The organism is Burkholderia sp. Bp9004 (assembly GCF_003858025.1).
In the GTDB taxonomy this organism is placed as follows: domain Bacteria; phylum Pseudomonadota; class Gammaproteobacteria; order Burkholderiales; family Burkholderiaceae; genus Burkholderia; species Burkholderia diffusa.
Genome location: NZ_QTQD01000007.1, coordinates 1 through 57671 on the forward strand (window position 1 = coordinate 1; position 57671 = coordinate 57671).

At 66.8% G+C, this 57671-nt stretch carries 47 protein-coding genes and 2 pseudogenes (1 of these 49 running past the window's edge); 36 read left to right on the forward strand and 13 right to left on the reverse strand.

Features of this window, described 5'->3' with window-relative positions; translation table 11 throughout:
- Positions 1-402: 402 nt before the first annotated feature.
- The 4 genes from DIE08_RS10230 to DIE08_RS10245 form a co-directional block, all read right to left on the reverse strand.
- A complete protein-coding gene (locus tag DIE08_RS10230; protein ID WP_124901808.1) occupies positions 403-2289 on the reverse strand; it encodes a sigma-70 family RNA polymerase sigma factor in 1887 nt (628 codons plus the stop codon).
- Positions 2273-2590, reverse strand: coding sequence for a high-potential iron-sulfur protein (locus DIE08_RS10235; RefSeq protein ID WP_059510566.1), 318 nt, complete (start codon positions 2588-2590; stop codon positions 2273-2275). Before DIE08_RS10235 ends, DIE08_RS10230 begins: the two co-directional genes overlap by 17 nt.
- A 75-nt stretch (positions 2591-2665) precedes the next feature.
- Positions 2666-3925 (reverse strand): c-type cytochrome, encoded by a 1260-nt coding sequence (locus DIE08_RS10240; RefSeq protein ID WP_124901809.1) that lies wholly within the window; start codon positions 3923-3925, stop codon positions 2666-2668.
- A gap of 82 nt (positions 3926-4007) precedes the next feature.
- Positions 4008-5735: a methanol/ethanol family PQQ-dependent dehydrogenase gene (locus tag DIE08_RS10245; RefSeq protein WP_124901810.1), complete on the reverse strand. Its 1728-nt coding sequence runs from the start codon at positions 5733-5735 to the stop codon at positions 4008-4010.
- Between the two features lie 531 nt (positions 5736-6266).
- Here DIE08_RS10245 and DIE08_RS10250 point away from each other — a divergent pair.
- From DIE08_RS10250 to DIE08_RS10265, 4 genes are all read left to right on the forward strand, one after another.
- Positions 6267-7058 (forward strand): energy transducer TonB, encoded by a 792-nt coding sequence (locus DIE08_RS10250; protein WP_260436503.1) that lies wholly within the window; start codon positions 6267-6269, stop codon positions 7056-7058.
- A 10-nt stretch (positions 7059-7068) separates the two neighbouring features.
- Complete coding sequence (locus tag DIE08_RS10255) at positions 7069-7788, forward strand: MotA/TolQ/ExbB proton channel family protein (RefSeq protein WP_185715844.1); 720 nt, start codon at positions 7069-7071, stop codon at positions 7786-7788.
- Entirely contained in the window at positions 7785-8213 is a 429-nt protein-coding gene (locus DIE08_RS10260) for a biopolymer transporter ExbD (RefSeq protein ID WP_124901812.1), read from the forward strand. The genes DIE08_RS10255 and DIE08_RS10260 overlap by 4 nt, the downstream gene beginning before the upstream one ends.
- An 89-nt stretch (positions 8214-8302) precedes the next feature.
- Positions 8303-10603, forward strand: coding sequence for a TonB-dependent receptor (locus tag DIE08_RS10265; RefSeq protein WP_124901813.1), 2301 nt, complete (start codon positions 8303-8305; stop codon positions 10601-10603).
- On the opposite strand, the gene DIE08_RS10270 is transcribed toward DIE08_RS10265, so the two are convergent.
- Positions 10588-11583: an alpha/beta fold hydrolase gene (locus DIE08_RS10270; protein ID WP_124901814.1), complete on the reverse strand. Its 996-nt coding sequence runs from the start codon at positions 11581-11583 to the stop codon at positions 10588-10590. The genes DIE08_RS10265 and DIE08_RS10270 overlap by 16 nt on opposite strands.
- A 339-nt stretch (positions 11584-11922) precedes the next feature.
- Here DIE08_RS10270 and DIE08_RS10275 point away from each other — a divergent pair, with 339 nt between their 5' ends.
- The 6 genes from DIE08_RS10275 (at position 11923) to pqqE (ending at position 17413) form a co-directional block, all read left to right on the forward strand.
- Positions 11923-13932: a sigma-54-dependent Fis family transcriptional regulator gene (locus tag DIE08_RS10275; protein WP_124629386.1), complete on the forward strand. Its 2010-nt coding sequence runs from the start codon at positions 11923-11925 to the stop codon at positions 13930-13932.
- A gap of 292 nt (positions 13933-14224) precedes the next feature.
- Complete coding sequence (pqqA, locus tag DIE08_RS10280) at positions 14225-14299, forward strand: pyrroloquinoline quinone precursor peptide PqqA (protein ID WP_006410019.1); 75 nt, start codon at positions 14225-14227, stop codon at positions 14297-14299.
- Between the two features lie 64 nt (positions 14300-14363).
- The gene (gene pqqB, locus DIE08_RS10285; RefSeq protein ID WP_124901815.1) at positions 14364-15287 is read left to right on the forward strand and encodes a pyrroloquinoline quinone biosynthesis protein PqqB; all 924 of its coding nucleotides are present in this window, start codon (positions 14364-14366) and stop codon (positions 15285-15287) included.
- 2 nt (positions 15288-15289) lie between these two features.
- On the forward strand, positions 15290-16009 hold the full coding sequence (gene pqqC, locus DIE08_RS10290) for a pyrroloquinoline-quinone synthase PqqC (RefSeq protein ID WP_059605494.1): 720 nt from the start codon (positions 15290-15292) through the stop codon (positions 16007-16009).
- Positions 16006-16287, forward strand: coding sequence for a pyrroloquinoline quinone biosynthesis peptide chaperone PqqD (gene pqqD, locus DIE08_RS10295; protein WP_006751646.1), 282 nt, complete (start codon positions 16006-16008; stop codon positions 16285-16287). Before pqqC ends, pqqD begins: the two co-directional genes overlap by 4 nt.
- A gap of 7 nt (positions 16288-16294) precedes the next feature.
- The gene (pqqE, locus tag DIE08_RS10300; protein ID WP_124901816.1) at positions 16295-17413 is read left to right on the forward strand and encodes a pyrroloquinoline quinone biosynthesis protein PqqE; all 1119 of its coding nucleotides are present in this window, start codon (positions 16295-16297) and stop codon (positions 17411-17413) included.
- Between the two features lie 666 nt (positions 17414-18079).
- Here pqqE and DIE08_RS10305 read toward each other — a convergent pair.
- Positions 18080-18316: a hypothetical protein gene (locus DIE08_RS10305; protein WP_124901817.1), complete on the reverse strand. Its 237-nt coding sequence runs from the start codon at positions 18314-18316 to the stop codon at positions 18080-18082.
- On the opposite strand from DIE08_RS10305, the gene DIE08_RS35600 reads away from it, so the two are divergent.
- The 15 genes from DIE08_RS35600 to DIE08_RS10375 all read left to right on the forward strand — a co-directional run bounded on the left by DIE08_RS35600 (position 18315) and on the right by DIE08_RS10375 (position 33915).
- The gene (locus DIE08_RS35600) at positions 18315-18479 is read left to right on the forward strand and encodes a hypothetical protein (protein ID WP_185715845.1); all 165 of its coding nucleotides are present in this window, start codon (positions 18315-18317) and stop codon (positions 18477-18479) included. The genes DIE08_RS10305 and DIE08_RS35600 overlap by 2 nt on opposite strands.
- 129 nt (positions 18480-18608) lie before the next feature.
- On the forward strand, positions 18609-19559 hold the full coding sequence (locus DIE08_RS10310; RefSeq protein WP_260436504.1) for a helix-turn-helix domain-containing protein: 951 nt from the start codon (positions 18609-18611) through the stop codon (positions 19557-19559).
- Between the two features lie 841 nt (positions 19560-20400).
- Positions 20401-21477, forward strand: coding sequence for a sugar transferase (locus DIE08_RS10315; protein ID WP_124901819.1), 1077 nt, complete (start codon positions 20401-20403; stop codon positions 21475-21477).
- Positions 21478-21661: 184 nt separating this feature from the next.
- Complete coding sequence (locus tag DIE08_RS10320) at positions 21662-22831, forward strand: polysaccharide biosynthesis/export family protein (RefSeq protein WP_185715846.1); 1170 nt, start codon at positions 21662-21664, stop codon at positions 22829-22831.
- The gene (locus tag DIE08_RS10325; protein ID WP_124901821.1) at positions 22828-23262 is read left to right on the forward strand and encodes a low molecular weight protein-tyrosine-phosphatase; all 435 of its coding nucleotides are present in this window, start codon (positions 22828-22830) and stop codon (positions 23260-23262) included. The genes DIE08_RS10320 and DIE08_RS10325 overlap by 4 nt, the downstream gene beginning before the upstream one ends.
- Before the next feature lie 52 nt (positions 23263-23314).
- Entirely contained in the window at positions 23315-25552 is a 2238-nt protein-coding gene (locus tag DIE08_RS10330) for a polysaccharide biosynthesis tyrosine autokinase (RefSeq protein ID WP_124901822.1), read from the forward strand.
- 63 nt (positions 25553-25615) lie between these two features.
- The gene (locus DIE08_RS10335) at positions 25616-26848 is read left to right on the forward strand and encodes a lipopolysaccharide biosynthesis protein (protein WP_124901823.1); all 1233 of its coding nucleotides are present in this window, start codon (positions 25616-25618) and stop codon (positions 26846-26848) included.
- Positions 26849-26876: 28 nt separating this feature from the next.
- Entirely contained in the window at positions 26877-28076 is a 1200-nt protein-coding gene (locus DIE08_RS10340; RefSeq protein WP_124901824.1) for a capsular biosynthesis protein, read from the forward strand.
- 1 nt (position 28077) lies between these two features.
- Positions 28078-28608 (forward strand): serine O-acetyltransferase, encoded by a 531-nt coding sequence (locus tag DIE08_RS10345; protein WP_124901825.1) that lies wholly within the window; start codon positions 28078-28080, stop codon positions 28606-28608.
- The gene (locus DIE08_RS10350; RefSeq protein WP_124901826.1) at positions 28605-29573 is read left to right on the forward strand and encodes a glycosyltransferase; all 969 of its coding nucleotides are present in this window, start codon (positions 28605-28607) and stop codon (positions 29571-29573) included. Before DIE08_RS10345 ends, DIE08_RS10350 begins: the two co-directional genes overlap by 4 nt.
- Positions 29574-29627: 54 nt before the next feature.
- Positions 29628-30710, forward strand: a complete 1083-nt coding sequence (locus tag DIE08_RS10355) for a glycosyltransferase (RefSeq protein WP_124901827.1) — start codon at positions 29628-29630, stop codon at positions 30708-30710.
- A 93-nt stretch (positions 30711-30803) separates the two neighbouring features.
- Positions 30804-31649, forward strand: coding sequence for a 3-deoxy-8-phosphooctulonate synthase (gene kdsA, locus DIE08_RS10360; RefSeq protein ID WP_124901828.1), 846 nt, complete (start codon positions 30804-30806; stop codon positions 31647-31649).
- Entirely contained in the window at positions 31646-32197 is a 552-nt protein-coding gene (locus tag DIE08_RS10365; protein ID WP_124901829.1) for an HAD family hydrolase, read from the forward strand. The genes kdsA and DIE08_RS10365 overlap by 4 nt, the downstream gene beginning before the upstream one ends.
- Positions 32181-33002 (forward strand): 3-deoxy-manno-octulosonate cytidylyltransferase, encoded by an 822-nt coding sequence (kdsB, locus tag DIE08_RS10370; RefSeq protein ID WP_124901830.1) that lies wholly within the window; start codon positions 32181-32183, stop codon positions 33000-33002. Before DIE08_RS10365 ends, kdsB begins: the two co-directional genes overlap by 17 nt.
- On the forward strand, positions 32983-33915 hold the full coding sequence (locus DIE08_RS10375; RefSeq protein WP_124901831.1) for an SIS domain-containing protein: 933 nt from the start codon (positions 32983-32985) through the stop codon (positions 33913-33915). Before kdsB ends, DIE08_RS10375 begins: the two co-directional genes overlap by 20 nt.
- A 62-nt stretch (positions 33916-33977) precedes the next feature.
- Here DIE08_RS10375 and DIE08_RS10380 read toward each other — a convergent pair whose 3' ends face one another.
- The 4 genes from DIE08_RS10380 to galU form a co-directional block, all read right to left on the reverse strand.
- Positions 33978-35099, reverse strand: coding sequence for a sialidase family protein (locus DIE08_RS10380; protein WP_185715853.1), 1122 nt, complete (start codon positions 35097-35099; stop codon positions 33978-33980).
- Positions 35100-35176: 77 nt separating this feature from the next.
- On the reverse strand, positions 35177-36370 hold the full coding sequence (locus DIE08_RS10385; RefSeq protein WP_124901833.1) for a hypothetical protein: 1194 nt from the start codon (positions 36368-36370) through the stop codon (positions 35177-35179).
- A 338-nt stretch (positions 36371-36708) separates the two neighbouring features.
- Positions 36709-37296 (reverse strand): phosphatase PAP2 family protein, encoded by a 588-nt coding sequence (locus DIE08_RS10390; RefSeq protein WP_124901834.1) that lies wholly within the window; start codon positions 37294-37296, stop codon positions 36709-36711.
- 25 nt (positions 37297-37321) lie between these two features.
- Positions 37322-38206: a UTP--glucose-1-phosphate uridylyltransferase GalU gene (gene galU, locus DIE08_RS10395; RefSeq protein WP_124901835.1), complete on the reverse strand. Its 885-nt coding sequence runs from the start codon at positions 38204-38206 to the stop codon at positions 37322-37324.
- A gap of 368 nt (positions 38207-38574) precedes the next feature.
- On the opposite strand from galU, the gene DIE08_RS10400 reads away from it, so the two are divergent.
- Entirely contained in the window at positions 38575-38808 is a 234-nt protein-coding gene (locus DIE08_RS10400) for a flagellar transcriptional regulator FlhD (protein WP_124901836.1), read from the forward strand.
- 116 nt (positions 38809-38924) lie between these two features.
- Positions 38925-39214: pseudogene (locus DIE08_RS36155) on the forward strand (H-NS family nucleoid-associated regulatory protein); the annotation flags it as partial.
- A 124-nt stretch (positions 39215-39338) separates the two neighbouring features.
- Here the strand turns inward: DIE08_RS36155 and DIE08_RS10410 are convergent.
- The gene (locus DIE08_RS10410) at positions 39339-40409 is read right to left on the reverse strand and encodes a DNA topoisomerase IB (RefSeq protein WP_124901837.1); all 1071 of its coding nucleotides are present in this window, start codon (positions 40407-40409) and stop codon (positions 39339-39341) included.
- 427 nt (positions 40410-40836) lie between these two features.
- Here DIE08_RS10410 and DIE08_RS10415 point away from each other — a divergent pair, with 427 nt between their 5' ends.
- The 4 genes from DIE08_RS10415 to yjfF all read left to right on the forward strand — a co-directional run bounded on the left by DIE08_RS10415 (position 40837) and on the right by yjfF (position 45534).
- Positions 40837-41799 carry an ABC transporter substrate-binding protein gene (locus DIE08_RS10415; protein WP_059529188.1) on the forward strand — a complete coding sequence of 321 codons (963 nt, stop codon included), beginning with the start codon at positions 40837-40839 and terminating at the stop codon, positions 41797-41799.
- Between the two features lie 68 nt (positions 41800-41867).
- Positions 41868-43382 carry a sugar ABC transporter ATP-binding protein gene (locus tag DIE08_RS10420; RefSeq protein WP_124901838.1) on the forward strand — a complete coding sequence of 505 codons (1515 nt, stop codon included), beginning with the start codon at positions 41868-41870 and terminating at the stop codon, positions 43380-43382.
- On the forward strand, positions 43379-44419 hold the full coding sequence (locus DIE08_RS10425; protein WP_124901839.1) for an ABC transporter permease: 1041 nt from the start codon (positions 43379-43381) through the stop codon (positions 44417-44419). Before DIE08_RS10420 ends, DIE08_RS10425 begins: the two co-directional genes overlap by 4 nt.
- Positions 44416-45534, forward strand: coding sequence for a galactofuranose ABC transporter, permease protein YjfF (gene yjfF / locus DIE08_RS10430; protein WP_124901840.1), 1119 nt, complete (start codon positions 44416-44418; stop codon positions 45532-45534). The genes DIE08_RS10425 and yjfF overlap by 4 nt, the downstream gene beginning before the upstream one ends.
- A gap of 210 nt (positions 45535-45744) precedes the next feature.
- Here the strand turns inward: yjfF and DIE08_RS10440 are convergent.
- Positions 45745-46682 (reverse strand): annotated as a pseudogene (locus DIE08_RS10440) (IS3 family transposase).
- A 251-nt stretch (positions 46683-46933) separates the two neighbouring features.
- Here DIE08_RS10440 and DIE08_RS10445 point away from each other — a divergent pair.
- The 5 genes from DIE08_RS10445 to uvrA all read left to right on the forward strand — a co-directional run bounded on the left by DIE08_RS10445 (position 46934) and on the right by uvrA (position 57276).
- Positions 46934-47242 carry an H-NS histone family protein gene (locus DIE08_RS10445; protein WP_124627347.1) on the forward strand — a complete coding sequence of 103 codons (309 nt, stop codon included), beginning with the start codon at positions 46934-46936 and terminating at the stop codon, positions 47240-47242.
- Between the two features lie 106 nt (positions 47243-47348).
- On the forward strand, positions 47349-48263 hold the full coding sequence (locus DIE08_RS10450; RefSeq protein ID WP_124901842.1) for a LysR substrate-binding domain-containing protein: 915 nt from the start codon (positions 47349-47351) through the stop codon (positions 48261-48263).
- Positions 48264-48448: 185 nt separating this feature from the next.
- A complete protein-coding gene (locus tag DIE08_RS10455) occupies positions 48449-49723 on the forward strand; it encodes a dicarboxylate/amino acid:cation symporter (RefSeq protein WP_124901843.1) in 1275 nt (424 codons plus the stop codon).
- Entirely contained in the window at positions 49720-51180 is a 1461-nt protein-coding gene (locus tag DIE08_RS10460) for an amino acid racemase (protein ID WP_409360395.1), read from the forward strand. The genes DIE08_RS10455 and DIE08_RS10460 overlap by 4 nt, the downstream gene beginning before the upstream one ends.
- Before the next feature lie 201 nt (positions 51181-51381).
- Complete coding sequence (gene uvrA / locus DIE08_RS10465; RefSeq protein ID WP_124901844.1) at positions 51382-57276, forward strand: excinuclease ABC subunit UvrA; 5895 nt, start codon at positions 51382-51384, stop codon at positions 57274-57276.
- 86 nt (positions 57277-57362) lie between these two features.
- On the opposite strand, the gene DIE08_RS10470 is transcribed toward uvrA, so the two are convergent.
- Positions 57363-57671, reverse strand: the 3' portion of a protein-coding gene (locus DIE08_RS10470) for an amino acid ABC transporter substrate-binding protein (RefSeq protein WP_124901845.1). The gene runs 633 nt beyond the window's last position; only the last 309 of its 942 coding nucleotides appear in the window; its start codon lies beyond the right edge, outside the window; its stop codon occupies positions 57363-57365.

The window sequence follows — 57671 nt, forward strand, 5'->3', positions numbered from 1 at the left end:
CGCGCCCAGAAGCCCTCGTAATCCTGCTCGGCCTCGGCGGCAAGCGCCTGGTAGGCCGGCATGCCGGAAATGGTCGCGCGCTCGCGCGTGTCGGCCGGCGGTTCGAAGATTCGGCGCTCCTGAAGAATCGATACGAGGGCGGTCAAGATGGTCTCCATGCAAATCGTTGGGTATGGTCTGACTCTCGAAACGCAACTTGCATGCCAATCGTGCGGGTGTTCGGCCTGAACGGCGTGCATGCGCGTCGTCGAGCGGCTTTCGTCGATCGATCTGCACTGCAAATCAATGAACGACAGAACGATCGGCGATCTCGTCGGCCTGCATGTTGCGTCGAAATGCAGCAGCGGGTGTTGCAGACGTCAACACGACGCACTGCGCGTGCACCGTGGGATTGACGTCACGCTATGCGATGAACGACCGCAGCACGCCGAGCGCGTCGGACGCGCGAAGGCGCGTGAGTGCCGACGCCTCGATCTGCCGCACGCGTTCCGCGGACAGGTTCATCTGGCGGCCGATGTCGCGTAGCGAGCAGCCTTCGTCCGCGTGCAGCCCGTAGCGCAGCCGGAGAACCATCGCCTCGCGCGGCGGCAACCGGTCGATCGCGGCAGCGATCGTGTTGCGCAACTGGGTGGCGCCGGCGGCGTCCTCGGGCGACGGCGACGACAGGTCCGGCGCGACGTCGGCGAACGTCATGTCGCCTTCCGGCGAAACCGGCAGGTCCGCGGACACGGGTTCCTTCACGATCGCAAGCAGATCGCGCACCTTGTCGACCGGCTCGCCCATGTGGACGGCAAGTTCGGCCGGCGTCGCGGCCGTGCCCGCGCGTTGCCGATGCTCGCGCGCGAGCCGCGTGAGCTTGTTCAGCGCGTCGACCGTATGCGTCGGCACGCGGATCGTGCGGCCGAGGTCGGCGAGCGCATGCGTGATCGCCTGCCGGATCCACCAGGTCGCGTACGTCGAGAACCGGAAGCCGCGCCGGTAGTCGTAGCGCTCGATGGCCTTCAACAGGCCGATGTTGCCTTCCTGGATCAGGTCCGCGAACGGCAGCCCGCGATCGGGATAGCGCTTCGCGATCGACACGACGAGCCGCAGGTTCGCGTCGAACAAGCCCGTTTTCGCCGGCTGCATCGCGCGTTCGATCGCACTGAGCCTGGCATCGAGCGACGCGGTCGCGCCGGGCGGCAGTTCCGACGCCGGGGCATCGCGCACGATCGCGACGCGTGCGTCGATGAATTCGGCTGCACGTCGCGTCAGCGTCGGCCCGCAGGCCGGATGCGCCGCAATGCACGACGCGAGCCAGCCGGCGTGATCGTCGTGGCCCGTCTGCGCGAACGACGGCGGAACGCCCACGTCGGCCAACAACCGCGCCAGCCGGCCCCGCAGCGCGCGGTGCCGGCGTGCGCGGCTGCGCAACGGTTCGCTCATCCGTTCGAGTGCGCGGGCGGACAGGCACAGCGTGCCGAGCAGCGCCGCGGCGTCGCGTACGTGCATGCGATACGCTCCAGACGCGGTGCCGCCCGAGGCCAGCGCGGCCCGAATGCCGTCCGCGAATGCGTCGATGCGGGCGAGCCGTGTCAGTACCGCGTCGCGCCAGGCCGAATCCTCCGATGGCGCCTCGTCGTCGCGACCGGGCTCACCGATGGAGGCGGGCGAACCGCCCGCATCGGCGTTATTGGATGGTCGAGCGTCGCGCGGGTCGTCGGCGAGAAAGATCACATAGGTCGATGCGGCGGCTCGGCGTTCGGCGATCTCGGTACGAATCGACACGAGCGCGTCGAGTGCATCGGGGTCGCCGCACAGCACCGCGACCGACGCCGCGCGGCCGCGCTCGATGCGCTGCGCGTATGCGAATTCCTCATCGCGCGTGAGGAGTGGCGTCGTGCCCATCTCGCGCAGGTACAGCCGGACCGGATCGGTCGTGCGCGGCGCGAGCAGGTCGGCCGCGGCGAGCGTGCCGTCGCCGTCGGCCCATGCGCGCGCGGGCGGGGCCGGCCGGAAGTAGCGGTCGAGCGTCCAGCCGCTCGTGGTATCGGCGCGCTCGGACACCGCGATGCCGAGTTCGGCGAGCACGGCGGCGGCCGCATCGAGACTGCTTTCGCTTGCATCGTCGTCGGGCAGCGCGTCGATGATGTCGGCGCGCGTGACGAAGCCGCGCGACAGGCCGGCCGCGATCAGTGCGTGGAGATGCGCGACGGCGTGCGCCGTCGCGCCGTCGTCGCTGCCGGCCGCGGGCGCCGGTGCGTGCCGCGCCGGCAGCCCGTCGCGCGAAGCATCACGCCCGCTTCGCATACACGTTGCACCAGCCGTCCGCCGCGACCAGCTTGCCGGCGAACATCGGGCACGTGCCGGCGGTATCTGCCGCTTCGCCCTTGTAGAAGCGGCAATTTGCACAACGCTGGCCGGCCTGGTATTTCGGGAACTGCGCGGCGTCGACGCTGGACGCATGCGCGCGATAGCCGAGCGTCTTCGCGGCGGGGTCGTTCTCGTCGACCAGCGGCGGCGCCGCGCATGCCGTGCGTGCGGCGGCGAGCGTCGCGCACAGGCCGATGGCGTTGATGATGAAGGTTCTGCGGGAGGTCGGGTACGTCACGGTCGTTTCCTGTTGAAGATGAAATCGTGGTGAAGGGAGCGGCTTGCATTGCGTGGCGAAGCCGCTTGCCCGGTATTACTGGCTCGCGTCCTTGTGCGCGGCGGGACCGGCGACGAGCGGCGCGGTCGACGCATGTGCGGTATCGGCCGTCAGCTTGTCCTTGCTGGCGGCATAGCCGTTCGACGCGAGCAGGAAGGCCATCAGGTCCGCGTATTCGTCGTCCTTCAGCTTGCCCGGCTGGTCCGCCGGCATGTTGGTCGCCATGTAGCCGAACACGCCGCCGATCGTCAGGTGCGAATGCGACAACGGCGCGAACGACGGGCCGCTCAACGCGGGCGCGGTGTTGCCTTCGAGATCGGCGCCGTGGCACTTGGCGCACGCATTGCCGTAGATTTCCTTGCCGTGGGAGACCTGGGCCGCGTCAAAGGACGGCGCGGCGTCACCGGTGCTCGCGCCGACGCGGATGAAGCCGCCGCCGGCGCTCACGTTGCGCGCGCGCAGCAGGTTGCCGGGCGTGCGGCCTGCGCTCGCCGTCGCGCCGTCGAGGAAACGCGACGGCATGCGCGACTCGTGCGCTTCGAGCGCGCTGCCGGGCAGCGCCCACTTGCGGGTCAGCGCGGCGAGCCGGCCGTTGTTCTTCATTTGCGTGAGTGCCGCGTCGATACGTTGCTGCAACTCGGCCGAGCGCGGCGCGAACGCAAACGTGAGCTGCCATTCCGCATACGGCGACGACGTCGCGCCGATGCGGAACGCCTGTTTCGGATGCGCGGCCTGATACGCGACGACTGCCGGATACCAGACGATTGCGCGATGCGCGCGGCCGCGCGCGACCGCGTCGACCGTTTGCTCGGACGTGTTCTCGAGATCGAAGCGCGCGTTCTTCTGCTGAACCGCGATCAATTGCGCGGGGCTCGCGTAGGTCGCCGCGACGATTTCGCGGCCGGTGGCCGGCGCGCCGGCATCGCGGCGCGTGACGCTCACGTAGCCCGAGCGCAGGTAGCCTTGCGAGAACAGCAGTTTCGTATCGGATGCGTCGGCGATGGCCGAGCGCGGAAAGCCTGCGAGCACGTCGCAGTCGTGTTCGAGGATGCCGGCGAGCTCATGCGCGGACACGCCGTCGTCGTCGTTGCCGCCCGCGTCGTGCCCGGAGAAGTTCGCGGCGATGCCGGCCGTGCGGAACGCCTCGCGGGCGACGGCCTTGTCGAGCGCGGCCGTCGGCGTGCCCGGCAGCGAGCAGACGCGCACCGCCGTCGCGGCCGTGGAGAGCGCCGGTGTCAGCGCCGTGCCTGCCGCGAGCGCACAGGCCACGGCGAGGCGGGAAAGTCGGATGTTCATGATCGTACGCTCGGTTGAATACGGGAAAGGGAGGGGCGCCCGCGCCGGCGGCGCGGGCGCAATACGGTTGGCCGGATGCCGATCAGCCGCGGTCGAGGGCGAACACGTACAGCGTGCCGCCGCGCGGCACGTCGTCCGCCGCCTTGGCCATCGGGCCGCCCCAGATCGGATTCGCGCCGCCGTAGCCGGCGAGTACCGCTACGTACTCCTTGCCGTCGACTTCAAAGACGGACGGCTGCGCGATGATCCCGCTCGCGAGCTTCGGGCTCTCCCACAGCACCTTGCCGGTGGAGACGTCGAACGCGTACAGGTGGCCGTCGAGCGAGCCGCTGAACGCGAGGCCGCTTGCGGTCGTCGCGACGCCGCCGTTCCACGGCAGCTTGCTCCAGTGGCTCCACACTTTCTTGCCGGTGTTCACGTCGATCGCCTGGAGTTCGCCGTACCCTTCGCTGCCCGGCTCGGGCTTGATCTCGAAGCCTTCGCCGAGATACGGCAGCCCTTCCATGTAGTTGACCGACTTGCCCGACAGGCTCATGCACGCATGCAGCGCCGGCACGATCGCGAGATGGCGCACGGGGTCGTACGACACCGACCACCAGTTCTTTCCGCCAAGGAAGCTCGGGCACGTGTCGATCGTCGTGCCGACCTTCGGATACTTCGCGGGATCCTGGATCGGCGCGCCGTCTTCCGTGTAGCCGGTGACCGACGTCGCCTTCACGAACGGCTCCGCATAGATCAGCTTGCCGGTGTCGCGATCGATCGCATGGAAGTAGCCGTTGCGGTCCGCGTGGATGATCGCGTCGCGCTCCTTGCCCTTGTACTTGATCGTCGCGAGCACGGGTGTGTTGACGCCGTCATAGTCCCAGGTGTCGTGCTTCGTGTACTGGTAGTGCCATTTGAGGTCGCCGTTCTTCGGATCCAGCGCGAGCAGCGAATCGGAGTACAGGTTGTCGCCCGGGCGCAAGTCCGCGAGCCACGGCCCCGGGTTGCCGACGCCCCAGTACAGCGTGCGCGTCGCCGCATCGTAGGTGCCGGTCAACCAGGCCGGTGCGCCGCCGTGCGCCTGCATGCCGTCGGGCCAGGTGTCACCGTGCTTCTCGCCCTGGCCGGGAATCGTGAAGCGCTTCCACAGCAGCGTGCCGTCGTTCGGGCTGAGCGCCGCGATGAAGCCGCGTGCACCGTATTCGCCGCCCGAGCTGCCGACGACGATCGCGCCGTCGAGCGCGAGCGGTGCGAGCGAGAACGCGTAGCCGAGCCCCGGCTCGAACATCTGCTTCTTCCACACGAGCGCGCCGGTCTGCGCGTCGAGCGCGGCCACCTCGCCGCTCAGCATCGCGACGTAGACGTTCTTGCCGTAGAGCGCGACACCGCGGTTCACGACGTCGCAGCAGGCCGTCTTGAACGATTCCGCGCCGAGTTTCGGCTCGTATTTCCACAATTGCGCGCCGGTGGCCGCGTCGAACGCGTACACGTTGTCCTTCGGCGTGGTCACGAACAGGTAGCGGCCGTTGACGATCGGCGTGGCTTCGAAACCCTGCTTCAGCTCGGCCGGAAACTTGTAGCTCCACGCCTGCGTGAGCTGCTTCACGTTCGACGCGTCGATCTGCTTGAGCGGCGAATGCGCCTGGCCGTTGTACGTGCGATAGTAGGTGAGCCAGCCCGGATCGCGTTGCGCATCCGTGAGCCGCTGATACGTGACGGCCGGATAATCCGCGGCAGCGTCCACCAGGCCGGGATTCAAGGCGATCGCGGCCGCCGCCGCGATTCCGATGGTTGCCAGTCGGCTCGTCGAAGCCGAGAGTTTTTTCATGGTTGTCTCCAGAGTCATTGTGGTCGCACCGCGGCCAACACATGGCCGGGCCGGCAGGGTGGGGATCCGGGTCCAGTGCGCAGCCAATCACGCAAATCGCATGCCATTGAGGCGCGCGCCCTGTCGCGCAAGGCGGAGCGGCCGGTTGTGCGCGCCGCGGCGACATGCGCGGCGTGGCGCGGATGATCCGCGTGTGTTGCGTTCGGGGACAGCCGCGGGTGGAGTGTTGCGAAACATGACAGTGTGGTGCGCGGCCAAAGGCGTCACCTCGTTGATCCAAATTGACACAGGCGCAACAGGGGTGGCTCGAACTGCAACAGGTGCGCGGTTGCATATCGATGCGTGTCGGCTTCGATCGGCTGCCGGCAGGGCGTTGCACGCATCGGCATGCTTCTTGCCGTTCGACACGGCAATGATTCCGCGCAGCGAGAGACCGCCATGCATGTCCCGATTTCGTCCGATGCCGCTCGCAGGTGCGAACGCCGCCGCGTGGTCGCACGCGCACATGGCATCGCGCCTGCCACCCCGTATGTGGCGACGACGATCGGCATGCTGCAGCCCGCACGCGCCCGCGAACCGCTGCGAGCCGTCGCGCTGACGGTATTTGCCGCCCATGCGGCCATCATGGCCGCGCTGTGGCACGCATGGGTGCCCGATGGACGGACGACGCTGCCTCGCGCACTCGCCGTCGAGGTGGACGCGAGCGAATCCGCGCGGGTTGCAGAATCTGGCGTGCATCGTCGGGTGGATGTCGCGACACAGGTTCCCCCCGCGCGTATGCCGTCGCATTCGAGCCGAGAAACAGCGGTACATCGAGCGGCTCGGCTGAGTGTGGCCGCAACGCGTCAGGCCGATCCTGCCGGTCCTTCGCGCAAGCTCGCTGCCGCAACCGCCGCAGTGCCGCCGGACGGTGAACGTCGGCGAACCATGCCGGAGCAGGAACCGGCTCAGCCTGCCGCCGCACATGCCGCTGCGGATGCCGCGACGGTGCCCGCGCGTGCGACGCCGGTCGCGCAGTCCTCGGCCGCACCCGAACCCGTCACCGCACCGCGCTTCGCGGCCGCCTACCTGCGCAACCCCGCGCCCGATTACCCGGACGTCGCGCAGCGGCGCGGCTGGGAAGGCACCACGATTCTGAACGTGCATGTGCTCGCGAACGGTCGGCCCGATCAGGTGCGACTGTCGGCGAGCAGCGGACACGACGCGCTCGACGATGCCGCCGTCGCGGCGGTCACGGACTGGCGCTTCGTGCCGGCGAAACGCGGCACGGAATCGATCGACGGCTGGGTCAGTGTGCCGGTCGTGTTCAAACTCGGAAACTAAGGAATCCGTCATGTCAGATTACATCCACTACGCGGTCATCGGCGCGTTTGCACTCCTCGCGGTGCTGTCGGCGATCACCTGGACGCTGATCGTCGTCAAGGCGATGCTGTATGTACGCGTCGCGCTCGGAAACCGCCGCTTTGCCGCGCGCTGCGGCGATCGCGCGACGCTATGGATGCCGACGGACGACGATGTGTGTGCCAGCCTGAACGCTCGCCTGCAGGGTGCCGTGTTCGTCGCATTGCGCGATCTCGACGCGCCCGGGCCGGACGCGCCTGCCGTGCTGGTTGCGTGGGATCGCCGCGACCTGCTCGAGCGCACGCTCGCGCGCGAGATCCGGCGCGCGCAGCGGTCGCTCGAGCGCGGGCTGACCGTGCTCGCGTCGATCGCGAACGTCGCGCCGTTCGTCGGGCTGTTCGGCACCGTATTCGGCATCGTCAACACGTTGCAGTCGATGACGGCCTCGGCTGCGAACGGCATCGATGCGATCGCGGGGCCGATCGGCCAGGCGCTGGTCGCGACCGGGATCGGCATCGGCGTCGCGATTCCGGCCGTGCTGGCTTACAACCTGTTCCTGCGGCGGCTCAAGACCGTGACGGCCGGGCTCGACGAGTTCGGGCAGGACCTGATCGCGCTGGCCGAGCAGCGGCGGTTCAGGATCGGCGCACCGGTGCATGCCGCGCTCGCGGCCGCGAGCAACGCGGGCCCCGTGCGTCGGGCGGCCGTATGAGGACGGATGACCGCGAAGCCGAGGCGGGCGAACCGCTCGGCGAGATCAACGTGACACCGCTCGTCGACGTTGTCCTCGTGTTGTTGGTGATCTTCATGGTCGCCGCGCCGCTGATGACGCATGCGATCCGCATCGACCTGCCGAAAGCAGCCGCCCCAGCGCACGACACGCATGCATCGACCGTCACCGTGACCGTCGACGCGCACGGCGCCGTCCGTATCGACGGCGCGCCGGCCACGCCAGCCGAGGTCGAGGCCGATCTGGCACGCCGCGTCGCGCGCAACCCGGGGACGAGCGTCAGCTTGTACGCGGACCGAAACGAGTCGTTCGGCACAGTGGCCGGCGTCATCGCGTCGATCGGACGCGCGCGTGTCTCGCATGTCGCGATCGCGACGGCGGGTGGCGATGCCGGTACGGCGCGATGAAGCGATCGACGTCAGCTGGGACGATCGGCGATATAACGGTATGGACAACGATATAACAAAGCTAAGACAAGAAAAGAGGAGACGTGGAGATGAAGGAAACGGATGGGGCGAAGCGCCGCTTCGTCGCCCGGCGCGCGGGCGTCACGCTGTGCTTCGGCGGCATGCTCGGCGGCTGGCTGACGCCGGCGTCGGCGCAGGTCGAACGGGCCGGTAACGTCGATGCGCCGACGCTCGCACCGATCGTCGTCGTCGGCACGACACCGCTGCTCGGGATCGGCACGCCGCTGTCGCGCGTGCCGGCCAACGTGCAGACCATTCGCGGCGAGGACATCATGCGGCAGCACGGCAGCGTACTGACCGACTACTTCGAGAAGAACGTGTCGAGCGTCGACATCAACGAGGCGCAGGGCAACCCGTACCAGACGGACGTGAACTACCGCGGCTTCACGGCGTCGCCGATCGTCGGCACGCCGCAGGGGCTGTCGGTATTCGTCGACGGGGTGCGCGTGAACGAGCCGTTCGGCGACGTCGTGAACTGGGATCTCCTCCCGCAGGCGGCGATCGACACGATGCAGTTGATTCCCGGTTCGAATCCGACCTACGGGCTCAACACGCTCGGCGGCGCCCTCGCGATCACGACGAAGAACGGCCGGACGAGCCCGGGCGGCGCCGCACAGGTGTCGGTGGGCTCGTGGGGACGCAAGACCGCGCAGATCGAGCAGGGCGGGCGCATCGGCGGCAACCTCGACTACTACGTGACGGGCAACGTCGCGAACGACAACGGCTGGGCCGATCACAATGCGAGCCGAGTGCGGCAGGGATTCGGCAAGCTGCGCTACACCGACGCCGATACGACGCTGTCGATCTCGGCCGGCGGCGCGGACAATGCGCTGCAAGGCTCGCAGACGATTCCGCGCTCGTTTCTCGACAATCGCGCACAGGCCTATACGTATCCCGACCTGAATCGCAACAGCGCCGCGTACGTCACCGTGTCGGGCGACCATTCGTTCAACGACCACGTGCAGCTCAGCGGCAACATCTATTACCGGCATTACCGCAACACCAACACCAGCAGCAACGTGAACGACGACTTCGGCAGCGTCGACGGCAGCGGCGCTGTCGACACGGTGCAGGCGGCCAACGATCGCTCGGTGATCACGACCGACAGCTACGGCGCGAACCTGCAACTGACGCTGCTCGGCAAGCTCGCGGGCATGGACAACCAGTTCATCGTGGGCGCATCCGCCGATCTCGCGAACTCGGGCTTCGAGCAGTCGTCGCAGGATGCAATGTTCACGGATACGCGTGCGACGGTCGGCATCGGCGACTTCACGCGGAAGACGCGCGCGAAGACGCGCAACGCCAACTACGGCGTCTACTTCGACGACACGCTGGCGCTGACACGTCAATGGTCGCTGACGCTGGCCGGGCGCTACAACTGGTCGCGGGCGGCGATCGAGGACGCGAGCGGCCTGCAGCCGTTGCTCACCGCGCGTCATACGTTTTCGCGGTTCAACCCGGCCGTCGGCGTCACGTGGAATCCGGTGCCCGGCTTCACCGCATATGTGACGTACAACGAAGGAATGCGCTCGCCGACCGCGATTGAGCTCGCATGCGCCGATCCGGCCGCGCCGTGCTCGTTGCCGAACGACTTTCTCGCAGATCCGGCGCTGAAGCCCGTGATCGCGAAGACGGTCGAGTTCGGCGCGCGCGGCCGGGTCGACCCGGCGACGATGTGGACCGCGGCCGTTTACAGCACGACGCTCGACGACGACATCCAGTTCATCAGCAGCAACGGCGGCGCGAGCACGCTCGGCTATTTCCAGAACGTCGGCAAGACGCGCCGGCAAGGCTTCGAGCTTGCGGGCCATACGCGGCTGGGGCCGGTCGGGATCGGCGTCAGCTACAGCTATGTCGACGCCACCTACCGCTCGACGTGGACCGAAAGCAGCGCGAGCAATTCGAGCGCCAATGCGCAAGGCAACATCGTCGTTCGCTCCGGCGACCGCATTCCCGGGATTCCGTCGAGCACCGTGAAGCTGCGGCTCGACTATGCGGCGACGCCGAAGTGGAACGTCGGCACCAACATCACGTATCGCAGCGGCGTGTTCGCGCGAGGCGACGAGAACAACCAGGACGTGAACGGCAAGGTGCCCGGCTATGTCCTGATCGACCTCGATACGATCTGGCAGGTGACGACGCACCTGCAGCTGTTCGCGTCGATCACCAACCTGCTCGACAAGCGCTACGCGAGCTTCGGGATAATCGGCCGGAACGTCTTCGCTGGTCCGAATCATTCGTTCGACGGGATCAACCCCGTCAACGAGCAGTTCGTCGGGCCGGGCGCGCCGCGCGGCGCGTGGGTCGGCGCCCGCTATGCGTGGGACTGAACGGGCGGCTCGACGTGTTGCGGTGCGTCTGCTGCCGTGACGTCGAGCACCTTGCGTACCGCGCGAGCGACGCCACGCGCGAGCGCGTCGTCGCTCGCGAGATGCCCGGCCGGCACGCGTTCGACGACGGCCGCCGGCACCGCGCGGGAGAGCCGATCGACGTTGTCGACCGGGCACACGCGGTCGCGCGTGCCGTGCACGGCATGCAACCGCACGCCGGCTTGAGCGGCCTGCCGCGCCAGCGCCAGCAACCGGCGCTCGCCGAGCCAGCAGTTGCGTTGCAGGTAGTGCGCCTGGATCCGGTATTTGTCGATCAGTCCGGCGACGGCGGGTCGCGTCGGCCGCGTGGCGCGCGCCGGTCGCCCGGTCAGGATCGCATCCTCATACGCGTTCCATGCGAGCGCGACCGCGCGTTGCCGCGCCGCGCCGGTGCCTGACTGGAGACGCCGCGCGCAGCATGCGATCAGGCGATCGGCGTGCGCGGTGCCGGCGGCGGCCATCAGGCGCTGCCAGGCCCGCGGCGCCCGTGCGCGCGAGCCGACGAACAGGCCGCGCACTTCGCGCGACGACGTCAGAAACAACCCGCGCAGCACGACGCTCGTCACGCGCGATGGATGTCGCCCCGCGTAGGCGAGCGCGAGCGCCGCGCCCCACGACCCGCCGACGACGCACCAGCGTGCGATGCCGAGGCGTGCACGCAGCGCGTCGAGATCGCCGATCAGACGCATCGTGTTGTTGTGACGCAGGCCGCCGCGCGGCGTCGACGCGCCTGCGCCGCGCTGGTCGACGAGCACGACGCGCATGCGCGTCAGGTCGAACAGGCCGAGTACCGCCGGTCGGCTCCCGCTGCCGGGCCCGCCGTGCAGCACGACGACCGGATCGCCGTGCGGGTTGCCGGCTTCGGTCCATGCGATCCGGCATGCGTCGCGGGACAGGGCAGGTCGTGGCGTGGAAGCGGGGCGGAGCGGTCGCTGCGTCATGTCGTGTCGGAAAGAGGGTAACGGGTCAACGCCGTGACGGGCGGATCCGGTGGAACCCGAGAACAGACCGGGGCTTGACCCACGTCAAAGCCAGAATCGCGCCAGCGACCACGATCGGGATCGACCGGGTAGCGGCGGCGGGTGGAATCGCGATATTACGTCCCCGGCGCGTCGCACCGGCTGCAGCGCATGCGATTGAGGTTGCTTTCATTTTCATTTCGGTTTGCGCCGGGCGACGATGCGCGGCGCCCGACGCAAGCGCTGCCGACAGCGTGGCCCGAAGTTTGCTTGATCCAGCACAAAGTCCGGCACCGACCGGAAGGATCCCCGGAGGAGACAATGCGCGATGACGTTCATCCGACGGCCAACGCACGGGCAACGCATGCGCCCGGCTGGCCGACGCCGACGATCCAGAAGTCCCATGAGCGGTCCGAGACGTTCGGCCTGCAGGCGTCGGCACGTCCCGACTACGACCTGCTGTCAGGCACCGCGCTGGCGCTCAAGCGCGAGCAGAACCGCGTGCTGTGCGTGCATGCGATGCCCGTGATGGAGACGCTGCACGAGCAGATCGTCAATACGCAGAGCATGATCGTGCTGACCGATGCGGAAGGGCTGATCCTGCATTCGATCGGCGACGACGACTTCTTGCGGCGCGCGGAACGGGTCGCGCTGCGCCCCGGCGCGAACTGGGCGGAGAGCCGGCAGGGCACCAACGCGATCGGCACCGCGCTCGCGGAGCTGTGCCCGATGGTCGTGCACGGCGACCAGCACTTCCTGGCCGCGAATCATTTCCTGACCTGCTCGAGCGTGCCGATCCTCGACCCGTACGGCGACGCGATCGGCGTGCTCGACGTGACGGGTGATCATCGCAGCTATCACCAGCACACGATGGCGCTCGCGAAGATGTCGGTGCAGATGATCGAGAACCACCTGTTCACGACGACGTTCCAGGAGACGCTGCAGGTGTCGTTTCACGGCCGCCCCGAATTCCTGGGAACACTGATGGAGGGGATCGTCGCGTTCACCGCGGACGGCCGCTTCCTGTCGGCCAATCGCAGCGCGCAGTTCCAGCTCGGGATGCCGCTCGCCGCATTGCGCGCGCATACGCTCGCGTCGCTGTTCGACGTGACGAGCGCGCAGCTGATCGACCGGATGCGCGCGAGCACCGAGCCGCACGTGTCGCTGAACCTCGGCAACGGCGCTGTGGTCTGCGCGCGCGTGCAGTTCCGGCGCGCGTTGCGGGCCGAGGGCAGCCGGCCCGCCGAAGTGCACGACGTCGCCGCGCCGGCCGCGCGGCCGCCTGCCGCGCAGTGCGCGGCGAGCCTGTCGCGGCTCAGCTATCTCGACACCGGCGATCCGCAGGTGGCGGCGGTGATCGCGAAGGTCCGCAAGGTGATCGGCAAGGACATTCCGGTGCTGATCACCGGAGAGACGGGGACCGGCAAGGAGCTGCTCGCGCAGGCGATCCACAACGACTCGCCGCGCCGCGACGGGCCCTTCGTCGCGGTCAACTGCGCGTCGATACCGGAGACGCTGATCGAATCCGAGCTGTTCGGCTACGAGGAGGGCGCGTTTACCGGCGCGCGCCGCAAGGGCGCGACCGGCAAGCTGCTGCAGGCCAACGGCGGCACGCTGTTTCTCGACGAAATCGGCGACATGCCCTATCCGCTGCAGGTGCGGCTGCTGCGCGTGCTGCAGGAGCGCATCGTCAACCCGCTCGGGTCGACGAAGGCGATCGGCGTAGACATCGCGATCATCTGCGCGACGCACCGCGACCTGCGCGACATGATCGCGCAGAACCGCTTTCGCGAGGACCTGTACTACCGGCTCAACGGGCTCGTGGTGCGCCTGCCGCCGCTGCGCGACCGCACGGACCTCGCGGTGGTCGTGCAGAAGATGCTGCAGCGGGAAACGCTGTCGGGGCCGGGGCGCCGCCCCTTGAGCGTTGCGCCCGACGTGATGGCGCTGTTCGAGCGCTGCGCGTGGCCGGGTAACTTCCGGCAGCTTGCGAACCTGCTGCGCACGGCGGCCGCGATGGTCGACGACGACTGCGAGATCCGCTGCGAACATTTGCCGGACGATTTCTTCGACGACGTGCGGCACGACAGCGGCCCGGCGGCACAGGAGGCCTGTACTTCTCCGCCGCTCGCATCGGAAGCACCCGCGTTCGCGACCGCGGCCGGCGATGCGCGGCTGCAGGACGTGGCCGCCTCAGCGATCGCGGCCGCGCTCGCGCGTCACGGCGGCAACGTATCCGCCGCCGCACGCGCGCTCGGCGTGTCGCGCAACACGATCTACCGCAAGATGCCGGCCGCCGGACCGGATGCGCTGGAGCCGGACGAACCCTGACGCAAGCCGCGACTGTCACACCGGTGTGTCAGGTTGCAACACCCGGTGTTCAAGGATTCAACACTTGCTCAACCGGCCGCGCGTGGCATGAACCGTCGCTCGACGGTTTCTGAAATATTCTCGTCGGCAAATCGTAAGAATGACGGTGCCGTGACCACCCGGCGGCTGCCGCATGCCTTCGCACGCCGTTGCGCAACGCAAGTGCCGCCCCGGCACGCTCCTTGCTGAATGGGTATCGGCCGCTCGATCGATGCGGTTTTTTCGACTCACCAACTCAACAAGGAGACACATCATGCAATGGACCACCCCGGCTTATACCGACCTGCGTTTCGGTTTCGAAATCACGATGTACATCGCCAACCGCTGATCGACGCGCACAGTGCCGCCCGCATCGACGGACACGATGCGGGCGGCGCCGGGAGCACACGCAGATGAAGATCAAGATACTCGGCTCGGGCGCCGGCGGCGGACTGCCGCAATGGAACTGCAACTGCGGCAACTGCCGTCGTGCGCGGGCCGGCACCGACGGCATCGTGCCACGCACGCAATCGTCGATCGCGGTCAGCGGCGACGGTGTCGACTGGGTGCTGGTGAACGCGTCGCCGGACATCCTCGCGCAGCTGCGCGCCACCCCCGACCTGCAGCCGGCTCGCGCGATTCGCGACAGCGCGATCGTCGCCGTCGTGCTGTGCGACGCGCAGATCGACCATGTGACGGGCCTGCTGATGCTGCGCGAACGCACGTCGTCGCTGCCGCTGTATGCGAGCGCGCCGGTGCTCGACGACCTGTCGACCGGGCTGCCGCTCGTGCCGCTGCTCGGCCACTACTGCGGCGTCGACGTCCACACGATCGCGCCGGGCGAACCGTTCGAGATACCGGGCGCCGGTGGCATCCGCTTCACCGCCGTGCCGGTCGACAGCAAGCCGCCGCCTTATTCGCCGCGCCGGGAGGCGAGCGTGCCGGGCGACAACATCGCACTCCTGATCGAAGACGCGACGAGCGGCCGGCAGGCTTTCTACGCGCCGGGGCTCGCCGACGTCGACGACGGCGTGCGCGCCGCGATGCGCGACGCCGACCTCGTGCTGGTGGATGGCACATTCTGGACCGGCACGGAGATGATCGACCTCGGCCTGTCGTCGAAGCACGCGGCCGACATGGGGCATCTCGCGCAGTGCGGCGATGCGGCGAGACCGGGCATGATCGACCGCCTTCGGCTGCTGCCGGCGCACACGCGCAAGGTCCTCACCCACATCAACAACACGAATCCGATTCTCGACCCCGGCTCCGGCGCGCGCGCGCAATTGCGCGAGCACGGCATCGAGGTCGCCCACGACGGCATGCAATTCGAGGTCTGACCATGAACGCACCGATTCCGGCCGCGGCGCTGCACGCGACACCCTGGAGTGCGCAGGAGTTCGAGGCGCGCCTGCGCGCGCTCGAATCGCGCTATCACATCCACCACCCATTCAACCGCCGCCTGAATACCGGCGCGTGCTCAGCGTCGCAGATTCGCGGCTGGGTCGCGAACCGCTTCTACTACCAGGTCAGCATTCCGCTGAAGGACGCGGCGATCCTGTCCAATTGCCCGGACCGCGACACGCGCCGGCTGTGGGTCGAGCGGATTCTCGATCACGACGGTCACGGCGGTCAGGAAGGCGGGATCGAGGCATGGGCGCGGCTCGGCGAGGCGGTCGGCATCGAGCGCGAGGCGTTGTGGTCGCTCGCGCACGTATTGCCCGGCGTGCGATTCGCGGTGGATGCCTACGTCAATTTCGCGCGGCACGCGCCGTGGCAGGAGGCCGTGTGCTCGTCGCTGACCGAGATGTTCGCGCCGCAGATCCACCTCGACCGGCTCGCGGGCTGGCCGTCCCACTATCCGTGGATCGAGGCGGACGGGCTGCAGTATTTCCGCAGCCGCGTGCCGCTCGCGCAACGCGACGTCGAACACGGACTCGCGGTGACGCTGAGCCATTTCACGACACCGGACGCGCAACGGCGCGCGCTCGACATCCTGTCGTTCAAGCTGGATGTGCTGTGGTCGATTCTCGATGCGATTGAAAAGGCGTATCCCGCATGAACTCTAACGACGCCGTCAGCGGCGTGCCGCTGCGCCCCTCGCTGAGGGGCATGTACCGCCTGCAGTGGGAGGCGGCCCAGGATGCGTACGTGCTCCTGTATCCGGAAGGCATGGTCCGGCTCAACCCGAGCGCGGGCGAGATACTCGCGCGCTGCGACGGCACGCGCGAGCTCGACGACATCATCGACGAACTCGAGCGGCTGTTCAGCACGTCGGACCTTGCGTCGGACGTCTATCGCTTCCTCGATCATGCGCGACTGCGCGGCTGGCTCGACTGACATGGACATGACCCCTGCTCCGAACCGGCCGTCCGCGCCGTTGTGGCTGCTCGCCGAGCTCACGTACCGCTGCCCGCTGCACTGTGCGTTTTGCTACAACCCGGTCGATTTCGCGACACACGGCGCGGAGCTCGATACTGACGCATGGCGCACGGTGATCAGCGACGCGCGCGCGCTCGGCGCCGCGCAGATCGGCTTTTCCGGCGGCGAACCGCTGCAGCGCGACGACCTGGAGGTGCTGGTCGAGCATGCGCGGTCGCTGGGTTTTTATACCAACCTGATCACGTCGGGCGTGGGCCTGAATGCCGCGCGCATCGACCGGCTCAAGGCGGCCGGGCTCGATCATATCCAGCTGTCGCTGCAGGATTCGACGCGCGAGCTGAACGACTTCCTGACCAGCACGCGCACCTTCGACCTCAAGCGCGGCGTCGGGCGGCTGATCAAGTCGCACGGCTATCCGATGGTGCTGAACTGCGTGCTGCACCGTTACAACCTGCCGCACGTCGGCCAGATCATCGAGATGGCGCTCGACCTTGGCGCGGATTTTCTCGAACTCGCGAATACGCAGTACTACGGCTGGGCGATGCTGAATCGCGACCAGCTGATGCCGACCGCCGAACAGCTGCGCGAAGCGGAGGAAACGGTCAACCGCTACCGCAAGCTCGTCGGCGAACGGTGCAAGATCCTGTTCGTCGTGCCCGACTACTTCGAGCAGCGGCCGAAGGCCTGCATGAACGGCTGGGGCTCGGTGTTCCTCGGCGTCGCACCGGACGGGACCGCGCTTCCGTGCCATGCCGCGCGCGGGTTGCCCGGTCTCGAGCTGCCGAACGTGCGCGACCGGTCGCTGAAGGACATCTGGTATGAAAGCGACGCGTTCAACGCGTTTCGCGGTGACGGCTGGATGCGCGACCCGTGCCGCACCTGTGACGAGCGCCATGCGGATCATGGCGGGTGCCGCTGCCAAGCGTACATGCTGGCCGGCGACCCCGCGCAGGCCGATCCGGTCTGCGCGAAGTCCCCGCATCATGGTCTTGTCGAACAGACCGTGCAGTTCGCGCGACGGGCAGGGCGGCAGGACGAGCGTCCGCTGATCTTTCGCAGTGCGGCCAATTCGATTGCGCGTTGAGCCGCGCGTGCAGCCGCCGAATGCCTGAAATTCAAACGCACGTTTGATGCATGCGCGGCGCATCGATGCGCCGCGCATGTTCGCCGGCGACCGATTTCCCCGTTCGACCGAAACACAATGGTCATGAAAACGATTCGATCCGGATGTGCTTCCGCTTGAGCGCATGCCGGACGAGATCCCATATGACGAATGCGTGCCGGCAAGTTAGATAAATGACAAGGGATTCGGCCCGCATACAAGTCTCGAGTAATTTCAGGTAATACCGATAACTCCATGTATTAATTCATGGATAAATGCGTTTCGGCGACAACGTTTGCGCGGCGCCATGCCGGAAGATTTGACGGTGACACCGGTATTTCATTGTCGATGCGAGACAACACATAGTCCGAATTTTCATTAACGTCGATGAAAATTTCCGCGTCGGACGTTTGCGCGAAATCGAAGCGTGTACGATGCAAACGCGGCATCAACGATTCGCATTCAGCGATCGCAGGACCAACCTCGCTCAATTCCGTCGACTGCCGCCCGCATGACGTTCAAGGCCGGTGCGTCCTGTTTCGACGTAAACATTCCGCCGGAATGCACGATTAATTGGAGTGGTGGCCCGGATCCGGGCGCGGTGGCACGCCAGCGTGTGTTGCCGCGCGCTCCGTTTACCGACCGGCTTCACTCGAACCGGAGCGGCACTCGACCATGCCCGATTGAAAAGAATCCGAACAGTGTCCGCGCATTGCCGTCACGATACTGTCCCTTCGTCCGTTCCGGCAGTGCCAGCTGGAACCGATGGTGCATGCAAACCGATTTCGGCTTCTTCTCATTCATTTGGAGATAGATTGGCCTGCTTCCCTGTTCCGATTCAAATGTCGGAGCATTGATGCAGGTCAATTTTTCGCGAAATTGCATGAATGAATTCCCGCAGGATGTGACGAAACTCAATAAATGGTGCCATACCACGGGCTTGATTGATTCCGACAACAACACGGCAAAAACAGACATTGAGAAATCGGCGGACGAGGGTCGCCCCTATGATGCGGCGCAGAAAACAACAAATGTAAGAAATTGTTAAAGGGCCGCAAAGATGCAAACAGTGTCGAATCATTCATCGACGGGGTTAAGCGTGAATCGTGGTAGAAGCGCCGGCGACGGGCATCAACGAGCAAGCGTAATCGTACTGTTGCTCGATGGTTTCTCAATCATGCAGATGGGCAAGCTGGCCGCCGTTTTCGAACTCGCCAATCAGCTCGGACGCGGCGATGGCGCATTCGTCGACCGTTACGAATTGCGGTTGTATTCCGTGCATGGCGGCCCGGTCCGTTCGTCGTCGGGCGTCGGCATCTGGACGGAGGCGGCCCGCACGCTGGAAGCCAGCACCGTGCACGCGATGTTCGTGTTGAGCGGTCAAGGCGGGATCGACGAACTCGACGAGCAGTTGATCGCATGGCTCCGGCATGCGCATCAGCGTGCGCGCGTCGTTCGCGGCAGCCATGGCGGCCGCAAATTGCTGACGCAGATTCATCTCGCGCAGAAGGAAGTCGAGAAGGCCGCGCCGGCCGCGGACGGCGGCGGCGCGTCGTCCGTCGGACGCGATGACGGCGAGCCCGCCGGCGATGAAGACGACGGGCCCTTCTCCGATGCGTTGTCGATCGTCCGGGTGGATATGGGCTACGAAATCGCGCAGGAAATCGTGATGTGCATGGTGTCCGGCGCGAACCGCAAGCTGACCGACGTGCTGTTCGGCGCACGGGTCGCACGCGCCAGCACGTTGATCCGGATGGCTGCGCATCATCTGCGTGTGAACAGCGAGAACCGGATTTCCATCGCCGATGCGGCGCAGGCCGCCGCGATGAGCGAGCGCAATTTCCTGCGGCGTTTCAAGAACGAAATCGGCGTCACGCCGACCGAGTTCGTGTTGAGAATCCGCCTCGAAAAGGCGTGCCGCATGCTGATCGAAACCGATCTCCCGGCGGACAAGGTCGCGCGACGCACCGGCCTCGGCAGCGGCGACCGGATGGCGAAACTGTTTCGTCAGCACCTGCAGACTTCGCCGACCGAATATCGGGCGGCCGCACGAAAAGGCGGCGACGCTTCGACGGATATGCTTTACGCATCGGACCTCGGCGACTGGATGAGCGGCGCACCATCTTAGTCGGTGCGATTGCCATTCGCCATGCACTGCCGAGTGGCGAAATTGCATCGGCGCATTCACATCGATATCCGGAAATTCATGTTTCTCCCGAATGACGGTGCCGTTATTCGTGCGTGAGAAATATCGGATATAAGACAGTCCCATGCGATGAAGGCGAATTCGGCCACAATCGTGGCGAGGTCCGACACGCGGCGTTAAAAACGTAATTCCACCGATTAAGTTATCGACTGGCCTTTCGAGGAGGCGGCACCCCGGCACTCCTCGGAATTTTGCCTGCCGTGTCGCCTTGAGCGCACCGTGCAGGCCTTTTTATTCATCGAGCGAGCATCCGGTCGATTCGATACGGCCGATGCTCGCTTGCGGGCTGCGGTGGCGCCAGGCGATGCATGCGCTGCCCGATGCGCCGGTAATGGCGGGTGCAATGAAATGCAAATCGACATGAATTGACGTGTCGTCCGCATGATTGAAATTCGAGCATGAATCGTTGCGCGTGCACGTTATTCGTTCACGGAACACACATCGCTTAATTCGAGAAATAGAGCGAATAATTCGGTCGCGGAATCGGCCTTGATTTGTTCCGCCATCAACAAGGCGGATTCGGACGCAAGCGATAAAAGTGCGAGTCGCGACGAATATGATGCACTGCGGAAACGTTGAAGCAACGGTTCTGCAACGAGCGCGCCGCGTGACACGCGCATCGCATCCGGCCGGATCGTGATGCGCCCGAGTCGCCGCACGCCGCGGCGAGATCGGGCGTACGCCCCGGACGACATGCGTGGCAGGCGTGAAATACCGCTGCACCGCGAACGGGTGTTGGATGATGAATTAGGAGTTCATATCAATGAATTCGTTGATCAATCGAGCGACCGATATCGGGCTGATCGTGCTGGGTGCGTTCATTCCCGCGTTGATCGGTGCCACCGGCGGTGCGCGCGGAACCCTGTTCGATGGTGCGCTCGTCGCGTTTGCCGCCGCGCTGGCGTTGTCGGTATTTCCCGCCTGCGGGATCTACGAGGCCGCGCGCACGCGCTCGACGCTGCACGTGCTCGGCCGCACGGTGCTCGCATGGATCGTCGTTCAGGGCATGAGTACCGCGCTGCTGTACGTGCTCCATCGTGCGCACGTGCTGTCGAGCGAGTGGTTCGTGTACTGGACGCTCGCCAGCGGAATCGGCCTGATCGCGTTCCGCGCGCTGACGCTCGCGATCTTCGGGATGATCGAGCGTGCGGGCGACCAGGTGCGTGCGGCAGCCATCGCGCATGCGGACCTGCGCGGCCAGCTCGAGATCGGCCACCGGACGGTCGGGCGCATCAAGCGGATGGTCAAGCGCGGCTTCGACCTGGCCGGCGCGTCGGTGCTGCTCGTCATGCTGGCGCCGGTACTGCTGGGCATCGCATGGACCGTGCGACGCGACGGCGGCCCGGCGATCTTCGGGCACGAGCGCGTCGGCCGCAACGGCCGGCGGTTCAAGTGCCTGAAATTCCGCTCGATGGTGACGAACGCCGACGTGGTGCTCAAGGCGCTGCTGGAGCGCGACGCCGACGCTCGCGCGGAATGGGATCGCGAATTCAAGCTGAAGAACGATGTACGCATCACGCGGATCGGCCGCCTGCTCCGCAAGACGAGTCTCGATGAACTGCCGCAACTGCTGAACGTGCTGAAGGGCGACATGAGCCTGGTCGGGCCACGCCCGATCGTCGAGGCCGAGCTCGAACGCTACGGCGACGACGTGCGCTATTACCTGATGGCGAAACCCGGCATGACTGGGCTCTGGCAGGTCAGCGGCCGCAACGACACCGACTATTCGACGCGCGTGTCGCTCGATGTGTCCTACGTGCGCGAATGGTCATTGCGCCGAGACATCGGCATCTTGTTCCGGACGATCAACGTGGTGGTGCGCGGTTCGGGTGCGTATTAGCCGCTGCCGCATGCACGTACGTCGGCAAGGATGCGTGGCGGCGCGTGACGGCAGCAGGCGCTGCGGTGTTCAGCAGCAGGCAGTGGCAGCAAGCATGTCCGGTCTCGACAGGGGTGCTGTACTCGCGGTCGACACGACGCGAGGCGACCGGAGCAATTTCAAATTAAAAAAGTGCGAGGTTGTAATGCAGAGGTTGCGTCAAATGGAGTCCGCGCGCGCGCCGCGTCGGCCAGCGCGGGTCGGGCCGCTCGTGATGATCCTGCCGATGTGTGCGCTGCTCGGTGCATGCGGCATCGCGCCGGGCATGCGCATGCAGCAGCCGGCGTCGATTCCGATGCAAACTGGCGCCACGCCGGCAGAAAGCGCGGCGCTGCCGGTTCCGGTCACGAACATCGACCTGTCGCTGATCCGGCGCATGCGCGATAGCGAACGCAGTACGCGCGGCGAACCCCGCGATATCGTCGCGTCGCCGGACGCATACACCATCGGGCGCGGCGACGTACTGCAGATCACCGTATGGGATCACCCCGAACTCGCGGCGGCGCTCGGCGCGCCGGCGCAGGCCGCGCCGCGCGCGGCGGACGCGCCGCCGGGCTTCGTCGTCGACCAGGACGGCACGCTGCAGTTTCCTTTTGCGGGTCGCTTGCCAGTGGCCGGACTGACGGCGGAGCAGGTGCAGACGCAGCTCACGCGCCGTCTCGACAAGACGTTCAGGAATCCGCAGATCACCGTGCGCATCGCGTCGTTCCGCGCGAAGCAGGTGTATATCGAGGGCGAGGTGCATACGCCGGGCTCGCAACCGGTGAACGACATCCCGATGACGCTGTATGACGCGATCGGGCGGGCCGGCGGCTTTTCGGCGGCGGCCGACCAGAGCCGCATCGTGCTGGTGCGCGACGGCGTCGAGCGCCGGATCGACCTGACCGAGATGGCCGAGCAGGGGCGCAATCCGTCGAAGATCGTGCTGCGCAATGGCGACCTCGTGCGTGTGCTGCCGCGCGACGAAAGCGGCGTGTTCGTGATGGGCGAGGTCAACAAGCCCGTGACGGCCCTGCCGATGCGCAACGGTCGGCTGACGCTGAGCGAGGCGATCGCTCAGGCCGGCAGCCTGAACGCGAACACGGCGGACGCCGCGCAACTCTACGTGGTGCGCGGGATGCAGGACGAGCAGCCGCAGGTCTATCACCTCGACGCGCGCTCGCCGGTCGCGATGGTGCTGGCGAATCAGTTCCAGCTGAAGCCGAAGGACATCGTGTACGTCGACGGCAACGGCCTCGTCCGCTTCAGCCGCGTGCTCAGTCTGTTGCTGCCGGCCATCAACGCCGGCCTGACCGCGGCGATTGCGACCAAATGATGGAATCCATCCTGATCGTCTGCGAGGGCAACATCTGCCGCAGCCCGATGGCCGAGGCAATGCTGCGTCAGGCCATGCCCGGGCGGCGCATCGCGTCCGCCGGCCTGAACGCGCTGGTCGGCATGCCGGCCGCGCCGTACGCGCAGGACGTGATGCGGATGCGCGGCTTCGACGTGTCGACGCATCGCGCGCAGCAGATCGGGCGCTCGCTGTGTACCGACGCCGAGCTGATCCTCGTGATGGACCGTCGACAGCGCGCGTCGCTCGAGAACCAGTACCCGTTCGTGCGGGGGCGCGTGTTCCGTCTCGGCGAGTACACGGATTTCGACGTGCATGACCCTTACCGCCAGCCCAGATTCGTGTTCGAACGCTGCGCGCGACTGATCGAACTCGGCGTGTCCGAGTGGTCGAAGCGCCTTCGTATCGTCTGAAGCGGCCGTTGGTCGATGCCCCACTGAAACCCATACGCCTCATACCGTAGCCATGACCCAACCCTCCGCCCCGCCGCAGCAAACCGCCGAAGACGGCAGCGAGACCGATTTCGTCGCGGTGCTCGACATCCTGCTGGAAAGCCGCTGGCTGATCGCGACCATCACGTGCGTGATGCTGGTCGCCGGCCTCGCGTACGCGATGCTCGGCAAGCCCGTGTTCGAAGCCAACATCATGGTCCAGGTCGAGGATAGCCCCGACACGTCGGCCGCCAAGTCGTTGCTGGGCGACGTATCGGCGCTGTTCGACGTCAAGTCGTCGGCCGCCGCCGAGCAGCAGATCCTCGCGTCGCGACTGGTCGTCGAACGCGCGGTCGACAAGCTCAACCTGTTCATCGACGCTGAGCCGAAGCGCTTTCCGCTGATCGGCGACTGGATCGCGCGCCACAGCGATGGCCTGTCCGATCCCGGCCTGGCCGGCTTCGGCGGCTACGCATGGGGCCGCGAGCGCATCGACGTGCCGCGGTTCGACGTGCCGCGCAAGAATGAAGGCGACGCGTTCACGCTGACGAGCCTCGGCGGCAAGCGCTATCGGCTCGACGGCGACGATCTCGATGCGCCGGTCGAGGGCACGGTCGGCACGCTCGAGCATTTTCGCTCGCCGCGCGGCCCGATCACGCTGCTGGTCGCGTCGCTCGACGCGAAGCCCGGTGCCGCGTTCGTGCTGGTCCGTAACTCGCGGCTGAAGACGATCGAGGACATCCGCGACCGCCTCAACGTGCAGGAGCGAGTGAAGCAGTCGGACGTCGTCGTCGCCAGCCTGCAGGACACCGATCCGAAATGGGTCAGTGACACGATGAACGAGATCGGCCGTCAGTACGTGCGGCAGAACATCGAGCGGAAATCGGCGGAAGCCGCGCAGTCGCTCGAGTTCCTGACCGCGCAGCTGCCGCAGCTCAAGCAGCAGTTGACCGATTCCGAAGCGCGCCTGACGAAGCTGCGCAACGAGCACGGCACGGTGGACCTCACCGAGGAAGCGAAGCTCGCGCTGGCGCAGACCGCCGACGCGAAGACGCGTCTGCTCGAACTGCAACAGAAGCGGCAGGAGCTGATGTCCCGCTTCACCGAACGGCACCCGAGCGTGGCCGTGATCGACGAGCAGATCGCCGCGCTGAACGGCTACCGGAGCACGGCCGAGCTGCAGATCCGGCGCCTGCCGGACCTGCAGCAGGAAGCCGTGCGGCTGATGCTCGACGTGAAGGTCAACACCGACCTCTATACGGCGTTGCTGAACAACATGCAGCAGCTTCAGCTCGTGCAGGCCGGCAAGACCGGCAACGTGCGTCTCGTCGACACGGCGGCTGTACCGGAAGTGGCGGTGCGGCCGAAGAAGGTGCTCGTCGCGCTGGCTTCGCTGCTGCTCGGGCTGCTCGCCGGCTGCGGCACCGCAATCGTCCGCTCCATGCTGTTCCATGGCATTTCCGATCACAACGAGATCGAGCGCCGTCTCGGCCTCGCGGTGTACGCGACGGTCCCGATCAGCGACCATCAGCGCGACCTGGCCGAGGAGGCCGCACGCAAGAGCGGCCACAGATCGATCCTGTCGATCGACTTCCCGAACGAGCCGGCCGTCGAGTGCCTGCGCAGCCTGCGCACCGCGCTGCAGTTCGCGATGCTCGAGGCGAAGAACAACATCGTGCTGATCGCCGGTCCGGCGCCGGGCGTCGGCAAGACCTTCCTGTCGTCGAACCTCGCGGTCGTGATGGCGAGCGCCGGCAAGCGCGTGCTGCTGATCGACGGCGACATTCGCAAGGGCCGGCTGCACGACTATCTCGGCTTCCCGCGCGGCCGTGGCTTCACCGAGCTGATCGCCGGCAGCGCGCGTGTGGAGGACGTGATTCACCGAGAGGTGGTCGACGGTCTCGACTTCATCTCGACCGGCACGATGCCGAAGAACCCCGCGGAACTGCTGCTGAACCGCAATCTCGCTCCGCTGGTCGGCGATCTGTCGTCGCGCTACGACATCGTCGTGATCGACTCGGCGCCCGTGCTCGCCGTGCCCGATGCCGGCATTCTCGGCGCGGTCGCCGGCACCGCATTGCTTGTCACGATGGCGGGCAAGACGAAGCTCGGCGAGATCGGTGAATCCGCGAAGCGCTTCGCGCAGAACGGCGTCCACCTGAATGGTGTGATCTTCAACGGCGTCAATCCGCGGCTCGGGCAGTACGGGTACGGGTCGAAGTACGGCGGTTATCGCTATGTCGCCTACGAATACGGGGCGCAAGATGCGTGATGCGCGCAGCGCCGCCGGCGGCCCGGCATGCGCATCCGGTCGCGCGCGGCGCACGGAGGAGAGGTGATCAATCCACGGGATTCGATCGTGTCGCTCGCCGGCGTCGTGGTGGGCCAGATCGCGCTGTTCGTCTGCATCTTCGTGATCGGGCGGCGCTTCGGGCCGGCGTCTCTCGGCCACTTCAACTATCTGCTCGCGCTCGCGACCTTCGTCGGCACGCTGCTCGCGTTTCGCTACGAGCTCGCCTGCGTCGATGACGCACCGGGCGAGTCGTTCAACGCGTTCGTCAACGTGACGGCGCTGAGCATGATCGTCGTCGCGGCCTTCGGCATCCTGATCGTCGTCGCAGGACGCGGGGACCTCCATCTCGTCGCGGTCTATGCGCTCGCATCGTTCGTGCAACTGGCGGCCGGGTCCTACCTGAACAGCCTCAGGCGCTACGGGTGGATTGCGCTGTCGCGCGTGGTCGTCAACGGAACGTTCCTCGCCGGCCTCGTGCTGTCGCTCGCATGCCACGCGTGCGGGAATGTCGACGTGTTCGCGCTCTACGCATGGGTGACCGCGGCGGTCTCGGTCGTGATGGCCGCGACGATCCTGTTCTCCGGTCATCGAGCCGGTTATTCGTTCCGGTTGTCTCGCGGATTTTTCGTCAGAAATCGTCGTTTTGCGCTGTATATCCTGCCGTCGACGCTGTGCGCGTCGGTGCTGACCTACGCGCTGTCGATCGTGATTCCGCACTGGTTCGATGCGCAGAGCGCCGGCTACTTCGCCGCGGCTTACCGGCTCGGTTTCTTTCCGGTATCGCTGATCGCGCAGAGCGTCGGCGGGGTGTTCCGCCGCGACGCGATTGGCGCGATGGCGCGTCCCGATCCGGACACGACGGTACCGCGGGTGTACCGCACCTACGCTCGCGCGCTCACGGTGCTCGCCGCCGTGTACATGGCCGGCGGGCTGCTGCTGTTCGCACCGCTCGTCAACCTGTTCTTCGGTGAAAGCTGGCGCGGCTCGGTCGGGTTCTATCGCAGCCTGATGCCGCTGTTCGCGCTGCAACTGATCTACGTGCCGCTGTCGCAGATCTTCCTCGCGACGCGCGCGCAGCGTATCGATTTTTTGTTTCAGCTGACCTGCGGCGTATGTCTTGCCGGCGCGCTGGGCATCGCGCGGCTGATGAACCTGTCGGCCCCGACGAGCGTGCAGGTCTTTTCGCTGACCGGCGCGGCGCTGATGGCGGCCGGCATCGCGCTGACGTACCGGGTCTTGGGCACGAGCCTGTCCCGGTCCCGGGCGCTGGCGTGAGATCTCCGATACGACGAACGAGCACACCATGATCCTGATAGTCATCGATTCCCTCGAGCGTTACTACTTCGCCACTCGCCTGGTGAACGCGGTCCGTCACGAATACGAGTTCGCGTTCCTGACGAGCGAACCCGTCGCGCATCTCGGCCTGCTGCTGGGTGGCTTCCGGTCGGTGTACCTGAACCGGCTGATGCCGATCGACGTGCCCGACGGCCAGCCGGCCGATTGCACGCCGTACCAGCTGTCGATCGAGGTGCTGAACGGGCAGATGACCGAGGCGCGCGCGAAGCGCGAGTCGGCAGCGATCTTCCATATCGCGTTGGAAGTCCTGCGCGGCCTGCGGATCGAGCAGTGCGTGATGTGGAACGGGCAGCAGCTGGTGTGCCGTGCGGTGCGGCAGGCCTGTGCGATGCACGGCGTGGTGACCCGCTTCATCGAGATCTCGAACCTGCCGGGCAAGCTGTTCGTCGATTCGCTGGGCGTCAATGCGCTGTCGACGATCAGCCGCCACCCCGAGGTCATCGACCGGCTGCCGCTGCCCGACGAGGACACGCATGCGCGTTGGCTGTCGGCCTATGAGCGCTACAAGCAGATGCCGCTGCCGCAGGCCAGGACGTCGTTCGCGCGCAAGGCGACGTCCGCGGTCAACTACCTGCTGAAGGCGGTCAGCGGCGGCGTCGCCCGCCGGCGTCTGGCGAGCGTGCGCGCGCGCAACGGGATACCGGCGCCGAGACAGGCCACCTGCATGTCGGCCGATACGCTGGCGACCTGCCGCTATGTGTTCCTGCCGCTGCAGGTATCGGGCGACACGCAGATCAAGCTGCATTCGGACGTCGGCAATCTCGACGCGATCCGCAATGCGTCCGAGTTCGCGGCGAACGAGAGCGCCGACCTGTTCGTGAAGTTGCATCCGGCCGAGACCGATGCGGCCGAGATCGATGCGATCGTGCGCCTGCAGGAGACCTATCACTTCAAGATCGTCACGTCGCCGACCACGGACCTGCTTCGGCACGCGTATGCGGTCGTCACGATCAATTCGACGGTCGGGCTCGAGGCGATGCTGTACGGCAAGCCCGTGGTGTCGCTCGGCCGCTGCTTTTACAAGGCGTTCGACCGGGAGCGGCTGCTGAAGTACATCCATTCGTTCCTGGTCGACGGCATCGACTATTTCGGCGCCGCGCGCATCCCCGCCGATGCGGCCCGGCGCGTGTTCGCGGGGCGACACTGACATGGCCGTCACGTTGCGACAGACCGCCGAGGCGATCGCCGAAGACTGCCGACGCAACGCGTTCGTGAAGACGCGCTGCGTGGTGATCTTCTATCGCGTCGTGCATTACCTCGCATGCCGGAGCCGATTCACGCTGCTGGCCGGTGCGCCGCTCATCCTGCTCTACATCGTGCTGTGCGACTGGCTGATGGGCATCGAGATACCGGTGAAGACGAAGATCGGCAAGGGGCTTACGCTCTATCACGGCACCGGCCTCGTGATCAACGGCTATGCGGTGATCGGCGACTACTGCACGCTGCGACACGGCGTGACCATCGGCAACACCATCCTGAAGGACGGCACGCTCGGTGGCGTGCCGACGATCGGCGACTACGTCGAATTAGGCGTGCACAGCGTCGTGCTCGGCGCGGTGCGCGTCGGCGACCGCGCTCGGATCGGCGCCGGAGCGGTGGTGCTGCGCGACGTGCCCGACGGCCGCGTGGCCGTCGGCGTTCCGGCGCGCATTCTCGACAACGGACAGGAGCCGAAATGAAAGTGTTCATTCTGCATCCCGGCAAGGCGAACTATCCGGAGATCGCCGCCTACGGCCGCCGGCTGAGAGCGCACGGGTTCGAGGTGTATGACGGCGATCTCGACGCGTACGCATGCTTTCCCGACCGGGACGCCTGCATCCTGTGGTGCATCATGGGTTTCTATCGCGCGCTGCCGCCCGCTCGGTTCGTGATTCACGACTATCGGTCGCTGTCGGTCGGCCGGCTCGCGGCCGTCAAGGACGGCGTGAAGCGCGTACTGAACGCCCGGCCCGACTTACGGATCTTCCAGAACGAGCGGATGCGCGACGCGATGGCGTTTCGCGACGGCGTGCGTTCGTTGCTGCTGCCGATGGGCGTGCCGGACTGGATCTTCGATCAGGCCGACGCGGATGTCGCGGCCGGGGGCGCCGCCGGTGCCGAGCCGACATCGTCCGGGCGGTTCTGCTATATCGGCGAAATGAGCCGCGAACGCGGCTTTCACAAGGTGCTGGCCGCTTATCGCGACGCGCGGCGCGACGAATCGGACACGCTCGTGCTGGTCGGCAACCCGGAGCCCGCGATCCACGCGGCCTTCGCCGATACGCCGGGCATCCACTTCGTCGGCCGCGTGCCGCAGCCCGACGCGCTGCGGATCGTCCGCGACAGCGAATACGCGGTGTGCTTCTTCCCGTATCACCGGCCGCATTGCTTCCAGACGCCGACGAAGCTGCTCGAATACGCGTCGCTCGGCAAGAAGATCGTGTGCAACGACGCGCCGTCGAACGTACGCACCGCGGACGAGCTCGGCATCCAGTGCCACGTCACCGGCGCGACGATCTTCGACGAGCTGTTTCCGCTGTCGCGGATCCGCGCGACGCGTCCCGACCCGGCGTCGATGAAGTCGCTCGAATGGGGGCGCGTGATCGAGCGGTCAGGCGTGCTTGCGTATATCGATGCGGCTGCGGGGCGCGGGCCGAGTGTCTGACGACGTCATTCGCCGTCGGTGCGCGACGGCTCATCCCTCATGGAGAGGATCCCGATGAAGATCGTCCACATAGTCGAATCCAGCGCCACCGGCACGTTGTCGATGGTGTGCCTGATCGCGAACCGCCTGGCTCGCGAAGGCCACGACGTCCATGTCATCTACTCGGTGCGGCCGGATACGCCGGCCGGTCTTGCCGCGATGTTCGACACGCGGGTATCGCTGCGCCATGTCCAGATGAAGGATGCGGGCCTGTTGCGGACAGTGGGCCGGCTGCGCGCCACGCTCAACGAGATCGGTCCGGACGTCGTGCACTTGCATTCGTCGTTCGCCGGCTTTCTCGGACGGCTGTCGACGTTGTTCGCGCTGCGGAAGGCCGCGTTCTTCTACAGCCCGCACTGCATTTCCTTCATGCGTCGCGATATCTCGGGCGTGAAGCGCCTGGCGTTCGTCGGCCTCGAATGGATCGCGTGCGTTCGGAAATGCCTGTACGTCGCGTGCTCCGAAAGCGAAGGTCGCGCGATCCGTGCATGGCTTCGCCAGCCGGTGGTGGTGGTCGAGAATGCGGTGAGCGATGCCTCGTCGTCCGAGCGTTCGGGCGACGCCGAGCGGCCGGCGGAAGGCCCGCCGTGCGTAGTGACCGTCGGCGGCATCCGCCCGCAAAAGAATCCTGAGCTGTTCGCGCAGATCGCGCACGGGATGCGTGCGCGCGGCACGCGCTTCGTGTGGATCGGCGACGGTGACGCCGCAGAAAAAGCGCAGCTGACCGAGGCCGGCGTCGAGGTCACCGGATGGTTGCCGCACGAGGAAGTCGCGCGGCGGCTTGAACGCGCAGACGTGTACCTGTCGACGTCGTCGTGGGAAGGCATGCCGGTTTCGGTTATCGAGGCGATGCTGGCAGGCCGGCCGGTCGTCGCGTCCGACTGCGCCGGCAACGTGGACGTCGTGCGCCATCTGGAGACCGGCGTGATCTACGCGACGGCGGCCGATGCGGTCGCGTGGCTGGAGCGTCTCGCCGGCGACGACGCACTGCGCCGGGAACTGGCGCGGCGGGCGAGCCGCGAGGCGCGGCAGCGCTTTGGCGAGGAGCGCCTGTTCGACGAACTCGCGCCGCTCTATGCTGCATGGGTGGCCCGCTGACACCAGCTTCGGCTGCGCTCGACCGGCGCGATCGCGCGGTAATCGCCGCGGCGCAACGTGCTCAACGCCGCCCCAATTTCACGGAGAACCAGTATGAATGTAACCATCACGCCGGACGTCACCGTCGGCAACAACCTACCTTTCGTCCTCTTCGGCGGCCTCAACGTGCTGGAAAGCCTCGACTTCACGCTCGACGTCTGCAACACGTTCGTCGAGGTCACGCGCCGTCTCGGCATTCCGCTGGTGTTCAAGGCGTCCTTCGACAAGGCGAACCGTTCGTCGATTCACTCGTATCGCGGCGTGGGATTCGACGAGGGGCTCAGGATCTTCGACGAAGTCAAGCGCCGGTTCGGCGTGCCCGTGATCACCGACGTGCACGAAGTGTGGCAGGCTGAGCCGGTCTCGCAAGTCGTCGACGTACTGCAGGTGCCGGCATTCCTCGCGCGCCAGACCGACCTCGTCGTCGCGCTCGCGCAGACCGGCAATGCGATCAACATCAAGAAACCGCAGTTCATGAGCCCGACGCAGATCGAGCACGTCGTGTCGAAATGCCGCGAGGCCGGCAACGACAACGTGATCCTGTGCGAACGCGGCTCGTCGTTCGGCTATGACAATCTCGTCGTCGACATGCTGGGCTTTCGCCAGATGCGCGACGCGACGGGCGACTGCCCGGTGATCTTCGACGTCACGCACAGCCTGCAGATGCGCGATCCACACGGCGCGGCATCGGGCGGCCGGCGACGGCAGGTGCTCGATCTCGCGCGCGCCGGGATGGCGGTCGGGCTGGCCGGGCTATTCCTCGAAGCGCATCCGGACCCCGATCGCGCGCGCTGCGACGGCCCGAGCGCGTTGCCGCTCGCGCTGCTCGATCCGTTCCTTCAGCAGGTGAAGGCGGTGGACGATCTGGTCAAGCGGCTCGAGCCGCTCGATATCCGATGAGCGGCTCGACGTATCGCGGGCCCGTGCGCCTGATGCTGTTCGACGTCGACGGCGTATTGACCGATGGCTTGTTGCACGTGACGGCGGACGGCGAGTTCATGAAGAGCTTTCACGCGCACGACGGCGTTGCGGTCGCACTGCTGCGCGCGCACGGCATCCGCACCGGCATCTTGTCGGGCAAGCACAGCGGCGCGCTGGCCTGGCGGGCCACGCAGCTCGGCGTCGACGTGCTCGTGACCGGCTGCGACGACAAGGCCGCCGGCTATGCGGACATCAAGGCGCAACAGCAGCTCGACGATCACGAGATCGCGTATGTCGGCGACGACGTGAACGATCTCGCGGTCATCGCACGCGTCGGCGTGTCGTATGCACCGGCCGATGCGCATCAGCTGGTCTGCATGCGCGTCGATCATGTCGCGCGCACGGCCGGCGGCCGCGGCGTCGCGCGCGAGGTGGCCGAGCAGCTGTTGACCGATGCGGGGCTGTCGCTCGACGATGCGTATCGGCCATTGCTCGAACAATGGAGCGGTCATGACGTCGTTCAATAACCGTAACGGGCGACCGCTGCGCGTCGTGATTCCGGCCCGATACGGTTCGACGCGACTGCCGGGCAAGCCGCTCGTCGATCTGAACGGTGAACCGATGATCGTCCGCGTGCATGCGCGCGTGCGCCGCGCGCTGCCCGATGCCGACATCGTCGTCGCGATCGACGACGCACGCATCGCCGATGCGCTCGACGCGCGCGGCATCCGCTTCGCGATGACCGATACCGGGCATGCGTCCGGCACCGACCGTGCGGCGGAAGTCGCACGTACGTTTGGCTGGCCCGACACCGCTGCGGTGCTCAACGTGCAGGGCGACGAACCGCTCGTGCCGACGGCATTGCTGCAGGCATTCGCCGGCTTCTGTGACGCGGCGCCGGACCTCGGTGTCGCGACGGTGGCCTGCCCGATCGGGGAAGCTGGGCTGCTCGACGAGCCGGCGACCGTCAAGCTCGTGGTCGACCGCCGCGACCGCGCGTTGTACTTCTCGCGCGCGGCGATCCCGTTCTGTCGCGACGGCCGGCCGGCGACCCCGGACGAATCGAATCGTTCGACCCAAGGCATGTTCCTGCGGCACATCGGTCTCTACGGCTACGCGAACGCGACCTTGCAGGCATTGGCGCGCACGGCGCCGTGCGAACTCGAGCAGCTTGAAAAGCTCGAGCAGTTGCGCGCGCTCTGGCTCGGCGTGCCGATCGACGTGATGCGCTGGCCCGATGCGCCGCCCGCCGGCATCGATACGCCCGACGACGTCGCCCGTGTCGTCTCTCTTCTCAAACGGCAAACCCAAGATGCGACAGAACCATATTGAATCCGCCCGGCAGGTCTTCGAGATCGAGTCGCGGGCATTGGCCGGCGTGGCCGCGCGGCTCGACGCGAATTTCGAAGAAGCGGTCGAGGTCATCCTCGCGGCGAGCGGCCGCGTCGTCGTGTGCGGCATGGGCAAGTCCGGCATCGTCGGCAAAAAGATCGCCGCGACGCTGTCGAGCACCGGCACGCCCGCGTTCTTCATGCATCCGGGCGAGGCCTATCACGGCGATCTCGGCATGGTGACACCGGACGACACGTTCCTCGCGATTTCGAATTCCGGCGAGACGGACGAGGTGATCAAGCTGATTCCGTTCCTGCGCAGCAACGGCAACGACTTGATCGCGCTGACCGGTAATCCCGCATCGACGCTCGCGAGCATTGCGCGGGTCCATCTCGACATCGGCGTCGAACGCGAGGCGTGCCCGCTGCAGCTCGCGCCGACCGCGTCGACGACGGCGACGCTCGCGATGGGCGATGCGCTGGCGGTTACGCTGATGCGGGCGCGCGGCTTCCAGCCGGAACACTTCGCGCGCTTCCATCCGGGCGGCTCGCTCGGTCGCCGGCTGCTGTCCACGGTCGACGACGAAATGGCGCGCGGGAACCTGCCGTTCGTGACGGAGGCCACGTCGACGCTGGACGTTCTGGACGCGATGACGCGCGGTCGGCTCGGGCTTGCGATCGTGAGGCGCAACGCCGGCTGGGGCATCGTGACCGACGGCGACATCCGCCGCGCGATCGAACGGCATGGCGACGGCGTATTGCGGCGCACGGCGGCCGACATGATGTCGATCGAGCCGTCGACGGTGCGGCCCGGCACGCGCGTCGAGGATGCGTTGCTGCTGATGCAGCAGCAGCGGATCGGCGCGTTGCTGGTGGTCGACGGCGGGGACGTCGTCGGTGTGTTCAAGAAGTAGGGTGTTTGCGTCTCCCGCCGCGTCGCGCGACGCGCGGGAGGCCCGGCCGGCACCGGCGCGCGCTATTGCAGGCTTTGCGTCAGCGCACTGGACGCGGCGTCCTGGCGAAACCGGCGCACGCGCAGGAACGTGATGAAATTCGAGTCGTGCTGGCTTGCCGCGCCGCCGTCCGGGTCGTCGAACGCGACGCGCAGCACCGCGACGAGGTCGCTGCCGTCGAATTGCCAGTCGACGTACTGGAAGCCGTGCCGTTTCGTGTCGGCGTGTTGCAGCAGGACGCGCCGCGCGGTCCACTGCCGGAGATCGGGCGACGACAGCAGCACCAGCGTGTTGCGTACGCGCTCGAGGTTCATGCGCCCGATGCTTTTCGGCACCGCGTTGGTGATCGTCCAGTATTGCTTCGACTGCGGGTCGAAGCGAATCGTGAATTTCTTGCCGGCGCCCGGCAGGTCGACGAAATCGCGCGCCGGGTCGAATGACAGCGTGCGGCCGTCGTCGATCGTCGTCACCAGCGCGGCTTTCTCGGGGCCGTTCGCGGTGTTCACGCGCAACATGACGGCGGGCGCGGCGCCCTGCTTGCCGACCACGTTGCCTTCTTCCCACGACTGGAACTTGCCGTCGAGCCAGTGCTTGTCCGACGGCAGCGGCGCGGACACGCGCCAGTTGCGTGCATCGAGCAGGTCGCGATCGACGGGCGCGGACATCACCAGCGCGCGCAGGTCGCCGTCGTCGACGCTTTCATACGCGCGCCAGACGCGTCCGCGATCGACGAGGACCGGCACCGGCCCGGTGATGAAGCGCCCCGGATACGGCAGCAGCCCGGTGGACGCGTCGACTGGCGTGGTCCACGACGCCCCGCCGTCGTCGGACCGGCGAATCGACGGCGTGCCCATCGAGCGGTTGGTGCCCATCAGGTACAGCGCGCCGTTCAGCACGAACAGCGACGACCAGTACTGGTCCGGTACGTCGCCGAGCCTGGACCAGGTCGTACCCTTGTCGTGCGACGTGAACACGGACACCCGGTCCTGCGCCGAGGCGGCGCCGAACGTGTCGAAGCTCGCGACATAATCGCCGTTTGGCAGCACGGCCAGCGACGGCGAACCGAGATACACGCGCGTGGCGGCCCGGCTGTGCGCGATCACCTCGCCGGGCGGCGCGGGGACGGCTTCCGCGTGCGCGGACATCGCCGCGTAGCCCAGGCACAGCGCTGCGACGAGCGACCGTTTCAGCGCGCGTGACGTCGACGCATGTCGGCGTGATGTCATGTCAGGTGCGCGAGCGGCTTGCCGCCGGACGCGTTTGGAATGGGACGGGCGACCGTGCGCCTGTGCGGCGCGTCCTGGTCGGCGAGCACGACGAACAGCAGGATGGTGAGCCAGAGCATGCCATAGAGCACGTGATACTTGAACAGCAGGATCGGCAGCAGATAGAGCAGATACTTGCGGCTGCCCTTGCGGCGGAACAGCATGACGAGCGTACCGAAGAACACAACGAAGCCGGCAGCGCCCGCGGCGAACACCAGGTAGATGTAGAACGAGCTGTCACGCACCTGATAGCCGCGCAGGTGCGTTTTCCCGACGTTGTTGCGCTCGTCCCAGAACAGCCCGCCGCCGAACACGCCTGCGACGACGTCGCGCTCGGACAGCTCGGTCAGCACGAGCGTACGGCTGCCGACCGCATCGTAGTCGGCCGACTGATTCACCCGCTGGTCGTACACGCTATAGAGCCACGGCACGCAGGCGAGCGCGACGACGACGACGGCGATCCGGGTCCGCAGCCGCCCGCGCCCGGTGAGCACGTGCAGCCCGCACAGTGCCGCGCAGACAGCCATCGACGCGACCGAGAAGCTGAGCAGGGCGGTGGCGAACCCGACCACGGGCGCGAGCGTGATGCGCCGCTGCGACAGCAACAGGACCACCGCGCTCGGGACGACCGTCATCGCATAGAACGACGGTTCGGAATATAGGCCGAGCGCGCGGATCGAAATCAGGCTGTCGGTCAGCGCCTTGGTCGCGTAGAGCGCTTCGGAGTCAGCTTCGCGCACGTAGCTGTCGAAGTCGATGAAGGTGCCGGTCCCGAGGTAATAGACGAGCTGGAACGTGAAGAACGCTGCGTGGACGTAGATGAGCGTCTTGCACGCTGCGTCGAGCGATTCACGCGTGAGCACGCCGCCGGCGAACATCCAGTAGCTCAGCGCGATATACGTCTGGATCAGCACGAACTTGATGAAGAAGTTCGCGTAGAAATCGCCGAACGCGGACAGGATGAACGCGAGGCAGGTGCTGATCAGCCAGTACGTGCAAACCGGAAACAGGTGCCGCTGCCGGTTCATCAGCGTCGGCGCGCGCAGAAAGGCGAGCACGCAGAGCAGGAAATACGCGGCGAAGGTTGCCCGCACGCTGAACGCGTTGAGCGAGAAGAACAGTACGCTGGCTGAAAAGAGCAAGGTCGACATGCGTGCGCCCGATCGGAGACTTCGGATTCGCCGCGTGCCGGCCGTTCCGGCGCGTGCGGCGAGATGCCGTGCGACGCGGGGCAAGATGCCTGTCGGGCAGGGCTGGCTTGCGGGCCGGTTCGCACGCGGAACACGCGGCCGTCGTGCGGGACGAAGCGATTCCGGCGATCAAGCATAGAGTGTTGGACGGCCAGGCGAGCCGCGTTGTCCGATTCGTGCGGCATTCTGTCTTTTTCCGGCGGGATCCGCGGGGCAGGTCATGCACCGGGCGGCCCGCCAGGCTCGGCCGCACGGCACTGCACCGTATTGCGACGTTCGACCGTGCGCGCCCGCGCCCGTCACGGCTGCAGCGCGAACCGCCCGCACAAGAACGGCGAATACATCTCGATCGCCGCCTGAATCGGCGCATGCCGCCCATACGCGACCGCCGACACGGCCAGCAGCGAGCCGGCGACGAGCGCGCGATACCGCGCGTCGACGCTTGGCGCGCCATGCCGCCACACGAACGCTAGCGCGACCGCCGAGCCGACGAGCCAGCCGGCGACGACTTCCGACGGCGTGTGCGCGTCGTCGAACACGCGTGCAATACCGATCAGCGCGCCGAGCGCGAGCCCGAGCGACAGCGACGTGCTCGCCCGCAGTTGCTCGCCGCCGCCGAGCGCCAGCACGCACGTCATCGGCCAGACCGCCGACGCGAGCATCGTGTGCCCGCTGATCACGCGGAAATCGATCGCGCGGATCTGGATCCCGCAGCCGGCATACAGCATCTTGGTGGCGCCGACCAGCGCCATGCCGACCGCGAGCATGAGCGCCCACGACGCCGCAACATGCCGTCCGGCCGTCGAGCGCGTGAGCCAGACGATGCACACGACCGCCAGCGGCAACGTCATCGCCGCGTCGCCGAGATCGCTGACGGCCGTCCACATGACCGGGTTCGTGACGATTGCCCGGTCAGGCGACCAGCAGCGCCGACATGCGCGCGGCCAGATAGCTTTCGAAATCCGCAGCCACTTCCGGATGCCGCAGCGCGAACTCGACCGTCGCCTTCAGATACCCGAGCTTGCTGCCGCAATCGAAGCGCGTGCCGTCGTAGCGATGGGCGAGCACCTGCTCGTCCGCGAGCAGCGACTGGATCGCGTCCGTCAGCTGCAGTTCGCCGCCGGCACCGGGCCGCAACGCGCGCAGATGCGCGAACACCTTCGGCTTCAGCACGTAGCGGCCCACCACGCCGAAATTCGACGGCGCCTTCGCCGGCTCCGGCTTCTCGACGATCCCGGACAGCTTGAACAGGTTGTCCTCCCAGCGCCTGCCGTCGATCACGCCGTACGACTTCGACGCCTCGGGCGCGATTTCCTCCACGCCGATCACCGACGCGTGATAGTGATCGAACACGTCGATCATCTGCCGCAGCACGGGCGTCGGACCGTCGAGCAGGTCGTCGGCGAGAATCACCGCGAACGGATGGTCGCCGACCAGCTTCTCCGCGCACAGCACCGCATGGCCGAGCCCCAGCGCTTCGGCCTGGCGCACGTAGAAGCAGTCGACGTGGCTCGGCTTGATGCTTCGAACCAGCGACAGCAGCTTTTCCTTGCCGCGCGCCTCGAGCTCGGCTTCGATCTCGTAGGACTTGTCGAAGTGATCCTCGATCGCGCGCTTGCTGCGACCGGTCACGAAAATCATTTCGGTGATACCGGCGTCGATCGCTTCCTCGACCGCATATTGAATCAGCGGCTTGTCCACGACCGGCAGCATTTCTTTCGGGCTGGCCTTGGTCGCAGGCAGAAATCGCGTGCCGAGACCGGCGACCGGAAATACGGCTTTCGTCACTTTCAACATGATTGTCGGATTCCATCCGTTCAGGAGCAGGCATCAACGATGCCGGGAAAGGGCGGCGATGCACATATGCACGCATCTTTCGCCGGTGCCGTATCGTTCGCGCAATTGGACTCGCGCGCCGTTGGGAAATCGTATGGGTGTTCCGGATTCAGCTGGTGACCGAATCTAGGCAGAATCCGACAGCGACGAATGGTGATGAATTGCGAATCGCCAATTGCAAGCGCCGATTTCAATAATGTCGGATGCCGTCTAGGGATTGTCGGTATGACGTCGATTGCATGACGTAGATTCAGGCATTCATTACTGGACAGCCGGTCACGATGTCGCACACGTAGTGCGCACGAACCGCCGTCGGCTCAGGAGCAGTCATGACCGGACAGGGCGATATCTTCGATGCAATCGCTGAATTCAATCGGACATATCTCGTGCTCGCGCAGCGCATGTTGCGTATCGACTACGAGCAGGCCAAGCGGCAATTGGGCATCTCGGACGAAATTGCCGCGTCGATTGACGCGCTGACGCTGGATCAGATCGATGAACTGGCGGTCCGCGGCGAACTGGTGTGTGAATTTCGCGCGGAAAACGCGCCGGGCCGCGCGTGATCCGTTCTCCGGTTTTCCCGAATGGGCGTTCGACTCACGGCCTTCAAGCGGATTGCATCGTGGCAATCCCGCGTCCATTCGGTCTTTTACACGCCATGAAAATGGGGATGAATCGCATGTCCGGTTATCGCGAATTGAAGGCGCAAGCCGATGAATTGATGAACCGCGTCGAGGAAGCCCGCCTCGCCGAACTCGAGGCTGTCATTCAGGAGATTCGCACCCGGGTCGCCGAATACGGCCTGACCGCCGGTCAGATTTTTGGCCGCCACGGCGGCACCGCAAGAACGCATCGGCGCACCGGTATCGCGACCCGAAAACCGGCGCGACGTGGAGCGGACGTGGCCGCGAGCCGCGCCGGATCAAGGATGGGCGTCGCGAGCGGTTCCTGATCGAGCGCAATCCAGGTTCACGTAAGCGTGCAGCGATGCAGCGGGGCACGACGAAAGGCGGGCGGTGTCTTTCGCGCGCCGCTACGTCGTCCGGCGCCCGCCGGCTAACCAGGCGATCGAGCGCATTCGCGCGGCGCCGGCTCATCGGCACGTGCGTCGTCGATCACGACGCGTGACCTGCCCGAGCAACGCAGCGAACGCGGCTTCGTCCACGCGCAGCCCGCGCGGCGAGTGGCGCACCTCCAGCGCCGCGAGCATCCCGGCTTCGAACGCATCGAGCACCGCCGGGTGGATGTAGCAGCGTCGGCACACGGCCGGCGTGTTGCGCAATATGTCGGCGACGGCCCGCACCGTTTCGACGATCTGCTTGCGCGCCTGCGTGACGTCCTCATGCGGGATGCGCCGCAGCAATGCCAGCGCCTGAACACTGCCCGCCCATGTCCGGTAATCCTTCGCGGTGAACTCCGCGCCTGCTGCTTCGCGCAGATACTCGTTCACGTCGGACGAGCCGATCGAATGGCGTGTGCCATCGTCGTCCACATACTGGAACAGCTCGTGCCCGGGCAACTCCGCGCAGCGCCGCACGATCCGGCCAACGCGCGGGTCGTCCACGGTCACGTCATGCTCGATGCCACTCTTGCCCGTGAAGCGCAGGCGAACCTGTCCCGGGCGGATCGTCACGTGGCGCTTGCGCAGCGTCGTCAGCCCGTACGACGCGTTCTCGCGAGCATATTCGGCGTTGCCGATCCGCGCGAGCGTCGTGTCGAGCAGCCGCACGATCGTCGCGACGATCTTGTCGCGCGGCATCCCGGGCAGTGCCAGATCACGCGCGACGCGCGTGCGGATGCGCGGCAGCGCGCGGGCGAAGGCCGCCATCCGCGCGTACTTGTTCGCGTCGCGCGTCTCGCGCCACTGCGGGTGATAGCGATACTGCTTGCGCCCGCGCGCATCACGCCCCGTCGCCTGCAAATGGCCGCGCGGGTCCATGCAGATCCAGACATCGGTATACGCCGGCGGAATCGCTAGCGCATCGATGCGGGCGATTTCGTCGGCGTCGCGGATCCGGACGCCGTCCTGCGTGTAGTACGCGAAGCCGTGGCGCAACCGCCGGCGCGTGTAGCCGGGATGCCGGTCGTCGACATGGCGCAGCGGCGCGGCAAGGCGAGCGCCGGTTTCGGTGCCGGGGCCGCTTCGGGACGTACGTTTCTTCATGTCGCAAGCCGCCAGCGAAGCGGCGTATCCATGTGCGGCGATCGGGGTTCACGCGCGGCGGACATCGTTGTTCTCCTTGTTGTCGGAGCGGCTGTCGCGGGGCGCGAACAGCGCTTGCCAGTGCGACAGCAAGATCCGTGCGCCGCCGCGGGATCCGCCGCCCCGCCCACGTCGAAACGGTTGGGGCAGGCGACGATCCGGTGCTAGGTGTTTATACGTATGCCGATACCGATATCGCTTCAATCCAATATTTCATTGGAAGGTTATCGGACTTGTTTCTAGACTGATCCGGGGCGTACATACCGGGCCGGCCGCATGCGCCGGCCGGCACCGCCCCGAACCGCACCCGCGCCACGCAGAACCACAACAGCACGGCATCGCGCCAGGCAGGCGCCGCGGCATACAACGACATCATCGGAGACGGACCATGACATTCATCAGGAAGCTGACGGCCGGTGCGCTCGTCGCCGCGGCGACGGTATTCGCTTCGGGTGCGCACGCGCAGCAAAAGCCGATCACGCTCGGGTTCTCGCAGGTCGGCGCGGAAAGCGCGTGGCGCACCGCCAACACCGTGTCGGTGAAGAGCGCGGCGAAGGACGCCGGCATCAACCTGAAATTCTCGGACGCGCAGCAGAAGCAGGAGAACCAGATCCGCGCGATCCGCTCGTTCATCGCGCAGAAGGTCGACGTGATCGCGTTCTCGCCGGTCGTCGAGTCGGGCTGGGAGCCGGTGCTGACCGAAGCGAAGGCGGCCCATATTCCGGTGATCCTGACCGATCGTGGCGTCGACGTGAAGGATCCGTCGTTGTACGTGACGATGATCGGCTCCGACTTCCTCGAGGAAGGGCGGCGCGCCGGCCACTGGATGGAAGAGCGCTTCAAGAACGATGCGGGCCCGATCAATATCGTCGAGCTGCAGGGCACGGTCGGCTCCGCACCGGCCAACGATCGCCGCGCGGGCCTGCTCGAAGTGATCAAGAACAATCCGAAGTTCAAGGTGATCGCATCGCAAAGCGGCGACTTCACGCTCGCCGGCGGCAAGCAGGTGATGGAAGCGTTCGCGAAGACCTACGGCAAGCAGATCAACGTCGTCTACGCGCACAACGACGACATGGCGCTCGGCGCGATCCAGGCGATGGAAGAGGCCGGCATCAAGCCCGGCAAGGACGTGAGCGTCGTATCGTTCGATGCGACCAAGGGCGGCTTCCAGGCGATGGTCGCCGGCAAGATCAACGTCGACGTCGAATGCAGCCCGCTGCTCGGGCCGCAGCTGATGACCGCGGTGAAGGACGTGGTCGCCGGCAAGCAGCTGCCGAAGCGCATCGTCACGAACGAGACGGTGTTCCCGATGAGCGTCGCGGCGCAGGTGCTGCCGACCCGCAAATACTGAGTCCCGGCGGACGCGGGCGGCGGCGCGGCTGCCGCCCTCAGCCTTCCGCCTCGAATCGAGGGCGATCCATGACGAATCCGCCGGTGGTCGAGATGATCGGCATCGACAAGGCGTTCCCGGGCGTGAACGCGCTGCAGCGCGTGAACTTCCGGTTGTTTCCGGGCGAAATTCATGCGCTGATGGGCCAGAACGGCGCGGGCAAGTCGACGCTGATCAACGTGCTGACCGGCGTGCACGCGCACGATGCGGGCGAGATTCGCGTCGGTGACGCACCGGTGCGGTTCGCCGCGCCGCGCGAAGCAGAGGCGGCCGGAATCCAGACGCTGTACCAGGAAGTGAACCTGTGCGCGAACCTGTCGGTCGCCGAGAACATCTTCGCGGGCCGGCAGCCGATGCGGCGCGGCGCGATCGACTGGAAGACGATCCATGCGCGCTCGCGCGATGCGCTCGCCGAGCTCGACCTGTCGCTCGACGTCACGCGCTCGCTCGACGCGTATCCGATCGCGGTGCAGCAGATGGTCGCGATCGCGCGGGCCGTGTCGGTCGATGCGCGCGTGCTGATTCTCGACGAACCGACGTCGAGTCTCGACGACGGCGAGGTTGCTCGGCTCTTCGACGTGCTGCGCCGACTGAAGGCGTCGGGGATGGCGATCCTGTTCGTCACGCACTTTCTCGAACAGACCTATGCGGTGTCCGACCGGATCACGGTGATGCGCAACGGCGAGCGCGAAGGCGAGTACCTCGCGCGCGACCTGCCGGTCGATATGCTCGTCGCGAAAATGACCGGCCGCGAACCGATGTCGGGCAAGCTGCAGGCAGGCGCGGCGGCCGTGCAGCGGGATGCCGATGCGGCCGCGCCATTCCTGTCGATGCGGCAGGCAGGCCGGCGCGGGATGATGAGCCCGCTCGATCTCGACGTGCGGCCCGGCGAGATCGTCGGGCTGGCCGGGCTGCTCGGCTCGGGGCGCACGGAAACCGCGCGGCTCGCGTTCGCGGCCGAGCGCACCGACACCGGCGCGATCGAGATCGACGGCGCGCGCAAGCGGCTCGCGTCGCCGCACGATGCCGTGCGCAACGGGATCGCGTATTGCCCTGAGGATCGCAAGAAGGAGGGGATCGTCGCGGCGTTGTCGATCCGCGAGAACATCGTCCTCGCGCTGCAGGCTCGGCGCGGCTGGTGGCGGCTGATCGGCCGCGCGCGCCAGCGCGAACTCGCCGAGGCCTACATCGCGAAGCTCGGCATCAAGGCGCGCGACGCGGAGCAGCCGATCGGGCTGTTGTCCGGCGGCAACCAGCAGAAGGTGCTGCTCGCGCGTTGGCTAGCGACGGAGCCGAAGCTGCTGATCCTCGACGAGCCGACGCGCGGCATCGACGTCGCCGCGAAATTCGACATCATGGAGCGCGTGCTCGCGCTGTGCGCGCAGGGGCTCGCGATCCTGTTCATCTCATCGGAGATCAGCGAAGTGGTGCGCGTGAGCCACCGCATCGCGGTGCTGCGCGACCGCCGCAAGGTCGCCGAACTGACCGGTGCCGAGGCGTCGGAGGAACACGTGTATCAACTGATCGCGGGAGGCCGGTCATGATCCGGTTACGCACGTTGCTTCGCCATCCGCTCGTATGGCCGGTGCTGACGCTCGCGCTGCTGTTCGCGCTCGACGTCGCGCATCGGCCGGGCTTCCTGTCGATCGCGGTGCTCGACGGCCACTTGTTCGGCGCACCGATCGACATCCTGAATCGCGCGGCACCGCTCGTGATCGTGTCCCTCGGCATGACGCTCGTGATCGCGACGCGCGGGATCGACATCTCGGTCGGCGCGATCGTCGCGATCGCCGGCGCGGCCGCGGCGATCGTGCTCGACGGCGATCCGACGCGGGTCGGCACGGCGCTGGCGGCTGCGCTATGCGTGGGGTTGCTCGCAGGGGCATGGAACGGTGTGCTCGTCGCGTTCGTCGGGATGCAACCGATCATCGCGACGCTGATCCTGATGGTCGCCGGACGCGGTATCGCGCAGTTGCTGACGGGCGGACAGATCATCCCGATCGGCGCGCCGGGCTACCTCGAACTCGGTGGCGGCTATCTCGCGGCCGTGCCGTGTTCGGTCTGGATCGCGATCGCGACGATCGCGGCGACCGCGCTGCTGGTGAACCGCACGGCGCTCGGCCTGTTCATCCGCGCGATCGGCGTGAACCCGGTCGCGACGCGGCTCGTGGGCTTGCGCGCGGGGGCGGTCGTGTTTGGCGTATATCTGTTCTCCGGCGTCATGTCGGCGCTCGCCGGCATCCTCGCCAGCTCGAACGTGCGCAGCGCCGACGGCAACAACGCGGGGCTGCTGCTCGAACTCGACGCGATCCTCGCGGTGACGCTCGGTGGCACGTCGCTGCTCGGCGGCCGCTTCAGCCTCGCGGGTTCCGTGCTCGGCGCGCTGATCATCCAGACGCTCACCTACACGACTTATTCGATCGGCGTGCCACCGGAGGCGACGCTCGTCGTGAAGGCGCTCGTCGTGATCGTCGTGACGCTGATCCAGTCGGACGCGGCGCGCGGGCTGGTGATCCAGCGTGCGTCGCGGCTGCTGTCTTCCACCCGCTCGCGCGCCACCACCGGAGCCACGCCGCGATGAAACGATTCTTCGCATCGCTTACCGACCCGCGCACGTTGCCGATCGTCGTGACGATCGTGCTGTTTGCCGCACTGTTCGGCTTCGGATCCGTGATGTACACGGGCTTCTTCTCGATGCAGGTGCTGACCGGGCTGCTCGTCGACAACGCGTTCCTGCTGATCGTCGCGATCGGGATGACGTTCGTGATCGTGTCGGGCGGTATCGACCTGTCGGTCGGCTCTGTCGTTGCGCTGACAACGATCTTCTGCGCGGTCGGCGCCGAGCGATTGCACTGGCCCGTCTGGGCGATCGTGCCGCTCGTGCTCGTGTTCGGCGCGCTGTACGGCGCGGCGATGGGCGCGCTGATTCATTACTTCAGGTTGCAGCCGTTCATCGTCACGCTCGCCGGGATGTTTCTCGCGCGCGGCGCATGCTTTCTCATCACGACGCAGTCGATCACGATCAACGAGCCGACCTTCCATGCGCTCGCGGGCATCAGCGTGCCGGTCGGTGGCGGGACGCTGAGCGCCGGTGCGCTGATTGCGCTCGCGACGCTGGCCGCCGCGATCTACGTTGCACATTTCACGCGCTTCGGCCGTAACGTGTATGCGGTCGGTGGCAACGAGCGATCGGCGCTGCTGATGGGGCTGCCGGTCGCGCGCACGAAGGTCGGCGTGTATGCGCTGAGTGGCTTCTGTTCGGCGCTCGGTGGCGTGGTGTTCACGCTGTACGTGCTGTCCGGCTACGGGCTGCAGGCGCAGGGGATGGAGCTCGACGCGATCGCTGCGACCGTGATCGGCGGCACGCTGCTCACGGGCGGGGTGGGGTACGTGATCGGGTCGGTGTTCGGCGTCGGTATCCTCGGCACGATCCAGGTGCTCATCACGTTCGACGGCACGCTGAGTTCGTGGTGGACGCGGATCGTGATCGGCGCGCTGCTCTGCGTGTTCTGTCTGCTGCAGCGGGTCATCGAGCGGCACGCGGCGCGGCGGCGTAGCGGCGGGACGGGGCTCGATCCGAAACGGCGGAAGCGGGAAGTCGCGCAGGCCGGGTCAGCTGCGCCGGGTGACGATGCGGCACTGGTGTCGACGATGCGGCGGTTGTGGCGATTCACACCGTCGGCGGCGCGCCGGTGACGGGTACGCAGGTCCGGCCATATCCCTATCCGGTTCGGCGTTGAACGACGCATCGGCGATGCCGACAGGTTTTGGCGACTCGGCCGGCCGCTCGATCGCGAGCAGGTCCAGCGCATCGAGCGGATCCCGTACCGCCGCAGGTCCGAGGTGGCTGATCACGCGGGCGTAGTTCCGCGAATCTGACCCTGCCTCGTTTTCACGTACAGCGACTCATGCGGCGATCAAGCTGGCCTCGTAGTCGACGGGGGGCGGAAGTCGATCGAGGTATGCAGGCGTTGCCGATTGTAATAGCCCTCGATCCAATCGACGATATCCAGACGGGCGTGGGCACGCGTTTCGTAGTGAGGCTGGTAGATTCTTTCGACCTTCAGCGTCTTGAAGAAGCTCTCCATCGGGGCGTTATCCCAGGCGTTGGCACGGCGGCTCATCGAGACGTTTATCTGGAACGCGGCGGTCAATTTCCGGTACGCGCGACTGGCATATTGGGCTCCACGATCGGAATGCAGCAGCAATCCCGGTGGCGGTTTGCGTTGCCAGCACGCGCTGCGCAACGCCTGGCAGACCAGATCCGCGTTGATCCGCTCGGACATCGACCAGCCGACGATGCGCCGGCTCGCCATCCAGGATCGCCGCCAGATATGACCAGCCCTCGCTAGTCCTGACAAAGGTGATGTCGCTTACCCAGGCTTGATTGGGCCGCCAGCCGTCGAAACGCCGATCTAACAGATTCGGCGCCACCGGTAGGCGATGCGTCGAATCCGTCGTCACCCGATACGGGCGCTTGTAGACCGGGCGTAGCCCCTGGCGTTGGAGGCTGCGACGCGCGCGTTCGGCGCTCGCCGGCCGACCCTGAGCACGCAACTGTCGCACGATACGAGCACGGCCATAGCTGCCGCGGCTAGCGCGATGAATGGCGGCGACCTCAGCGTCTAACATGGCATTGGCCAGTGCCCGCCGACTTGGCTCCCGGCCGCGCCACTGGCATCGCGCTGATCACGGCACCAGTTCCCCAGTGTCGCCACCGGCACGCCCAGTCTACGTGCGGCCTCATGCTGACCGACGCTCCCAGCCAGCCGCACTGCCTCTACCTTGAATTCCTTCGTGTACTGCCGTCTTGGTACCACGTTCTCTGCCATGCTCTTCTCCATACAGGCAAAAAGTTATCAAACTTTTTGCTGTACGTGGATTCAGGGCAGGGTCACTCTTCGTCGAGCTGCCGTTCTGAACGACGTGCGCACGCGTTTCGCCGACGCATCCGATACGTCGGGAGACAGGCCTCGTGCAGCGTCGATCGGTCGAGCGGTCGAGCGTGACACCACCCGTTGACAACACAACGAACCGTTCGGGGTTTGCGTCCCGTTCGGCTTTTCATGGCGCCGGAGCAATTTGGAGGAAAGGGATGTCGGGCTATCGCGAATTGAAGGCGCAAGCCGATGAACTGATGAAACGTGCCGAGGAAGCGCGACAGGCTGAACTCGAGACCGTGCTGCAGGAGGTCCGTACCCGTGTCGCCGAATATGGGTTGACCCCGAGACAGATATTCGGCCGTCAGGGCAGTGCCGCAAGGGCGGCGCGAAAAACGGCTGCCGTCGCGCCCAAGTACCGCGATCCGAACACCGGGGCGACGTGGTCCGGCCGGGGACGCGAGCCGGCATGGATCAAGGGGAAGCGCCGCGAGCGCTTCCTGATCGAACGCCAGGAGGGTTGAACGCGACATTGCGCGATGCCCATAAAATGGAGGCGTCCGCCGACCCGTGCTTCGCCAGGACCCTGGCGACGAGCGGGCCGGCTTACTCGCGACCTCCAAGGCCACTATGGAAATCAAATGGATCGAGGATTTCCTCGCGCTCGCGCAATACCAGAGCTTTTCCCGCGCGGCTGAATTTCGCAACGTCACGCAGTCGGGCTTCAGCCGCCGCATCCAGTCGCTCGAACAGTGGATCGGCTCCGAGCTGATCGACCGCAGCAGCTTTCCGCCGGTGCTGACGCCGGCAGGGCGCCTGTTCCGCGAAACGGCCGAGGACGTCATCAGCCGCCTGTACGATACCCGCGCGATCATCCGCACCGAGCAGCGGATCGCCGGCAAGAGCCTGCAGATCGCCGCGGGCCACACGATCGCGCTGAGTTTCCTGCCGGCCTGGCTCAAGGCGCTCGCCCCGCATTTCGGCGAAGTGCGGGCGCGTGTCATTCCGACGAACGTCCACGACTCGATCCTGATGCTCGTCAACGGCAACTGCGAGCTGATGTTTGCGTATCACCATCCCGAGCTGCCGCTCCATCTCGACCCTGCGAAGTACGAGCACCTGACAGTGGGCCTCGACACGCTGATGCCGGCGTGCCGGCCGAACCGTCGATCGGCGCCCGCGTTTCGCCTGCCCGGAACGAAGCAGAATCCGCTGCCGCTGATTACCTACACGGAAACCAGCTACTTCGGCCGCTGTCTCGCGCTGCTGCTCGGCCGCGCACCGGATGCGCCGACCTTGCAGCTGCACTACGAATCAGACATGGCCGAAGTGCTCAAGAAGCTCGTGATGGAAGGCGAGGGCGTCGCGTGGCTGCCCCGGAGCGCGATCGCCGCCGAACTGGCGGCCGGCGACCTCGTGCCGGCCGGCCCGGCGGCGTGGAACCTGGAAGTCGAGCTGCGCGTGTATCGCGACGTGTCCAATCGCAGCGAATTCCTGGACTCGCTCTGGCAGCATCTGCGCGCGGCGCCTGCCCGGCTCGGCTGAATCAGGGTTTTCCCGCGTTATGCGACGCTCGCATACCGCCATGTTGCACTGGCATCACGGTTTTTTCGGCCGTTCCTACCATTCGTTCCAACGGCACATGCGACGCGTGACCTGCGTCGCGCGGCCTTCTTCGCAGCGCGCTCGCCGCCTTCCGGCGGCCGAGTGCCACCCAAGGACGAATGGACATGAAAAATCGCCTCACCTTAAGCATCGCAGTCGGCATGATCCTCGGTGTCATCGCCGGTTATGCGTGCCACGCCAACATCACCGCCCCGGCCACGCTCAAGATGATCGCCGGCTACTTCTCGATCGTCACCGACATCTTCCTGCGCCTGATCAAGATGATCATCGCGCCGCTGGTGTTCGTGACGCTCGTGTCCGGCCTGGCCGGCATGGACAGCGGCGAGGACGTCGGCCGCATCGGCCTGCGCTCGATCGGCTGGTTCATCTGCGCGTCGCTGATTTCGTTGATTCTCGGCCTCGTGATGGCCAATGCGCTGCAGCCGGGCGCCGGTCTCAACCTCACGGAGACCGCCGGCGAGGTCAACACCGGACTGAACACCGCCGCGCTGAACGCCCGGGACGTGATCACGCATGCGTTCCCGACCAGCCTGCTCGATGCGATGGCGCGCAACGACATCCTGCAGATCCTGGTGTTCTCGGTCTTTCTCGGCGTTGCGCTGAGCGCGTTGAAGCGTGACCAGCGCGTCGGCGCCGTGATCCAGGCGATCGACGGGATGGTGCCGGTGATGCTGCGCCTGACGAACTACGTGATGCGCGCGGCACCGCTCGGCGTGTTCGGTGCGATCGCGTCGTCGGTCACGCTGCGCGGGCTCGACGTGATCTACACGTACGGGAAGCTGATCGGCGCGTTCTATCTCGGCTTGCTGGTTCTCTGGGCGATCCTGATCGGCGTCGGCTACGTGTTTCTCGGGCGGCGCGTCTGGCGCCTGCTGAAGGTCGTGCGCGAGCCCGCGCTGATCGCCTTCTCGACCGCCAGCAGCGAGGCCGCCTATCCGCGCCTGACCGAGCAGCTCGAGCAGTTCGGCGTCGACAAGAAGGTGGTGGGCTTCACGCTGCCGCTGGGTTACGCGTTCAACCTCGACGGATCGATGATGTATCAGGCGTTCGCGGCCATCTTCATCGCGCAGGCGTTCGGCGTGCACATGCCGCTGTCGGAGCAGGTGTTCATGCTGCTGGTGCTGATGTTGAGCAGCAAGGGCATGGCGAGCGTGCCGCGCGGCTCGGTGGTCGTGGTCGCGGCGGTCGCGCCGATGTTCCATCTGCCGGTGGCCGGCGTCGCGATGGTGCTCGCGATCGACCAGATCCTCGACATGGGCCGCACGATGACGAACGTGATCGGCAACAGCGTGGCGACGGCGGTGATCGCGAAGTGGGAGAGCCGGCGCGCCGCGCAGTCGCAGGGTGCCGTATTCGACCAGCCGGAGCTGAACGCATGATGTGCACGGATAGCGTGAATGCCCGGCGGAAATTCGGCGTGGTCGGCGGCCTGGGGCCGCTGGGCAGTGCCGACGTGTTCTTCAAGATGGTGAAGGCGACGCCGGCGTCGTCCGACGAGGAACATGCCGAGATGATCTTCGAGCAATACCCGTTCAAGGGCTCGGGGTCGGGCAGCGCGGCGACCATCGAGCGCAAGCTGTACGTGTTCGACATGATCCGGCAGTTCGAGAAGCGCGGCGTGACGACGGTCGTGCTGCCATGTTTCCTGAGCCACACGTTCATCGACGAATTGAAGGCGAATACGCGCCTGCCGATCGTGGACATCGTCGAAGCCGTTCGCTACCACGTGCGGTGCAAGTACCCGGACGCGACGCGCATTGGCGTGCTGGCTTCCGACTACGTGCGGGACAAGCGACTCATCGAGACGTATTTCCCGTCACCGCAGTTCGACGTCGTTCACCCGCGGACGCATGACGGGATCGATCTCGTGACGGAAGCCATCTACGGTGCCGATGGCATCAAGCGCGGCAATCTGTGCGGCCGGCCGGTCGAACTGCTGCGCCGCGCATGCGAGGACCTGATCGATCAGGGCGTGCAGGTGATCGTCCCCGGCCTGACCGAGATCGCGCTGGTCGCGGGCGAAATCGGCCCGCTGCGCGTGCCGGTCGTGGATTCGAACCTCGCATATGCGCAGTACGCGGTGACCGGGCACGCCGGCTCACGCGCGGCGCCGTTCAAGGTTGGCGTGGTCGGCGGCGTCGGGCCGGCCGCGACGGTCGATTTCCTGGACAAGATCGTGCGCAACACGCCGGCGTCCCGTGATCAGGAACACATCAAGCTGCTGGTCGAACAGAACCCGCAGATTCCCGACCGGACCGAGAACCTGATCGGCACCGGCGCGGACCCGACGATCTCGTTGTACGCGACCTGCAAGAAGCTCGAGGACGGCGATGCCGACGTCATCGCGATTCCGTGCAACACCGCGCATGCGTTCGTCGAGCGGATCCAGCCGTACCTCGGCATTCCGATCGTCAACATGCTGACCGTCACGGTCGCCTACCTGCGCGACACCTATCCGGCGCTGCGGGAGGTCGGGGTGCTCGCGACGTCCGGCACGATCGAAAGCGGGGTCTACCGGAAGGCGCTGGAGTCGCAAGGGCTTCGGCAAGTCGCGCCGGGGCCGGCATTGCAGGCGCGCGTGATGGCAGCGATCTACGGGAAGCGGGGCGTCAAGGCCGGCTTCACGTCCGGACAGTGCGAGGAAGATATCGGGGCGGCCATCGAGGCGATGATTGCCGAGGGCGTGAGCGTAATCGTGCTCGGCTGTACGGAACTGCCGCTCCTGCTTCCTGGCGGTGAATATGTTGCGCGGAACGGGAGGCGCGTGACGCTCGTCGATCCAACCGATGTGCTGGCCCGCACGTGTATTGCGTATGCGATGGCGGGCGGCGGGTGAGCCGCGGTTTGCCCCGCAGAAGTCGACGGCGCACGCCGCTCGGCCTGCTCGTGGAAAACTGTATGAATATACAGTATAGTATCCGTCGAACTCGAGCGGCGCGGGCATGACCCGTGCGGCACGTGCGCCGCGCCTGCGGGCATCCGCCGCAGCGTTCCGGCACCGTGAATTCCGGCTAACTCATCCAGACGGGCAGGCAAATTGTCATTCAGCAATCTGATCCGCATTCGCGGAGCACGTCAGCACAACCTCAAGAACCTCGATCTCGACCTGCGCACCGGCGAAATGACGGTCGTCACCGGCCCGTCGGGCTCCGGCAAGTCGAGCCTCGTGTTCGACACGCTGTACGCGGAAGGCCAGCGGCGCTACGTCGAAACCTTCAGCGCGTATGCGCGGCAGTTCCTCGACCGGATGGACCGCCCGCAGGTCGAGCGCGTCGACGGCGTGCCGCCCGCGATCGCGATCGACCAGACCAACCCGGTCCGCAGCTCGCGCTCGACCGTCGGCACGATGACCGAGCTCAACGATCACCTGAAGCTGTTGTACGCGCGCGCGGCCGAGCTGTTCGACCGCCAGACCGCGCGGCAGGTGCGGCATGACACGCCCGAGACGATCTACGCGGAACTCGTCGAGCGCACGCGCGCCGACGACCCGCGTGTCGTCGTCACGTTCCCGGTCGAGTTGCCGGAAAGCGCGTCCGAAGAAGAAGTCACGCAGTGGCTGTCCGCGAGCGGCTACACGCGCGTGCAGGCGCAGCGTGAAGTCGCGTCGCCTACGGGCCCGCGCAAGCTGCTCGACGTGGTGGCCGACCGCTTCCGCGTGCAGCAGGCCGACAAGGTGCGCGTGGTCGAGGCGATCGAGGCGTCGCTGAAGCGCGGCGGCGGCCGCGTGAACGTCTACGTGCTCGCGCCGGAAGCGGAAAACGCGCTCGCCGAGCCGCAGGTGTGGCGTTTCTCCACCGGGCTGCACGACCCTGACAGCGACCTGCGCTACGCGGAGCCGCAGGCGGCGCTGTTCTCGTTCAACTCGGCCTACGGCGCATGCGAGACCTGCCGCGGCTTCGGCCGCGTGATCGGCGTCGATCTCGGTCTCGTGATCCCCGACGCGCGCAAGACGCTGCGCGGCGGCGCGATCAAGCCGATGCAGACGCCCGCCTGGAAGGAGTGCCAGGACGACCTGATGCGCTACGCGGCGAAGGCGGACATCCGCCGCGACACGCCGTGGTCCGACCTGACCGACGCCGAGCGCGACTGGGTGATCAACGGCTCGCCGGACTGGAACGGCAAGTGGCAGAGCCAGTGGTACGGCGTGAAACGCTTCTTCGGCTATCTCGAATCGAAAGCGTACAAGATGCATATCCGCGTGCTGCTGTCGAAGTACCGCAGCTACACGCCGTGCGAGGTCTGCGGCGGCGCGCGCCTGAAGACGGAATCGCTGCAGTGGCGGCTCGGCTCGAAGGCGAACGCCGATACGGTGCTGGCGCCCGCGAATCGCTTCATGCCGCGCGGCGTCGACTGGACGCGCGCGCAGCTCGAGGCGCTGCCGGGCCTGACGGTGCATGACCTGATGCTGCTGCCGATCGAGCGCATTCGCCGCTTCTTCGACGAGATCACGCTGCCGAGCGCGCTGCTCGACGATGCGTTGAAGCTGCTGCTCGCCGAGGTGCGCACGCGCCTCAAATACCTGTGCGACGTGGGGCTCGGCTACCTGACGCTCGACCGGCAGAGCCGTACGCTGTCCGGCGGCGAGGTGCAGCGGATCAACCTGACCACGGCGCTCGGCACGTCGCTGACCAAAACGCTGTTCGTGCTCGACGAGCCGAGCATCGGCCTGCATCCGCGCGACCTCACGCGGATCGTCGAGGCGATGCAGCGGCTGCGCGACGCGGGCAATACGCTGGTCGTCGTCGAGCACGATCCGTCGGTGATGCTCGCGGCAGACCGGCTGATCGACATGGGTCCGGGCCCCGGCGAGCGCGGCGGCACGATCGTCTACGACGGCACGCCGGGCGACATTCGTTCCGCGCACACGCTGACGGGCGAGTATCTCGGCGGCCGCAAGCACGTCGCGCATGCGTCGAACTGGGCGCGCCGCCCGGTGGACGCGAACACGCCGCGCATCGTGCTCGAAGGCGCGACCGAGCACAACCTGCGCGACGTGACGGTCGAGATTCCGCTGCAGCGGCTCGTGTGCGTGACGGGCGTGTCGGGTTCCGGCAAGTCGACGCTGCTGCAGGACGTGCTTTATCCGGCGATGGCGCGCCATCACGGCAAGGCGACCGAGTCGCCCGGCGCGTTCCGCAATCTCACGGGCGCCGACCAGGTCGGCGACGTCGTGTTCGTCGATCAATCGCCGATCGGCAAGACCACGCGCTCGAACCCGGCTAGCTACGTCGGCGCGTTCGACGAGATCCGCAAGCTGTTCGCGAAGGCGCCGCTCGCGCTGCAACGCGGCTACGGCGCCGGCACGTTCAGCTTCAACTCGGGCGACGGTCGTTGCCCGACCTGCGGCGGATCGGGCTTCGAGCACATCGAGATGCAGTTCCTGAGCGACGTCTATCTGCGCTGCCCGGATTGCGACGGCAGCCGCTACCGCGCCGAGATTCTCGAAGTGCGCATCGAGCGCGACGGCCGCGCGCTGAACATCGCCGACGTGCTCGACCTGACCGTCAGCGAAGCGGCCGCGTTCTTCGCGGCCGATGCCGAGGTGCTGCGCGTGCTGCAGCCGATCGTCGACGTTGGCCTCGAATACGTGAAGCTCGGCCAGCCGGTGCCGACGTTGTCGGGCGGCGAAGCGCAGCGGCTGAAGCTGGCCGGCTTCCTCGCCGAATCGGCGGCCGCCGCGGGCGGGCGCCGGGTCGCGAGCGAGGAGGCGCGCGTCGCGCGCGCGAAGCTGTTCATGTTTGACGAGCCGACCACCGGGCTGCACTTCGACGACATCGCGAAGCTGATGCAGGCGTTCGGCAAGCTGCTCGCGGCCGGACATTCGCTGATCGTGATCGAGCACAACCTCGACGTGATCCGCGCGGCCGACTGGCTGATCGATCTCGGGCCGGAAGGCGGCGACGGCGGCGGCCTCGTGCTGTGCGCGGGCACGCCCGACGACGTGAAGGCGTGCGCGCAATCGCATACCGGCGTCGCGCTGCTGCAGTACGACCGCGCGATGGACGGCGAAACCGCGCTCGCCGACGAAGGCGTGCCGCTGCAGGCCGTGCTGAACGCCGCCCGCGAGCGGCGCGCGATCGAGGGCGAGGACGTCGTGCGGATCGTCAACGCGCGCGAGCACAACCTGAAGGCACTCGACGTCGACATCCCGCACGGCAAGTTCAACGTGATCACCGGCGTGTCGGGGTCCGGCAAGTCGACGCTCGCGTTCGACATCCTGTTCCACGAAGGCCAGCGCCGCTACCTCGAATCGCTGAACGCGTATGCACGCTCGATCGTGCAGCCGGCCGGGCGGCCTGAAGTCGATGCGGTGTACGGCATTCCGCCGACGGTGGCGATCGAGCAGCGGCTGTCGCGTGGCGGCCGCAAGAGCACGGTCGCGACCACGTCCGAAGTCTGGCACTTCCTGCGGCTGCTGTACGTGAAGCTCGGCCTGCAGCATTGCATCCACGACGGCACGCCCGTCACGTCGCAAACCGTCGAATCGATCGCCGCGCAGCTGCTGCGCGACCATCGCGGCGAGCACGTCGGGCTGCTCGCGCCGCTCGTCGTCAACCGCAAGGGCGTCTATACCGACCTCGCGAAGTGGGCGAAGGCGCGCGGCAGCACGCATCTGCGCGTGGACGGCGAGTTCGTGACGGTCGATCCGTGGCCGAAGCTCGATCGCTTCCGCGAGCACACGATCGAATTGCCGGTGGCCGACATCGTCGTGTCGCCGGACGACGAGGCCGAGTTGCGGCGCGTGCTCGACGAGACGCTCGAGCTCGGCAAGGGCGTGATGCACCTGCTCGCGCCGCTCGACGGGCTGCACCAGGCGATGCAGAACGATCATTCGACCGCGCGCGTCGGCGAGATCAAGGTGCTGTCGGTCAAGCGCGCGTGCCCGGTGTGCGGCACGAGCTACCCGGAACTCGATCCGCGGATGTTCTCGTACAACAGCAAGCACGGCTGGTGCACGACCTGCGTCGGCACCGGGGTCACGCTCACGCGCGAACAGCGCGCGGCATACGACGATACCGTGCTCGCCGGGGACGATCGCGGCCGCGAGCAGACTTTGCCGTCGGACGAGCAGGAACCGGAAGGCGTCGGCAACGAGCCGTGTCCGGATTGCGGCGGCACGCGCCTGAATCCGTCCGCGCGCGCGGTCACGTTCGACGCGCATCCGATCGTCGAGGTCGCGCAGTGGACGGTGTCCGATACGCGCCGCTGGATCGACGCGCTGGAACTGACCGGCCGCGACGCGCAGATCGCGCGCGACATCGTCAGCGAGATCGGCAGCCGCCTCGCGTTTCTCGAGGAAGTCGGGCTCGGCTACCTGAGCCTCGATCGCGCGGCGCCGAGCCTGTCGGGCGGCGAAGCGCAGCGCATCCGGCTCGCGGCGCAGCTCGGCAGCAACCTGCAGGGCGTGTGCTACGTGCTCGACGAGCCGACGATCGGCCTGCATCCGCGCGACAACCAGATCCTGCTGGACGCGCTGCGCAAGCTCGGCGACAAGGGCAACACGCTCGTCGTCGTCGAGCACGACGAGGACACGATTCGCCGCGCCGATCACATCATCGACGTGGGCCCGGGCGCCGGCAAGCGCGGCGGCACGCTGGTCGCCGAAGGGGCGGTCGCCGATCTGGCCGCACAGCCCGATTCGGTCACGGGCCGCCTGCTCGCGCACCCGATGACGCACCCGCTGCAGCCGCGCCGTGCGGTGAGCCTCGCGGGCAAGAAGGGCGCACCGGCGGTGCCGGAGGGCTGGCTGACCGTGCACGGCGCGACGCTGCACAACTTGCATGACGTCACGGTCGGGATTCCGCTCGCGCGGCTCGTCGCGGTGACGGGCGTCAGCGGTTCGGGCAAGTCGACGCTCGCGCGCGATGTGCTGATGACGAACCTGCTCGATGCGGTCGGCCGCTCGGTGCTGTCGTCGCCGGCCACGCGGCGCGCGCGCAAGGCCGCGCAGCAGGATGCGCCGGCCACCAACCGCCGCTCGAGCGTGCTCGCGCGTAGCGCGCCGCGCCCGTCGCTGAACGTCACGCATGCGTGGCAAGGCTGCGAGTCGCTGAGCGGCTGGGAACAGATCGACCGCGTGCTCGAAGTCGACCAGACGCCGATCGGCAAGACGCCGCGCTCGTGCCCGGCTACCTACATCGGCGTGTGGGACACGATTCGCAAGCTGTTCGCCGATACGCTGGAAGCGCGCGCGCGCGGCTACACGGCGTCGCGTTTCTCGTTCAACACCGGCGACGGGCGGTGCCCGGCCTGCGAAGGGCAAGGCGTGCGCACGATCGGGATGAGCTTCCTGCCCGACGTGAAGGTGCCGTGCGACGTGTGCCACGGGCAGCGCTTCAATCCGGAGACGCTCGCGGTCACGTGGCGCGGCCGGAACATCGGCGACGTGCTGACGATGGAAATCGACGAAGCGGTGGAGTTCTTCGCGCCGATTTCGAACATCGCGCATCCGCTGCAGCTGATGAAGGACGTCGGCCTCGGCTATCTGACGCTCGGCCAGCCGTCGCCGACGCTATCCGGCGGCGAGGCGCAGCGGATCAAGCTCGTCACGGAGCTCACGAAGGTGCGCGACGACATCACGCGGCGCGGCCAGAAGGCGCCGCATACGCTGTACGTGCTCGACGAGCCGACGGTTGGTCTGCATATGGCCGACGTCGCGAAACTGATCCGTGTGCTGCACCGGCTGGTCGACGGCGGGCATAGCGTCGTCGTGATCGAGCACGACCTCGACGTGATCGCGGAAGCCGACTGGATCATCGATCTCGGGCCGGAAGGCGGCGTGGGCGGCGGCACGATCGTCGCGGCGGCGCCGCCGGAAGGGCTCGCGCAGGTGAAGGCGAGCCATACCGGGCAGGCGCTCAAGCCCGTGCTGGCGCGAACGGCGACGGAAGACGATGAGACGGCGCGGCAGGGAGAAGCGCGGGTCGGTTGAACGCGGTGCATCATGTGAGCGGCCCCGGTGTCTGATCAGGCACCGGGGCCGCTTTTACGTTCGTCCGTGCGGTCAGCCGCGCAATCTCATTCACCCTTGACGCCGATCGTCTCGATGATGGTCTCGAGTTGCGGGCTCATCGGCAGGTTGAGGCTCATGCCCGACGGAAGCGGACGCAGGAACCAGCGCTTGTACTGACGCGTGATCTCGCCGTCGACGGCCAGTTCCTCGAACGTGCTCTTCACGACCTGCGCGAGCTGCGGATCGTCCTTGCGGAACATGATTCCGTACGGGTCGTATGACAGGAAATCGCCAACCACGTCGTACTGGCCACCCTTGCCCGCATTCTCGGCAATCAGGCCGTACAGCAGCACGTCGTCCGTCGCGAACGCATC

Coding starts and splice junctions, on each gene's coding strand:
- DIE08_RS10350 (WP_124901826.1), top strand. CDS start 28,605: ATGAAAGTGTTCATTCTGCATCCCGGCAAGGCGAACTATCCGGAGATC.
- DIE08_RS10330 (WP_124901822.1), top strand. CDS start 23,315: ATGACCCAACCCTCCGCCCCGCCGCAGCAAACCGCCGAAGACGGCAGC.
- DIE08_RS10270 (WP_124901814.1), bottom strand. CDS start 11,583: ATGACGCAGCGACCGCTCCGCCCCGCTTCCACGCCACGACCTGCCCTG.
- DIE08_RS10425 (WP_124901839.1), top strand. CDS start 43,379: ATGATCCGGTTACGCACGTTGCTTCGCCATCCGCTCGTATGGCCGGTG.
- DIE08_RS35600 (WP_185715845.1), top strand. CDS start 18,315: ATGAATGAATTCCCGCAGGATGTGACGAAACTCAATAAATGGTGCCAT.
- DIE08_RS10375 (WP_124901831.1), top strand. CDS start 32,983: ATGCGACAGAACCATATTGAATCCGCCCGGCAGGTCTTCGAGATCGAG.
- pqqD (WP_006751646.1), top strand. CDS start 16,006: ATGAACTCTAACGACGCCGTCAGCGGCGTGCCGCTGCGCCCCTCGCTG.
- DIE08_RS10455 (WP_124901843.1), top strand. CDS start 48,449: ATGAAAAATCGCCTCACCTTAAGCATCGCAGTCGGCATGATCCTCGGT.
- DIE08_RS10305 (WP_124901817.1), bottom strand. CDS start 18,316: ATGCAATTTCGCGAAAAATTGACCTGCATCAATGCTCCGACATTTGAA.
- DIE08_RS10275 (WP_124629386.1), top strand. CDS start 11,923: ATGCGCGATGACGTTCATCCGACGGCCAACGCACGGGCAACGCATGCG.
- kdsA (WP_124901828.1), top strand. CDS start 30,804: ATGAATGTAACCATCACGCCGGACGTCACCGTCGGCAACAACCTACCT.
- DIE08_RS10310 (WP_260436504.1), top strand. CDS start 18,609: ATGCAGATGGGCAAGCTGGCCGCCGTTTTCGAACTCGCCAATCAGCTC.
- DIE08_RS10315 (WP_124901819.1), top strand. CDS start 20,401: ATGAATTCGTTGATCAATCGAGCGACCGATATCGGGCTGATCGTGCTG.
- DIE08_RS10260 (WP_124901812.1), top strand. CDS start 7,785: ATGAGGACGGATGACCGCGAAGCCGAGGCGGGCGAACCGCTCGGCGAG.
- DIE08_RS10325 (WP_124901821.1), top strand. CDS start 22,828: ATGATGGAATCCATCCTGATCGTCTGCGAGGGCAACATCTGCCGCAGC.
- DIE08_RS10320 (WP_185715846.1), top strand. CDS start 21,662: ATGCAGAGGTTGCGTCAAATGGAGTCCGCGCGCGCGCCGCGTCGGCCA.
- kdsB (WP_124901830.1), top strand. CDS start 32,181: ATGACGTCGTTCAATAACCGTAACGGGCGACCGCTGCGCGTCGTGATT.
- DIE08_RS10255 (WP_185715844.1), top strand. CDS start 7,069: ATGTCAGATTACATCCACTACGCGGTCATCGGCGCGTTTGCACTCCTC.
- DIE08_RS10385 (WP_124901833.1), bottom strand. CDS start 36,370: ATGTCGACCTTGCTCTTTTCAGCCAGCGTACTGTTCTTCTCGCTCAAC.
- DIE08_RS10240 (WP_124901809.1), bottom strand. CDS start 3,925: ATGAACATCCGACTTTCCCGCCTCGCCGTGGCCTGTGCGCTCGCGGCA.
- DIE08_RS10380 (WP_185715853.1), bottom strand. CDS start 35,099: ATGTCCGCGCACGCGGAAGCCGTCCCCGCGCCGCCCGGCGAGGTGATC.
- galU (WP_124901835.1), bottom strand. CDS start 38,206: ATGTTGAAAGTGACGAAAGCCGTATTTCCGGTCGCCGGTCTCGGCACG.
- pqqC (WP_059605494.1), top strand. CDS start 15,290: ATGAACGCACCGATTCCGGCCGCGGCGCTGCACGCGACACCCTGGAGT.
- DIE08_RS10345 (WP_124901825.1), top strand. CDS start 28,078: ATGGCCGTCACGTTGCGACAGACCGCCGAGGCGATCGCCGAAGACTGC.
- DIE08_RS10365 (WP_124901829.1), top strand. CDS start 31,646: ATGAGCGGCTCGACGTATCGCGGGCCCGTGCGCCTGATGCTGTTCGAC.
- DIE08_RS10245 (WP_124901810.1), bottom strand. CDS start 5,735: ATGAAAAAACTCTCGGCTTCGACGAGCCGACTGGCAACCATCGGAATC.
- DIE08_RS10445 (WP_124627347.1), top strand. CDS start 46,934: ATGTCGGGCTATCGCGAATTGAAGGCGCAAGCCGATGAACTGATGAAA.
- pqqE (WP_124901816.1), top strand. CDS start 16,295: ATGACCCCTGCTCCGAACCGGCCGTCCGCGCCGTTGTGGCTGCTCGCC.
- DIE08_RS10340 (WP_124901824.1), top strand. CDS start 26,877: ATGATCCTGATAGTCATCGATTCCCTCGAGCGTTACTACTTCGCCACT.
- DIE08_RS10420 (WP_124901838.1), top strand. CDS start 41,868: ATGACGAATCCGCCGGTGGTCGAGATGATCGGCATCGACAAGGCGTTC.
- DIE08_RS10355 (WP_124901827.1), top strand. CDS start 29,628: ATGAAGATCGTCCACATAGTCGAATCCAGCGCCACCGGCACGTTGTCG.
- DIE08_RS10450 (WP_124901842.1), top strand. CDS start 47,349: ATGGAAATCAAATGGATCGAGGATTTCCTCGCGCTCGCGCAATACCAG.
- DIE08_RS10400 (WP_124901836.1), top strand. CDS start 38,575: ATGACCGGACAGGGCGATATCTTCGATGCAATCGCTGAATTCAATCGG.
- DIE08_RS10415 (WP_059529188.1), top strand. CDS start 40,837: ATGACATTCATCAGGAAGCTGACGGCCGGTGCGCTCGTCGCCGCGGCG.
- DIE08_RS10390 (WP_124901834.1), bottom strand. CDS start 37,296: ATGTGGACGGCCGTCAGCGATCTCGGCGACGCGGCGATGACGTTGCCG.
- yjfF (WP_124901840.1), top strand. CDS start 44,416: ATGAAACGATTCTTCGCATCGCTTACCGACCCGCGCACGTTGCCGATC.
- pqqB (WP_124901815.1), top strand. CDS start 14,364: ATGAAGATCAAGATACTCGGCTCGGGCGCCGGCGGCGGACTGCCGCAA.
- DIE08_RS10460 (WP_409360395.1), top strand. CDS start 49,720: ATGATGTGCACGGATAGCGTGAATGCCCGGCGGAAATTCGGCGTGGTC.
- DIE08_RS10410 (WP_124901837.1), bottom strand. CDS start 40,409: ATGAAGAAACGTACGTCCCGAAGCGGCCCCGGCACCGAAACCGGCGCT.
- DIE08_RS10230 (WP_124901808.1), bottom strand. CDS start 2,289: ATGCGAAGCGGGCGTGATGCTTCGCGCGACGGGCTGCCGGCGCGGCAC.
- DIE08_RS10265 (WP_124901813.1), top strand. CDS start 8,303: ATGAAGGAAACGGATGGGGCGAAGCGCCGCTTCGTCGCCCGGCGCGCG.